A 55,832-nucleotide genomic window follows, 5' to 3' on the forward strand; every position below is an offset into this window, starting at 1 on the left:
CTGAGCGTGAGCACCAGGCTGATCGGCGACCGGCCCGGTGGCCGCACGCCGCCCGATTCGGTGATCGTCGAGGCCGCCACGCGCGCCAACGCGGCTTTCGGCCACAAGACGCTCTTGACCGGCGCCAGCACCGACGCCAACGTGCCGATGGCGCTGGGCATCCCGGCGATCATCATCGGCGGCGGCGGCAAGACCGGCGGCTTCCACGCGCTCAGCGAATGGATCGACGTGACCGACGGCTGGAAGGGCGCGCAGAACTCGCTCGTGACGGTGCTCGGGCTGGTCGGCGTCGCCGGCGTGAGCGAGCCGCTGCTGCCCAAGCGCCCGGCGCGCACGCGCTGAGCCGGTCCGAGGCGACCTCCTCGCGCCACCGGGGCGGCGTATGCTGTGCCCGCATATCCATTCGCACCAAGGAGGTCGCCATGAAGTTCCGTTCCACCCTGATCGCGCTCGCCCTGCTCGCGGCCGGCGCCTCGGCCAACGCCGAATCGAAGCTGCTCGACCAGCTCAAGAACCAGATGGGCGGCGGCGCGGCGAGCAGCGCCGGCAACAGCAGCGGCGGCGCCGGCGGTCTGGCCGAGAACCTCGGCTTCGCCATGCCCGCGATCGGCAACAACACCATGGGCAACGCCGCCGGCGTGCTGCAGTACTGCATCAAGAACAACTACCTGGGCGGCGGCGACGCGGCCTCGGTCAAGGACAAGCTGATGGCCAAGATCACCGGCCAGAAGCAGCAGCAGAGCGGCTTCGCGAGCGGCGCCAAGGGCCTGCTCAAGGGCGGCGACGGCCAGACGCTCAACTTCAAGCTGCTGAGCTCGAAGGTCAAGGAAAAGGGCTGCGACTACGTGCTGAAGAACGCCACCAGGCTGCTCTGAGGGCGAGCCGGGCGCCGCGCCCGGGGTAAACCGCGCTGCCCGCGGCGTGGCGGCGCACTAACATCGGGCGGTCGCGGCATTTCCCCTCCCTTCGTTCCCCTGCCGCGTCCGCCCACGCCCCGCGTGCGCGACAGACCGCCTTCCATGACGCCGCCACCCGCTCCTTCCGCTTCCTCTCCCTCCCTGCGCCAGCGCCTGGCGCGCTGGATTCCCTGCCTGGGCTGGCCGCGCCCCTCCGCCGCGCTGCTGCGCGGCGAGGCGCTGGCCGGCATCACGGTCGCGCTGATGGTCATCCCGCAAGGCGTGGCCTATGCCGCGCTCGCGGGCATGCCGCTGGTCACCGGCGTCTACGCGGCGCTGTTCCCGGCGCTGATCGCCGTGATGTTCAGTTCCTCGCAGCGGCTGTCGGTCGGGCCGACCGCGCTCACCAGCCTGCTCGTGGGCGCCTCGCTCGCGCCGCTGGCGGTGGCCGGCAGCCCCGAATGGGTGGCGATGGCGGTGTGGCTCACGCTGATGTCGGGCGCGATCCAGATCGTGCTGGGCGCGGGCGGCTTCGGCTGGATGCTGCGGCTGGTGAACTCGCCGGTGCTGATCGGCTTCACGCAGGGCGCGGCGGTGCTGATCGCGATCTCGCAGCTGCCGGCGCTGCTGGGCTTCACCGGCCGCACCATCCCGCAGGTGCTCAGCGGCGACGGCCCCCTGCCCGACCTCACGGCCATCGCCTTCGGCCTCGGCGGCATCGCCGTGCTGTGGCTGGGCAAGCGCTTCGTGCCGCGCTTTCCCACCACCATGGCGCTGGTGGGCGGCGCGGCCGCGCTGAGCTGGGGCATCAGCTATGCGCTGCGCGGCGGCGCGGTGGTCGGCAGCCTGCCCTCGGGCCTGCCCGATTTCTACTGGCCCGGCCTGCTGCCGGCCCACACCTTCGGCGCGCTGGTGCTGCCGGCGCTGATGATCACGCTGGTGAGCTTCCTCGAGACCGCCTCCAGCGCCAAGGTCGACAACGCGCGCGCCGGCACGCTGTGGAACGAGAACCAGGACCTGATCGGCCAGGGCCTGGCCAAGCTGGCCTCGGGCTTCACGGGCGCCTTTCCCACCAGCTCCTCGTTCTCGCGCTCGGCGATCACGCTCTATGCCGGCGCGCAGACCGGCTGGGCCACGTTGTTCAGCGTGGTGGTGGTGGCCGGCGCGCTGCTGTGGCTGATGCCGCTGCTCTACCACGTGCCGCAGGCAGTGCTGGCCTCGGTGGTGGTGACGGCCATCCTCGGGCTGGTCAAGCCCTCGAGCTTCAAGGCGCTGTGGCGCATCTCGCGGCTCGAGGCCGGCATCGCCATCGGCACCTTCGTGCTCACCATCGCGACCGCGCCCAGCATCTACTGGGGCGTGCTCGGCGGCCTGCTCGCGAGCCTCGCGAACTACATGTACCGCCACCTGCATCCGCGCATCATCGAGGTCGGCCTGCATCCCGACGGCAGCCTGCGCGACCGCCACCTGTGGAAGCTGCCGCCGCTCGCGCCGCACCTGCATGCGCTGCGCATGGACGCCGAGCTCGACTTCGCCTCGGCCTCCACGCTCGAGCGCGCGCTCACGGTGGCGCTGGCCGACCGGCCCGACCTCACCGACGTCTGCCTGTTCGCCCAGCCGATCAACCGCATCGACATCACGGGCGCCGAGGTGTTCGGCTCGATCCGCCGCATGCTCGAGTCGCGCGGCGTGCGGCTGCACCTGAGCGGCCTCAAGCTGCCCGCGATGCAGGTGCTGGAGCGCGCCGGCCTGCTGGCGCCCGGGCCGATGCTGTTCAGCTACCGCACCGACGGCGAGGCGCTGGCGGCGCTGGTGCCGCGCATCGAGGTGCCGCTGCCGGCCGAGGCCGAGGTCCAGGCCGCGCACTGAGCGAGCGCCCATGAAGACCACGATCGAGGAACTGCTGGCCTTCCGCACCGTGGTCGACACCGGCTCGATCACGGCCGCGGCCGAGCAGCTCTCGCAGACGGTCTCGGGCGTGAGCCGCGCGCTGAGCCGGCTCGAGCAGAAACTCGACACCACGCTGCTGCGCCGCACCACGCGGCGTCTCGAGCTGACCGAGGAAGGCGCGGCCTTCCTGCAGCGCACCCGCGGCATCCTCGACGCCATCGACGAGGCCGAGGAGCAGATGGCCTCGCGCCGCGGGCAGCCCGCGGGCCGGCTGCGCGTGAATGCCGCCTCGCCCTACATGCTGCATGCGGTGGTGCCGCTGGTGGCCGAGTTCCGCCGCCGCTTTCCGCAGATCGAGCTCGAGCTCGACACCGACGACCTGCCGATCGACCTGCTCGAGCGCCGCACCGACATCGCGATCCGCATCGGCCCGCTGCGCGACTCCACGCTGCATGCGCGCCCGCTGGGCACGCACCGGCTGCGCGTGCTCGCGAGCCCGGCCTACCTCGAGGCCCAGGGCCGGCCGCGCAAGGTGGAGGAGCTCGCGACGCACACGCTGCTGGGCTTCACCCAGCCCGAATCGCTCAACCGCTGGCCGCTGCGCGGCCCGCACGGCGACGAATGGCAGATCGCGCCCAGCCTCGCGGCCTCGAGCGGCGAGACCCTGCGCCAGCTCGCGCTGGCCGGCGTGGGCATGGTGTGCCTGTCGGACTTCATGACCGCGGCCGACCGCGCGAGCGGCGCGCTGGTGCAGGTGCTGGCGAAGGACACGGTCGACGTGCGCCAGCCGGTCAACGCGGTCTACTACCGCAACACGCAGCTGTCGGCGCGCATCACCTCGTTCCTGGATTTCCTGGCCGAGCGGCTCGCGGACTGAGCCGCGTCGCGCAGGCTACTGTGCCTTGGCGACGAAGGGCTCGACCGCCGCCGAGCGGATCTCGTAGCCGCTCACGCCCATGTCGGCCGAGGCATAGCGCGCCGCGCGCAGGGTACCGCGCACATGCACCGTGTCCATCGCGTGCAGGCCCTTCACCGTCTCGTGGGCGATCACGCGCACGATCTGGTTGGCCGGCGGCGGCGGCGTGTGGATGCAGGCGCCGAAGTACGGCACCAGCAGGAACTCGCGGATGCCGTCGGGCGAGGCGTCCAGCGGCACCACGAAGCCGGTCAGGCGGCCGTCGACACCGTCGAGCGCCACGTTCACCGGCGCGTTGTCCCAGACCGCGCGCATCTCGTCGAGCATCTGGATCGCGCGCGGGTCGTTGTCGCGCAGCGATTCGAGGCTGATGTTGCGGTAGCGCTGGGTCGGGTCCCAGCTCTTGGGGATCAGTTCCTCCCACTTGAGCTCGGGCGCCACGCCGGCCGCCGCGGTGGCCGGGGCCGCTCGCTCGGGTCCGCAGCCGGCCAGCAGCCCCGCGGCCAGGGCCAGCGCGAGGGCGGCGGCACGCGCCGGAGCGAAAGGCTTCGTCGGAAAACTCATCGACAGGATTGTGCAAGCGCCGCGTGACCGCAGGTTTAAGCGGGACTTAAGCGGCTTTCCCGCCCCTTTCAGTCCCCCCGGACCGGCCCGCGCAGGCTCTTGACCTGCGAGCGCTGGCTCTTGCCCTCGAGCCGGCGCTGCTTCGAACCGTAGGTGGGCTTGGTGGCGCGCCGCACGCGCGGCACCGTCGCCACGCTGTCGACCAGCGCCTGCAGGCGCGCGACGGCATCGGCGCGGTTCATCTCCTGGCTGCGGTGCTGCTGGGCCTTGAGCACCAGCACGCCCTCCTGCGTGATTCGGCTGTCGCGCAGCGCGAGCAGCCGCTCCTTCAGGTCCTCGGGCAGCGAGCTCGCGCGGATGTCGTAGCGCAGATGGACCGCGCTCGAGACCTTGTTGACGTTCTGCCCGCCCGCGCCCTGGGCTCGGATCGCGCTGAAATCGATCTCGGATTCGTCGACGAGGATGGGGGGATGGCGCTGCACGGGCTGCATTGTGCGCGGTGCGGCGAAGCGGGAAGCCGGGGAGATCGGTCTGGAAGGAGGCATGTCGCGTCGGGCAGACCACCCCGCCCGACGCGCTGCACACACCCGGAGTCCTCTCCTCGAATCGCTCGCTCCTCCTCTCCAGGCAGGCAGAAGATTAGCGGCGGCCCGGCGTCGGGTCCTCCTCCTTGTGGAGGATGCCGCCACACACCGGCTTTTGTTCCTCGCCCCGCGATCAGACGCGCTCGAACACCGCGGCGATGCCCTGGCCGCCGCCGATGCACATCGTGACCAGCGCATAGCGGCCCTGCACGCGGTGCAGCTCGGCGATCGCCTTCACCGCGATGATCGCACCCGTGGCTCCCACCGGATGGCCCAACGAGATGCCCGAGCCGTTGGGATTGACCTTGGCCGGGTCGAAGCCCAGCTCCTGGATCACCGCGCAGGCCTGGGCCGCGAAGGCCTCGTTCGACTCGATCACGTCGAAGTCGCTCACCTTGAGGCCGGTGCGCTCGAGCACCTTGCGCGTGGCCGGCACCGGGCCGATGCCCATGTAGGCCGGCTCCACGCCCGCGTGCGCATAGCCCACGAGGCGCGCCAGCGGCTTCAGGCCCTCGGCCTTCGCGCGCGCGCCCTCGGCCAGCACCAGCGCGGCGGCGCCGTCGTTGATGCCCGAGGCGTTGCCGGCCGTGACCAGGCCGTCCTTCCTGAAGGCCGGCTTCATCTTGGCGAGCGTCTCCACCGTGGTGTCGGCGCGCACGTGCTCGTCGGTGTCGAACAGCACCACGCCCTTGCGCGTCTTGACCTCGACCGGAACGATCTGCTCCTTGAAGCGGCCCGCGGCGATGGCGGCCGCGGCACGCTGCTGGCTGGACACGGCCAGCGCATCCTGCTGCTCGCGCGTGATGCCGTAGCGCGCGGCCACGTTCTCGGCCGTGATGCCCATGTGGATCTTCTCCCACGGGTCGTGGAGGATGCCGAGCATGTAGTCGAGCAGTTGCACGTCGCCCATGCGCGCGCCGTAGCGCGCGGCGGTGTCGAAGTACGGGCCGCGGCTCATCGACTCGGAGCCGCCGCCGATCGCGATGTCGCAGTCGCCGAGCGCGATCGCCTGCGCCGCCGAGACGATGGCCTGCAGGCCCGAGCCGCAGAGGCGGTTGACGTTGAAAGCCGGCGTCTCGATCGGGCAGCCGGCGTCGATGGCGGCGACGCGGCTCAAGTAGGCGTCCTTGGTGTCGGTGGGGATCACGTTGCCCATCACCACGTGGCCGATGGCCGCGGGCGCGACGCCGCTGCGCTCGATCGCGGCCTTGACCGCGGTGGTGGCCAGCTGGGTGTTGGGCACGTCCTTCAGCGAACCGCCGAAGGTACCGATGGCCGTGCGGGCGCTGCCGACGACGAAGATCTCGCGTGAGGTCATGAACTGCTCCTGGATGAAATGAACAAGAAAAAAAGGGGGAAAGGGATCAGCGGCCTTCGAAGCGCGCCGGCTTCTTGGCGAAGAAGGCGTCGACGCCGCTGCGGAAATCCTGGCTCGCGGCGCAGACCTGGAAGGCCGCCGATTCGGCCTCGAGCTGCGCCGGCAACTCGCGCTCGAAGCTGCCGCGCATCAGCCGCCGCAACTGGCCCAGCGCCACGGTCGGCCCATGGGCCAGGCGCTGCGCCAGCGCCATCGCCTCGCCGGCCAGCGCATCGGCCGGCAGCACGCGGTTGATGAGGCCGATGCGCTCGGCCTCGGCCGCGTCGAGCATGTCGCCGAGCATCGCGATCTCGAGCGCGCGCCGCAGCCCGACCCAGCGCGGCAGCGCCCACGAGGCGCCGACGTCGCAGCTCGCGCCGATGTTGACGTAGGCCAGGTTGAAGCGCGTGCCCTCGGCCGCGAGCACGAAGTCGGCCTGCAGCATCAGGCTCAGGCCCGCGCCGGCCGCCACGCCGTGCACCTGCGCGACCACCGGCGCGTCGACGGTGGCGAGCACTTCCAGCGCCTCGTGCAGCGGGCCGATCAGCGCGGCCGCGCCGCCCTGCGGATCGGCGCTCAGCAGCGCGAGGTCGCCGCCGGCCATGAAGCCCTTGCCGGCGCCGCTCATGAGCACCGCGCGCACCGAACGGTCGGCCGCGATGGCGCGCACCGCCGTGAGGAAGGCCTGCGCCATCGGCACGTCGATGGCGTTGAGCGCCGCGGGGCGGTTGAACCGCAGCGTGGCGACCGCGCCTTCGCGGCCGATCTCGAGCGGGGTGTCGGGGGTGGTGGTGTCGTTCATCGTTGTCGGCTCCATGGCATGGGAAGTTCAAGCGGCGGTCGCGCGCGGCTTGCGCCGCGCCGGTGCCGCGGGCACCTGCTGCAGCACGCCGTTGAGCAAGAGCGCGATCGCCTGGTCGGCGATCTGTTCGGGCGTGAGGTCGCCGTCGCGCCGGTACCAGCGGCCGATCCAGCTCAGCGCGCCGGCCAGCATGAAGGCGGCCATCTTCGGGTCGCAGGGCGCGATCGAGCCCTCGGCGATGCCCTCGTCGATCAGGCGGCGGAACTCGTGGTCGATGCCGGCCTTGAGGCGCCTCAGTTCCTTCTTGAGCGGCTCGGGCAGCGGGTCCTCGCCGATGCGGATCACGCACTTGCCGAACTCCTCGCAGACGATGGCCGAGTAGCTGCGCATGCAGGCCATGAGCTGGTCGAGCGCGCGGCCGCCGTTGCGGCGCACCTCGTCGATGCCCTCCTGCATCATGCCCAGCGCGGCGCGCACGCACTCGAGCAGGATGTCGTCCTTGCTCTTCACGTAGTAGTAGAGCGTGGGCTTGGTCACGTGCAGCCGCTCGGCGATGTCGTCGAGCGAGGTGGCATGGAAGCCGCGCTCGTTGAACAGCTGCGCCGCCGTCTGCAGCACGGCCTGGCGCTTGAGTTCGCGCTGCATCGCGCGCTGGGCCGAGGGCACCCAGGGCGATTCGTCGGCGGCCTCGATGGCAGAGGCCTTGGCGGCGGAGGCACGGCGCTTGGTGAGGGTCATGGGGCGATCCGGGTTTGCGCGCAGGGGTAAGTCCTGATGCCGCGGTGAAGTCGCGTCTGGAAGATCGCGGACGTTACCGAGGAGTAGAAATTCTACGGGCAAGTAGCCCGCGATGCGGATGCCGGAGGAACCCTGAGGCGGCGGCGCATCGCTCACCTGCTCTTTCTCTTCTCGTTCAGAAGCCCGGACACAGGACACGACTCGACGCCATGCACGCCGACACCGAGCGCCCGCGCGCCACCTCGCCCGCCGACGGAAGCGCCGCCGCGCCCGTGCTGCGCGTGGAGGCGCTCACGCTGGCCTTCGGCGGCGTGAAGGCGCTCAGCGGCGTGGGCTTCGACGTGCAGCCCGGCTCGATCACCGCGGTGATCGGCCCCAACGGCGCGGGCAAGACCTCGCTGTTCAACACGGTCTCGGGCTTCTACCGGCCGACGGCCGGCCGCGTGGTCTTCGAGGGCGCGGACATCACGCGGCTGCCGGCGCCCAGGCGCGCCGCGCTCGGGCTGGCGCGCAGCTTCCAGAACATCGCGCTGTTCCGCGGCATGACGGTGCTCGACAACATCAAGCTCGGCCGCCACGTGCACCTGAAGGCCAACGTGTTCGACGCGCTGTTCTACCTGGGCCGCGCGCGCCGCGAGGAGGCCGAGCTGCGCCGCGACATCGAGGAGCGGATCATCGACTTCCTCGAGATCGACCACATCCGCCATGCCAGCGTGGCCGCCCTGCCCTACGGTTTGCAGAAGCGCGTGGAGATGGCGCGCGCGCTCGCGATGCGCCCCAAGGTGCTGATGCTCGACGAGCCGGTGGCCGGCATGAACCGCGAGGAGACCGAGGACATGGCGCGCTTCATCCTCGACGTGCGGCGCGAATGGGGCATCACGGTGCTGATGGTGGAGCACGACATGGGGATGGTGATGGACCTGTCGGACCACGTGGTGGTGCTCAACTTCGGCCAGGTGATCGCGCAGGGCACGCCGGCGCAGGTGCAGGCCGATCCCGAGGTGGTGCGCGCCTACCTGGGCGCGGGCGACGTGGGCGAGCTGCGGCGCAGGCTGCGCGGCCAGGCGGCAGCCACCGCGACAACGACAACGGCGGTGGCGTGATGGATTGGGCCTACCTGTTCGAGATCGCGCTGACCGGCCTGGCCGGCGGCGGGCTCTATGCGCTGGCTGCGCTGGCCTTCGTGCTGGTCTACAAGGCCACGCGGGTGGTCAACATCGCGATCGGCGAGATGCTGATGATCGGCGCCTACCTGTTCTTCGCCTTCGCCGCGAGCTTCTCGCTGCCGATCTGGCTCGCGGTGCTGGGCTCGGTGCTGGGCACGGGTCTGCTGGGCGCGGTGATCGAGCGCACGATGATCCGCCCGCTGCTGGGCGAACCGCCGATCTCGGCCTTCATGGTGACGGTGGGCCTGGCCTCGGTGCTGGTGGGCCTGGTCGAGATCGTCTGGACCGCCGACCAGCGCCGGTTGCCCGAGTTCATGCCGAGCGCGCCGGTGATGGTGGGCGAAGCCTTCCTCGCCCCCAAGGTGGCCTACGGCGCGCTCGCGGCGCTGGTGCTGATCGTGCTGGTGCTGCTGCTGTTCCGCTTCTGGCGCGGCGGCGTGGCCCTGCGTGCCACGGCGTCGGACCAGGGCGCGGCCTACATGATGGGCATCAACGTGCCGCGCGTGTTCTCGCTGGCCTGGGTGGCCTCGGCCATGATCGCGGCGGTCGCGGGCATCGTGGTCGGCGCGATCGGCGGGATCTCCTCGTCGATGGGGATCTTCGGTCTCTCGGTGCTGGTGGTGGTGATCGTGGGCGGTCTGGACAGCGTGCTCGGCGCGCTGGTGGGCGGTCTCTTCATCGGACTGGTGGAGGCGCTGGCCGGGTCCTATCTCGGCGGCGAATACAAGCTGCTCGCGACCTTCGTGGTGCTGGTGATCGTGCTGATGATCCGGCCTTACGGGTTGTTCGGTACGCATGAGATCGAGAGGCTCTGAATGAGGGTCTCTTCTTTCACGCGATCGCTTTGTCCGGGGTGGGCTCACGCCGGTCGAACCGGCCGCACCACCGCTGCGCTTCTCGTGCACAGGATGCCGGGTGCTTCCCGCAGCGAAATCAAGGAGGAGCCCGAAGGGCGGGGGACATTCGCGGAGGGAAGTACCCGGCGTCCTGTGCACGCGCCCCGACGCATCCTCGCGCCTCATCAAAAGGTGACCCGATGCGCATAGGCACCCTCAAGCAAAGCTACATCGCCGACGCCGCGCTGTTCGACTCCCGCACCCAGAAGACCTGGTTGTGGATCGGCGCCGCCGTGCTCGTGCTGTTCCCCTTCATGGCCAGCGACTACTGGCTCTACCTCGCCTGCCTCGTCGCCATCAACGTCGCGAGCGCCACCGGCCTCAACATCCTCACCGGCTACACCGGCCTCGTGAGCATGGGCCAGGCCGCGTTCATGGGCCTCGGTGCCTATACCGTCGCCATCCTGCAGATCCGCTTCGGCACACCCTTCCTGCTCAACCTCTTCGCGGGCGGCGTCGTGGCCATGGTGGGCGGTCTCGTCGTGGGCATTCCCTCGCTGCGGGTCAAGGGCTTGTACCTCGCCATCGCCACCATCGCGGCCTCGTTCATCACCCATTTCCTGTTCGCCAACCTCAAGCTCACCGGCGGTACCACCGGCCTGTCGCTGCCGCCCGCGCAGCTCTTCGGCATCGCGCTCGACACCTCGTTCCGTTTGTACTGGCTGATCCTGCCGATCACCGTGCTGATGCTGCTGGGCGCCGCCAACCTGTTCCGCACCCGCGTGGGCCGCGCCTTCATCGCCATCCGCGATCGCGACATCTCGGCCGAAGTGTTGGGCATTCCGCTGCTGCGCTACAAGCTGCTCTCGTTCGGCCTCTCGTCGTTCTATGCCGGCGTGGCCGGCGGCCTCTGGGCCTACTTCTTCCGCGTCGTCACGCCCGAGAGCTTTCCGCTGCTGATGTCGATCTTCTTCCTCGCCGCCATCATCGTCGGCGGCATGGGCTCGATCCTCGGCGGCATCCTCGGCGCCGTCTTCATGACCATGGTGCCCGAGCTGCTCAAGCTGGTGTTCGACCTGCTGCCGGGCGGCCACGAGATGACCGTCTTCCTGTCGCCGGTGCGCACGGTCGTCTTCGGCCTGCTGATCGTCGGCTTCCTGGTGTTCGAGCCGCACGGGCTCGCCGAAGTGTGGCGGCGCATCCGCCGTTTCTTTCATCTGTGGCCTTTCAAGAACTGACAAGGAGACGAAGCATGGCATCCGACAAGAAGACCCCCGTCCTGCGCCGCCGCGAGCTCATCGTGGCCGCCGGCGCCGCGCTCGCAGCGCCGCTCAGCGTGTATGCCCAGTCGGGCGAGGACATCGTCATCGGCGGCTCGATCCCGATGACCGGCGTGTTCGCCTTCGCGGGCATCGGCATCAACGCCGGCATCGCCGACTACGTGAAGATCGTCAACGACGGCGGCGGCATCAAGGGCCGCAAGCTGCGCTACGTGCCCGAGGACACCGGCTACAAGGTCGACGTCTCGGTCGCGACCTACAAGAAGATCACCAGCCAGAACAAGGTCAACCTCTACTACGGCGACTCGACCGGCTTCTCGAAGACCATCAATCCCGAGCTCGACCGCAGCGGCCAGATCCTCATGGCCGGCGCCTCGTTCGCGACCGAGCTCAACGACCCGGCCAAGTACCCGAACCAGTTCCTGGTCGGCCCCGACTACACCGAGATGATCGGCATCCTGCTGCGCCACATCGCCAAGGAGAAGCCCGGCGCGAAGGTGGCCTTCGTCTATTCCGACTCCGAGTTCGGCCGCGATCCCATCGAGTCGAGCGAGGCCGCCGCCAGGAAGCTGGGCCTCACGGTGCCCGTCAAGATCATGACGCCCGCCGGCAGCGTCGACGTCTCGACCGAGGTCATCAAGCTGCGCCGCGCCGCGCCCGACTACACCATCTTCCACGGCTACGTGCTCGCGCCCATTCCCGAATTCGTGCAGCAGGGCAAGCAGATGGGCATGACCACCAAGTGGATGGGCACCTTCTGGACCATGGACAGCTCCACCGTCATGAAGATGGGCGAGGCCGGCGACGGTTTCATGGGCGTCATGCCCTACCGCTACTACTACGACACCTCGGCCAAGGCGCCGATGCTCGAGAAGATCCGCGCGCTGCGCCCCGAGTACCAGAGCACCGCCTACACCCAGGGCTTCCTCACCGCCATGCTGTTCACCGAGGCGGCGAAACGCACGCTCGATGCCGGCAAGCCGCTGGACGGCAAGAACCTCAAGGCCGCGCTCAACAGCATCAAGGACTTCGACACCGGCGGCCTGATCGGCGTGCCGATCACCATCAAGGGCAACTCCATCCCGGTGGGCCGCGTCTACCGCGCCGACATGAAGGCGCAGAAGATGGTGGCGGCATCCGACTGGATCTCGCTCGACAAGTGAGCGGACGGCGGCGATGAACACCGGCGGCGGCAGCCCCATCCTCGAGGTCAACAACATCGAGGTGGTCTACAACAAGGTCGTGCAGGTGCTGCGCGGCCTGTCGCTGGCCGTGCCGCGCGGGCAGATCGTGGCGCTCTTGGGCAGCAACGGCGCCGGCAAGTCGACCACGCTGAAGGCCATCTCGGGCCTGCTGCCGCTTGAGGACGGCGAGCTCGAGGCCGGGCGCATCGCCTTCGACGGCCAGCCCACCGAGCGGCTCGCGCCGCAGCAGCTGGTGCGGCGCGGCCTCGCGCACGTGATGGAGGGACGGCGCGTGTTCGAGGACCTGACGGTCGAGGAGAACCTCGTGGCCGCCACCTACGCACGCGCCGGCCGCGGCGCGCAGGCACGCGACTTCGACGCCGTCTATGCCTACTTTCCGCGGCTGCACGAGCGGCGCCGCGGCCTCGCGGGCTACCTCTCGGGCGGCGAGCAGCAGATGCTCGCGATCGGCCGCGCGCTGGTGGCCGAGCCCCAGCTGATCCTGCTCGACGAGCCCTCTCTCGGGCTCTCGCCCAAGCTGGTGGAGGAGATCTTCGGCATCATCGCGCGCATCAACGCCGAGCGCGGCGTGTCGATGCTGCTGGTGGAGCAGAACGCCAGCCTCGCGCTGGCCGTGGCCGACAGCGGCTACATCATGGAGAACGGAAAGATCGTGATCGACGGCAGCGCCGAGCGGCTCGCGGCCGACCCCGACGTGCGCGAGTTCTACCTGGGCGTCGGCGGTGCCGGCGAATCGAGGAGCTTTCGCGAGTTGAAGCACTACAAGCGGCGCAAGCGCTGGTTGTCATGACGCATCCCCTCCCCGAACGAAGCTTGCCGCAGATGCTGCGCGAGCAGGCACGCGCCCAGGGTGCGCGCATCGCGATCCGCCAGAAGGACTTCGGCATCTGGCATCCGCTGAGCTGGGCCGACTACCACCGGCGCGCGGTCCACGTCGGCCTGGGCTTCGCGGCGCTGGGCCTGGCGCGCGGCGGCCATGTGGGCGTGATCTCGGAGAACCGCGTCGAATGGGTGCTGGCGCAGATGGGCGCGGGCCTGGTCGGCGCCGTGACCGTGGGCGTCTATCCCACCAGCCCGACCAACGAGGTGGCCTACGTGGTCGGCCATGCCGACATCGAGATCGTGGTCTGCGAGGACCAGGAGCAGGCCGACAAGGTGCTCGAGGCCATCGACGCGCTGCCGCGGCTGCGCCGCATCGTCGTGATCGAGACCAAGGGCCTCGCGAGCTACGGTGCCGAGGCGCGCGAGCGCATCCTGAGCTTCGCCGAACTCGAGGCGGCCGGCGCCGCGCTGCAGGCGCGCGAGGGCGATGCGCGCGTCGACGCCGCGCTGGCCGCGCAGTCGCTCGACGACATCGGCCTCATGATCTACACCTCGGGCTCCACCGGCGCGCCCAAGGGCGCCATGATCTCGTGGCGCAACATCCGCGGCGTGGTGCCGGGCATCGTCGAGCGGCTGCAACTCGATGCGCGCACCACCCACCTGTCGTACCTGCCGCTGTGCCACGTGGCCGAGCAGATGCTGACCAGCTTCGTGCCGCTGTACCTGGGCTCGCAGGTCAACTTCGGCGAATCGATACGCACCGTGCAGGAGGACCTGCGCGAGGTCGCGCCCACCATGTTCCTCGGCGTGCCGCGCATCTGGGAGAAGCTGCATGCCTCCATCAGCATCAAGATGCAGGACACCGGCCGGCTGCGCCGCTCGCTCTACCGCCGCGCGCTGGCCACCTGCGCGCCGCTGGCGGAGAAGCCGCGCGCGCAGTGGACCCTGGCCGAACGGCTGCGCTTCGGCCTCGCCTACTGGAGCGTGCTGCGCGCGCTGCAGAACTTCATCGGCCTGCGCGGCGCGCGCGTGGCGCTGACCGGCGCCGCGCCGATCCCGCCCGACGTGGTGCGCTTCTTCCGCACGCTGGGCGTGCCGCTGGTCGAGGTCTACGGCCTCACCGAATCGACCGGCATGGTCAGCGGCCACCGGCTCGACCAGGTGAAGGTGGGCACGGTGGGGCCGGCCACCGAGGGCGTGGAGCACCGCGTGGGCGACCAGGGCGAGCTGCAGATCCGCGGCGAGATGGTGTTCCGTGGCTATTACAAGAACCCCGAGGCCACGGCCGCCTCGATCCGCGACGGCTGGCTGCACACCGGCGACGTGGTGGCCGAGGAAGGCGGCCAGTTGCGCATCGTCGACCGGCTCAAGGACATCATGATCACCGCGGGCGGCAAGAACCTCACGCCCTCGGAGATCGAGAACACGATGAAGGCCAGCCCCTACGTCAAGGAATGCATCGTGATCGCCGAGGGGCGCAAGTTCGTCTCGGCGCTGGTGCAGATCGACTACGAGACCGTGGGCAAATGGGCCGAGGCGCAGCGCCTGGCCTTCACCCACTTCCGTTCGCTGGTCGAGCTGCCGCGCGTGCGCGAGCTGATCGATGCCGAGCTGCAGCGCGGCAACGCGCGCCTCGCGCAGGTGGCGCAGGTGCGGCGCTTCCACCTGCTGACGAAGGAACTCGACCACGACGATGGCGAGGTCACCGCCACCATGAAGGTGCGACGCTCGAGCATCTACAAGACCTATGCGGGGGAGATCGAGGCGCTGTACGCCTGAGGATCGCCAGAAAGGAAAAAGCCGGCGCGAGGCCGGCCTTTCGTGATCTGAAAAAACTGCAGCCGTGTTGCGGCTGCTTACTCGCCGCGCGTGGCGGGCCGTGCCTGCACGTCCGTCACGTTGCCGCCGCGCTCGCGCAGCAGCGGGCTGCGCACCGACTCGCCCCGCGCACGCGCATTGGCCACGTCGGCGGCCGAGGGTTCGGCCGGCCAGGCGGCGCTGCGGAAGCGGTCGAAGCCCGAACGCGGGTTGAAACGCATCACCCAGGGCGTCACGGGCTTGCCCGTGAGCCGCGCCCAGGCGTAGCGAACGCCCCACACCGCGGCCAGCAGCATCACGGCAACCGCCAGGCTGGCCGCGAAGACCAGCCCCAGCATCACGAGGATCACGCGAAGAATGAAGTTCATCATTCCATCTTAGGCCGAGGCTTCGGCCGCAGGTTCCCCGGTTTTTCCGGGATTTCCTGCTTTTGCGAAGTCGAACTGGCCCGGCGAGCGGATCGGGTCGGTCGTGACCTCGATCGTGTCCTTCGGCCCGAAGCTGCCGTCGAGCAGCAGCTTCGAGAGCGGATTCTCGATGCGCTGCTGGATCGCGCGCTTCAGCGGACGGGCACCGAACACCGGGTCGAAGCCGACCTTGGCGATCTCTGCCAGCGCCGCGGGCGACACCTCGAGGCCCAGGTCCATCTTCGCGAGCCGCGACTGCAGCACCTTGAGCTGGATCGCCGCGATGGCCTCGATGTTCTTCGCGTCGAGCGCATGGAACACGACCGTCTCGTCGATGCGGTTGAGGAACTCGGGGCGGAAGTAGTTCTTCAGCTCGTCCCACACCGCTTCCTTGATCTCCTCGCCCGGCTTGCCCACCATGGCCTGGATGATCGGCGAGCCGATGTTGCTGGTCATCACGATCACCGTGTTCTTGAAATCCACGGTGCGGCCCTGGCCATCGGTCAGGCGGCCATCGTCGAGCACCTGCAGCAGCACGTTGAACACGTCCGGGTGCGCCTTCTCGACCTCATCGAGCAGCACCACGCTGTAGGGCTTGCGGCGCACGGCTTCCGTCAGGTAGCCGCCCTCCTCGTAGCCCACGTAGCCGGGCGGCGCACCGATCAGGCGGGCCACCGAGTGCTTCTCCATGAACTCGCTCATGTCGATGCGGATCAGGTGGTCCTCGCTGTCGAACAGGAAGCCCGCGAGCGCCTTGCAGAGCTCGGTCTTGCCCACGCCCGTGGGGCCGAGGAACAGGAACGAGCCCGTGGGCCGGTTCGGATCGGACAGGCCCGAGCGCGAGCGGCGGATCGCATTCGCGACCGCGCCGATGGCCTCGTCCTGGCCGACCACGCGCTCATGCAGCTTGTCTTCCATTACGAGCAGCTTGTCGCGCTCGCCCTGCATCAGCTTGGCGACCGGGATGCCGGTGGCGCGCGCCACGACCTCGGCGATCTCTTCCGCGCCGACCTGGGTGCGCAGCAGCGTGGGCGCGCTCGACTTGCCCTTGTTGGCTTCGCTGTCCTCAGCTTCCTTCAGGCGCTTCTCGAGCGCCGGCAACTGGCCGTACTGCAGCTCGGCGACCTTGTTGAAGTCGCCCTTGCGCTTCCATTCCTCGATCTGGAACTTGATCTTGTCGACCTCCTCGCGCACGTGCGCGCTGCCCTGGGCCTGGGCCTTCTCGGCCTGCCAGATCTCGTCGTAGTCGGCGATCTCCTTCTGCAGCTTGGCGATCTCGTCCTCGATCAGGCCGAAGCGCTTCTGCGAGGCCTCGTCCTTCTCGCGACGCACGGCCTCGCGCTCGATCTGCAGCTGGATCAGCCGGCGGTCGAGGCGGTCCATCACCTCGGGCTTGGAGTCCATCTCGATCTTGATCTTGGCCGCGGCCTCGTCGATCAGGTCGATCGCCTTGTCGGGCAGGAAGCGGTCGGTGACGTAGCGGTCGGAGAGCTCGGCCGCGGCCACGATGGCCGGGTCGGTGATCTGCACGCCGTGGTGCACCTCGTACTTCTCCTGCAGGCCGCGCAGGATCGCGATGGTGGCCTCGACGCTGGGCTCGCCCACGAGGATCTTCTGGAAGCGGCGCTCGAGCGCGGCGTCCTTCTCGATGTACTTGCGGTATTCGTCGAGCGTGGTGGCGCCCACGCAGTGCAGTTCGCCGCGCGCGAGCGCGGGCTTGAGCATGTTGCCCGCGTCCATCGCGCCCTCGGCCTTGCCGGCGCCGACCATGGTGTGGAGCTCGTCGATAAAGACGATGGTCTGGCCCTCGTCCTTCGCGAGTTCGTTGAGCACGGTCTTGAGCCGCTCCTCGAACTCGCCGCGGAACTTGGCGCCCGCGAGCAGCGCGGCCATGTCGAGCGACAGCACGCGCTTGCCCTTGAGCGAATCGGGCACCTCGCCCGCGACGATGCGCTGCGCGAGGCCCTCGACGATGGCGGTCTTGCCCACGCCGGGTTCACCGATCAGCACGGGGTTGTTCTTGGTGCGGCGCTGCAGCACCTGGATTGCGCGGCGGATCTCCTCGTCGCGGCCGATGACCGGGTCGAGCTTGCCCAGGCGCGCGCGCTCGGTGAGGTCGAGCGTGTATTTCTTCAGTGCTTCGCGCTGGCCTTCTGCATCGGCGCTGTTCACGCCCTGGCCGCCGCGCACCGCGTCGATCGCGGACTCGAGCGACTTGCGCGAGAGGCCGTTCTCCCTGGCGATCCGGCCGATGTCGCTCTTGCTGTCGGCCACGGCCAAAAGGAAGAGTTCGCCCGCGATGAACTGGTCGTTGCGCTTGAGGGCTTCCTTCTCGGTTGCCTGCAGCAGCTTGCCGAGCTCGGGGCCGACCTGCACGATGTCATGGCCCTGCACCTGGGGCAGCTTCTTGATGGCCGCCTCGGCGGCTTGTGCGAGGCCGGGCACGTTGACCCCGGCGCGCTCGAGCAGCGCGCGCGGGCCGTCATCCTGGCGCAGCATCGCGGCCAGCAGGTGGGCCGGCTCGATGTAGGCGTTGTCGCTGCCGAGGGCGAGCGACTGGGCGTCGCCCAGTGCTTCCTGGAACTTGGTGGTGAGTTTGTCTTGTCGCATGGTGGTATTCCTGCATCCAAAATAGGGCTGTTCGGGCACGATTCAAGGTTGCGGGCCGGGCCCGCGCGGCGGGCACGGCTATTGCACGATGCCCGCACCCTCCCGCCCGTAGGCATTTCTCTCTTCTCGAATGGAGTCGATCATGGTTTTTTCAATGCAGCGCGTCCAACCGGTGCGCCGCGCGCTCGGCGTGGGCCTCTTCGCGGCTGCCCTGGGCATGGCCGGGCTGGCACAGGCCCAGAGCGGCACGCCGATCCGCATCCTGGTCGGCTTCCCGGCCGGGGCCGGCACCGACGCGATCGCGCGCACGCTGGGCGAGAAGCTCAAGGACGAGCTCGGCGCGCCGGTGGTGGTCGAGAACCGCGCGGGCGCGGGCGGCCAGATCGCGGCGCAGGTGCTGAAGTCCTCGCCGGCCGATGGCCACACGCTGTTCCTCTCGCACGATCACACGATCTCGATCCTGCCGCAGGTGGTCAAGAACCCGGGCTTCAATCCCGCCACCGACTTCGTGCCCGTGGCCGGCTTCGCGACCTTCGCCAACGTGCTGGCGGTCTCGGGCGGCACGCCGGCCAAGAGCATCGACGAGTACGTCAAGTGGGTGCGCACGCAGAAGGGCGGCAAGGAGACCATCGGCATCCCGGCGCCGGCCTCGATCCCCGAGTTCCTCGTGAAGATGATCTCGGACAAGTACAAGATCGACGTACAGCCCGCGCCCTACCGCGGCAGCGCGCCGATGACGGCCGACATGCTGGGCAACCAGATCACGGCCGGCATCGCCTCGGTGCCCGACTTCATCGAGAACCACAAGGCCGGCAAGCTGCGCATCGTGGCCTCGATCGGCGCCAAGCGCCAGGCGCTGCTGCCCAACGTGCCGACCTTCACCGAGCTCGGCTTCGCGAACCTCGAGGACCTGCCCTACTACGGCATCTTCGCACCCGTGGGCACGCCGCAGCCGATCATCGACAAGTACGGCGCGGCGCTGCAGAAGGTGCTGGCCATGCCCGACGTGAAGCAGAAGCTCACCACGCTGGGCCTGACGGTCGGCTACGAGCCGCAGGGCCAGTTCGCGGGCCGCGTGCGCAGCTACACCCAGACCTGGGAGCGGATCATCCAGTCGAGCGGCTTCAAGCCGCTGTGAGCGCGCTCAGGCGTTCGACGCGCTGATGCCCCAGCGCGCGAGCGCCGCGTCGTCCGCGACGCGCGCATCGACCCAGCGGGCGCCCTCGGGCGTCTGCTCCTTCTTCCAGAACGGCGCCTGGGTCTTGAGGTAGTCCATCAGGAACTCGCAGGCCTGGAAGCTCTCGCCGCGGTGCGCCGAGGCCACCGCCACCATCATGATCTGATCGAGCGGCTGCAGCAGGCCCACACGGTGGACCACGCGCACGCCGAGGATGTCGAAGCGCTCGTGGGCTTCGTCGACCATGGCCTCGATCGATTTCTCGGTCATGCCGGGGTAGTGCTCTAGCTCCATCGATGCAACGTCCGCGCCATCGTTGCGATCACGCACGGTGCCGATGAAGCTGCAGACGGCGCCGATGCGCGCATCGCTCGCGCGCAGGGCTGCGACTTCGGCGCCGAGATCGAAATCGGCCGTCTGGATGGTGACGCGTTGCGGGAATGCCATGCGCAAATTGTGGCACCGCGGCGCTCGCGGCTAAACTCCAGCCCCATGTTCGCCCTGACCGCACGTTCGCCCGCGCCTTCGACCGAAGGCACGAACGGCGCGCGCCTGGGCGGCAAAGCCAAAAAACCAAAGCTCGTCTGACCGGAGCTTCGGTTCCGTCGTCGGATGAGCGACGGAACCGGCACAGGCACTGGCCCCGCATGGGTTGCGCGCGCATCGGACGATGGTTCCTTCCATCGGTCGATCGTCGAAAGGACGCCCGCGTGCCCGCCAACCATTCCTCCTCCGCAACCGCCGCTCCCGATTTCTCGGGCCTGTGGATTCCCCTCGTGACGCCGTTTCGCGACGGCGCGCTCGACCATGCGGCGCTGGCCGCGCTCACGCGCCGCCTGGCCGCCGATGGCGTGGCCGGCTTCGTGGTCTGCGGCTCCACCGGCGAGGCCGCGGCGCTCGACGAAGCCGAGCAGCTCGCCGCGCTCGACACGGTGGCCGAGGCCGCGGGCGGCCTGCCGCTGGTCATGGGCCTCTCGGGCTACCACCTGGGCAAGACCACGGCCTGGGTGCGCCGGCTCGCGCAGCGCCCGCTCGCGGGCCTGCTGGTGCCGGCGCCGCACTACATCCGGCCCTCGCAGGCCGGCCTGCTCGAATGGTTCGGCGCCATCGCCGAGGCCGGCGCCGCGCCGCTGCTGATCTACGACATCCCCTACCGCACCGGCGCCACGATCGCGCGAGACACCCTGCTGACGCTGGCCGCCAATCCGCGCATCCGCGGCATCAAGGACTGCGGCGGCGACGCGGGCAAGACCCGCGCCGTGATCGCCGACGGCCGGCTGCAGGTGCTCGCGGGCGAGGACGGCCAGATCTTCGGCACCGTGGCCGAGGGCGGCGTGGGCGCGATCGCGGCCAGCGGCCACGTGCAGACGGCGCGCTTCGTGCGGCTGATCGCGCTGCTGCGCGAGGGCCGGCTGGCCGAGGCGCGCGCGCTGTGGCGGCCGCTGCAGCCGCTGGTCGAGGGCCTGTTCGCGGAGGCCAATCCGGGCCCGCTGAAGGCCCTGCTGGCGCACCAGGGCGCGCTGCGCGACGAGCTGCGCTCGCCGATGACGCGTGCCTCGGACGCGCTGCGCGAGCGCCTGGTGGCGCTCGACGCGGCCCTCAGCCGCCCGTGACGGGCGGGAAGAACGCGACCTCGCAGCCTTCGTGCGGGGCCGCGGCCTCGTCGCTCATGGTGTGGTCGAGCGCCATGCGCAGCGCGCGGCCGCGCGCGAGCACCGTGGCGTAGGCGCCGCCGCGCGCGATCAGCTCGTCGCGCAGCGCGGCCAGCGTGGGCGCCGCGGTGTCGATGGTTTCGTCGCTCTTGCCGAGCGCTTCGCGCACCGAGGCGAAATAACGGAGATGGACCTTCATGCGCGTCAGGACAGCAGGGCTGCGAGGGGAATGAATTCGACCGGATCGCCGGCCCGGATGGTCTGGCCCGAGGGGTTGTCGACCAGCCCGTCGCCCCAGACCATCGAGGTCAGCACGCCCGAGCTCTGGTTGCCGAACAGGTCGAGCCCGCCCTGGGCATTGCGGCGCGCGCGCAGGAACTCGCGGCGCTTGTCGGCGCGCGGCCAGTCGAAGTCGGCGCGCATGCGCACCGGCTCGGGCGTGACGCGGCTGGCGCCCTGCAGGGTCAGCAGGAAGGGCCGCACCAGCATCAGGAAGGTCAGGAAGCTCGACACCGGGTTGCCGGGCAGCCCGGTGACGTGGCAGTGGCCCTGCGCGTCGCCCTGGCCCGAGCGCGGGATCGAACCGTAGGCGAAGGGCTTGCCGGGCTTCATCGAGAGCGACCAGAGATCGATCTCGCCGAGCGCCTGCAGCGCGGCGCGGATGTGGTCCTCCTCGCCGACCGACACGCCGCCGGTGGTGATGATCAGGTCGTTGTGCTCGGCCGCCTCGCGCAGCGCCTCGACGGTGGCCTCGCGCCGGTCGGGCACGATGCCGAGGTCGTGCACCTCGCAGCCCAGCCGGTGCAACAGCGCGCGCATGAAGAAGCGGTTGGAGTTGTAGATCGCGCCGGGCTTCATCGCCGCGGGCGCGACCTCGCCGGGCATCACGAGCTCGTCGCCGGTGGACAGCAGCGCCACGCGCGGCTTGCGCGCCACCGGCAGCCGGTCGAAGCCGATGCTGGCCGCCAGCCCCAGCGCGGCGGGCGTGAGGCGCTCGCCCTTGCGCAGCACCACGTCGCCGGACGCCACGTCCTCGCCGGCGCGGCGGATCCACTGGCCGGCCGCGGGCACGATCTCGACGCGCACGCTGCCCAGGCCGCCCTCCTCCGCGATGGCGGCGGTGTCTTCCTGCATCACGACCGCGTCGGCGCCCTCGGGAATCTGCGCGCCGGTGAAGATCCGTGCCGCGGTGCCGGGCAGGAGCGGCGTGCCGACCGTGCCGGCGGGAATGCGCTGCGCCACCTTCAGCAGCGCACCGGGCGCGGCGCAGTCGGCCACGCGCAGCGCGTAACCGTCCATCGCGCTGTTGTCGCGCGGCGGCACGGTGAGGCCGGCCACGAGATCCTCGGCCAGCACGCGGCCGTCGGCATCGAAGGTGCTGACCAGCTCGGACGGCAGCGCCGGCCGGGCCTTGGCGAGCAATTGGGCGATCGCGTCGTCGAGCGGCAGCAGCGGCGGCCGGCGCGAGGAGGCGGCGAAGGGAACAGCGGAAGAGTCAGCCATGGTGCTCGGGGTTGTAGTCGAAGCGCTCGCCGCTGTCGACCAGCCAGCGCGCGATGGCCTCGGCGTCGTCGAGGTCGAACACCGGCCGCTCGGTGGGCACCGGCAGCGCGCCCTTGGCGGCGATCGCGACGACGAAGGGATCCTCGGGATAGAGCGAGGGCCGCGGCGCCTCGTCCTGCGCGGTGGGGCGCCAGACCTCGATCTTGAGCAGGTCGCTGTGGCGGAAGCCCTCGACCAGCACCCAGTCGGCGCCGCTGTAGAGCTCGGCGATCAGCTGGTGCACGTCGAGCTCGACCGGCGTCTCGAACTCGCGCATCAGCGCCAGCCGCCGGTCGGAGGCGACCACCACCTCGAAGGCACCGGCCTCACGGTGGCGCCAGGTGTCCTTGCCCGGATGGTCGATGTCGAACTTGTGGTGCGCGTGCTTGACCACCGACACGCGCAGTCCGGCGCGCTTGAGCACGGGAATCAGCCGCTCGACCAGCGTGGTCTTGCCGGCGCCCGAGTAACCGGCGAAGCCGACCACTTTCATCCGATGTCTCCGATGCTATTCAGGGGATAGCTTTGAATACCGAGCGGGGCGGCCGCTCGGCCACCCCTTCGTGTCGATCGCTCAGTCGCAGTGTTCAGCGATGTAGGCCTTCACCGCTTCGGCATCGGCCGGCAGCTTGACCACGCGCTTGGGCAGCGCTTCGATGCCCTCGAACTTCGCGGGCCGCGCGGGCTCCTCGCCGAGCGCCTCGACCAGTGTGGCCGCGAACTTGATCGGCAGCGCGGTCTCGAGCACCACCATCGGCACGCCCGGCGCCAGGTGCGCGCGCGCGGCCTTGAGGCCGTCGGCGGTGTGCGGGTCGACCAGCGTGGCGAAGCGCTTCTCGGTGTCGCGGATGGTCGCGAGGCGGTCGGCGTGCGTGCTGCGGCCGCTGCGGAAGCCGAAGCGCGACGCGGCCTGCGCGAAGGCGGGATCGGCGCTCAGGTCGAAGAAGCCCTGGCGGTTCAGGTCGTCGACGAACAGCCCGCGCAGCTTGCCGCTGTCGCGGCCGACCAGGTCGAACACGAAGCGCTCGAAGTTGCTGGCCTTGCTGATGTCCATCGACGGGCTCGAGGTCTCGTGCGTGTCGGCGGCGCCGCGCACGCGGTAGACGCCGGTGCGGAAGAACTCGTCGAGCACGTCGTTCTCGTTGGTGGCGGCCACCAGCGTATGGATCGGCAGGCCCATCATGCGCGCCACGTGGCCGGCGCAGATGTTGCCGAAGTTGCCCGAGGGCACGGTGAAGCTCACCGGCTGCTCGTTGCTCGCCGTGGCCTGGAAGTAGCCCGCGAAGTAGTAGACCACCTGCGCCAGCAGCCGCGCCCAGTTGATCGAATTGACGGTGCCGATGCGGTACTTGCGCTTGAAGGCCAGGTCGTTCGAGACCGCCTTCACGATGTCCTGGCAGTCGTCGAACACGCCCGCGATGGCGATGTTGTGGATGTTCTCGTCCTGCAGGCTGAACATCTGCGCCTGCTGGAACGGGCTCATGCGGCCGTCGGGCGAGGTCATGAAGACGCGCACGCCCTTCTTGCCGCGCATCGCGTACTCGGCCGCGCTGCCGGTGTCGCCGCTGGTGGCGCCCAGGATGTTGAGCTCGGCGCCGCGGCGGGCCAGTTCGTACTCGAACAGGTTGCCCAGCAGCTGCATCGCCATGTCCTTGAAGGCCAGCGTGGGGCCGTTGGACAGGGCTTCGAGGTAGACGCCGTCCTCGAGCTCGCGCAGCGGCACGATCTCGTCGCTGCCGAAGACCTCGGCGGTGTAGGTCTTCGCGCAGAGCGCCTTCAGGTCGGCCGGCGGGATGTCGTCGATGTAGAGCGACAGGATCTCGAAGGCCAGCTCGGCATAGGACAGCGAACGCCACTTCGCGAGCGTGGCGGCATCGACCTGCGGATAGCGCTCGGGCAGGTAGAGGCCGCCGTCGGGCGCGAGGCCCTCCAGCAGGATTTCGCAGAAGCGCTTGCGGTCGGGATGGCCGCGGGTGCTCAGGTAGTTCACTTCAACTCTTCCTTGCGGATGCGCACGATGGGCTCGAGCACCGTCGGCAGCGCCTGCAGCTCGGCCATGACTTCGTCGACCGTGCCTTCGCGCGCGTCGTGCGTGAGGATGATCAGGTCGGTCTGGGTCGAGCCCTCGCCGCCGACCTCGTCGGCTTCGCGCTGCAGCACGGCGTCGATGCTGATGCCGGCGGTCGCGAGCAGGCCCGTGACCTTGGCCAGCACGCCGGCCTGGTCGGCCACGCGCAGGCGCAGGTAGTAGCTGGTGACCACCTCGGCCATCGGCAGCACCTGCAGGTCGCTCAGCGCATCGGGATGGAAGGCCAGGTGCGGCACGCGGTGCGCGGCATCGGCCGTGTGCAGGCGCGTGATGTCGACCAGGTCGGCGATCACCGCGCTCGCGGTGGGCTCGCTGCCCGCGCCCTTGCCGTAGTAGAGCGTGGTGCCGACGGCATCGCCGTGCACCACCACGGCGTTCATCGCGCCCTCGACGTTGGCCAGCAGGCGCTTGCTCGGCACCAGCGAGGGATGCACGCGCAGCTCGATGCCCTTGGCGGTGCGCTTGGTGACGCCCAGCAGCTTGATGCGGTAGCCGAGCTGCTCGGCGTACTTGATGTCCTGCGCGGCCAGCTTGGTGATGCCCTCGATGTGGGCCTTGTCGAACTGCACCGGGATGCCGAAGGCCAGCGCGCTCATCAGCGTGACCTTGTGGCCGGCGTCGACGCCCTCGATGTCGAAGGTGGGATCGGCTTCGGCATAGCCCAGGCGCTGCGCCTCCTTGAGCACGGTCGCGAAGTCCAGGCCCTTGTCGCGCATCTCCGAGAGGATGAAGTTGGTGGTGCCGTTGATGATGCCGGCCAGCCACTGGATGCTGTTGGCCGTGAGGCCTTCGCGCAGCGCCTTGATGATCGGGATGCCGCCGGCCACCGCGGCCTCGAAGGCCACCATCACGCCCTTGGCATGCGCGGCCGCGAAGATCTCGGTGCCGTGCACCGCGAGCAGTGCCTTGTTGGCCGTGACCACGTGCTTGCCGGCCGCGATGGCCTCGAGCACGAGTTGCTTCGCGATGCCGTAGCCGCCGATCAGCTCGATCACGATGTCGATGTCGGGGTTGGCGATGACCTCGCGCGCGTCGCCGACCACCTTGACGCCGTCGCCGGCCACTTCGCGGGCGCGCGCGGTGTCGAGGTCGGCCACCATGGTGATCTCGATGCCGCGGCCGGCGCGGCGCTTGATTTCCTCCTGGTTGCGCTGGAGCACCTTGAAGGTGCCGCTGCCGACCGTGCCTGCGCCGAGCAGGCCTACTTGGATGGGTTTCATGGGGAGAGTCGCGTTCATGGTTTGGATGGGGTGGTGGACGGCGCGGCGCTCACGACGCGGCTGACGTAGCGCGGCAGCGACCAGGCGCCGCCGGCGAAGCCGCGGCACATCTGGTCGCTCTCGGCGGCCGTGCGCACGAAGCCCTGGCCGTCGAAATGCCAGGTCTCGCTGGACCAGCAGTCGCCGATGCCGCGGCCCTTGAAGCTGGAGGTGATGCTGGCGTCCTTGTCGTCATACTCGCCGTTGGCCTCGAGCGCGACCGGCGCATAGGGCGGCTTGTCGTTGGCGAGCCATTGCAGGCTGGAGTAGTTGTAGGCGCCCATGCCGCAGCCCAGCGACAGCAGCACCCTGGTGCCGGTGAGGCGATGCACCTCGAGCGACTTCGGGTCGACCTTGTCGCTGTTGTTGCAGTACTCGATGGCCTTCTTGAGGTCGAGCGAGGGAAAGATCCGCGCGGCCAGCGCGTCGTCGCCCGGCTTCGGCTTCGCGGGCTGGACCGCGCGCACGACCGGCGCGGGCACGGCCGCCGGCACTGTCGATTCGGCCTTGCCGCCGGGGCGCACCAGCGCGCCGGGGGTGTCGATACGGCCCTGGGCCTCGTCCATCTTGAGCAGCACGGCGTTCAGGCCCGAGAGCGAGAGCTGCCATTCGCGGCCGCCGCCGGCCGTGAGCCTGGCGCCGTCGGCCTTGAGCAGCTCGGGCAGCACGGCGCGGATCTGGGCGGCATCGAGGCTCGGGGCATCGTTCTTCAGGCCCGGCACCACGGCCTTGCCGACCGTCAGGCGCAGCGGACCCTTGACGTCGTCGGCGCCGATCTGCAGGTCGATCTCGAGCGCGGTGCCCGGCCCGGCGGCACGCGTGATGCGCATCGAGACCGGTTCGTTGGCGCCGGTCTCGGACTGGTAACCGGCCGCGCGGCAGGTGCGCGTGTTGTCGCAGGCCAGTTCCCAGTCGTTGTGCGTGAAGGACACCGGCGCCTTGGCGGCGGGCCCGGCGGCCGAGGCGGACAACGCGGCGAGCGACAGGGCCGCGGCGGCGCAGGCGGCTTTCATGACTCCGTCTTGCGGCGCAGGCGGTACTGCTCCAGGAACTTCGCGATGCGGTTGATCGCCTCGCGCAGGTCGTCCTCGTGGGGCAGGAACACGATCCGGAAGTGGTCGGGCGTGGCCCAGTTGAAGCCGGTGCCCTGCACCAGCATCACGCGGGTCTCCTTCAGCAGCTCGAGGAAGAACTGGCGGTCGTCCGCGATCGGGTAGACCTTCGGGTCGAGCTTCGGGAACATGTAGAGCGCGGCGCTGGGCTTGACGCAGCTCACGCCGGGGATCGCGGTGATCAGCTCGTAGGCCAGGTCGCGCTGGCGGCGCAGCCGGCCGCCCTCGCCCACCAGTTCGTTGATGCTCTGGTAGCCGCCGAGCGCGGTCTGGATCGCCCACTGGCCGGGCACGTTGGCGCACAGCCGCATGTTCGAGAGCATGTTCAGGCCCTCGATGTAGTCGCGCGCGGCGCGCTTGTCGCCCGACACCACGAGCCAGCCGGCGCGGTAGCCGCAGGAACGGTAGCTCTTGGACAGCGAGTTGAAGGTCAGCGTGAGCACGTCGCTCGACAGGCTGGCGATCGCCGTGTGCTTGACGTCGTCGTAGAGCACCTTGTCGTAGACCTCGTCGGCGAAGATCACGAGGCCGTGCTCGCGCGCGATCTCGACGATGCTCTTGAGCAGCGCGTCGGAATACAGCGCGCCGGTGGGGTTGTTCGGGTTGATGACCACGATGCCCTTGGTGCGCGGCGTGATCTTGGCGCGGATGTCCGCCAGGTCGGGCATCCAGCCGTTGGCCTCGTCGCACAGGTAGTGCACCGGCGTGCCGCCCGACAGGCTGGTGGAGGCGGTCCACAGCGGATAGTCGGGGGCCGGCAGCAGCAGCTCGTCGCCGTCGTCGAGCAGCGCGTTGGTCGACATGGCGATCAGCTCGCTGGCGCCGTTGCCCAGGTAGATATCGTCGAGGGTGACGCCCGTGATGCCCTGCTTCTGCGTCTCGTGCATCACCGCCTTGCGCGCGGCGAAGACGCCCTTGCTGTCCGAATAGCCGGCCGAGGTGGGCAGGTTGCGGATCATGTCCTGCTGGATTTCCTCGGGCGCATCGAAGCCGAACACGGCGAGATTGCCGATGTTGAGCTTGATGATCTTCTGGCCGTCCTCCTCCATCTGCTTCGCCGCGTCCATGATCGGACCGCGAATGTCATAGAGCACGTTGGCCAGCTTGGCCGATTTCTTGAGCTGCTTCAAAGGGCCCTCCCGGGCGCGGTTCATGCAAGAAAGTTGCGAAGACTGCGGGAAACGCCGTGCGGCCCGCAAAGGCCCTGGCGAGCCTCGTGTCACTAGGGAAAACCTATAATTTGACCACAGTTCCCAGTGCCCCGATGAAGCTCCAGCCCGACAAATCCGACACCCAGACCCTCACCGCGCACGGCCCGGGCTGGGTCGCCATCAACAACGAAAAGGTCGAGGGCAGCGTGGTCGTCGGCTCGCGCGGCGAGCGCTTCGAATGGAACTGCAGCCGCTTCGACGAACTGGGCCCCGAGCACTTCGCCCAGCTGGCCGCGCTGGGCGCCGAACTGATCATCTTCGGCAGCGGGGGGCGCATCCGCTTCCCGCAGCCCGCCTGGATCAAGCCCCTGATGGCCCAGCGCACCGGCGTGGAGACCATGGACACCCCCGCGGCCTGCCGCACCTACAACATCCTGGCCGGCGAAGGCCGGCACGTGGTCGCCGCCCTGCTGGTCGAGCGGCCCGAGGGTGGCTGAGAGAGGGGTTTTCGGGGTAAAATCTCGGGTTGCGAACCGCCTGGCGCGCTCCTTTCGGGGCCTACCGGGCACCCAGAGTTAGCAACGACCAATCTTCCATCAACCGAGGACCCGAGATTTTGGCGAGCGGCACCGAAAGGCGCCTTGCGCTCGACACAGGCAGGCTCGGGTAGTGGAAACAAACGGAGAAAACAAGTTTCATGGCGATCGTTGTCAACAAACCCATTCCCGAATTCGACGCCAACGCCACCGGTGGCCTCAAGGTCTCGAATACTTCGCACCTCGGCCACGTCCTGGTCCTGTATTTTTACCCGAAAGATAACACTCCGGGGTGCACGACCGAAGCCATGCAATTCCGCGATCGCTACAAGGACTTCGAAAAGGCCGGTGCCACGGTGTTCGGCGTCTCGCGCGACAACATGAAGTCGCACGACGAATTCAAGGCCAAGCTCGAACTGCCGTTCGAACTGATCGCCGACACCGAAGAGAAGATGTGCCACATGTTCGGCGTGGTCAAGAACAAGATCATGTACGGCAAGAAGGTCAAGGGCATCGAGCGCAGCACCTTCCTGATCGGCGCCGACGGCATCCTGAAGGCCGAATGGCGCGGCCTCAAGGTGCCGGGCCACGTCGACGAAGTCCTCAAGGCCGTCAAGACCCTGAAGAAGCCGGCCTGAGGCTTCCGAGCCCGCCCGATCGAAGGTTTCAGCCGCGTGTCAGGCGTGCGCAATTGCGCTCTCGCGTGGGGAATGCCCAACGAACGGCGTAAAGTGGCGCCGACGCCCCAGAGGCGGTGTGCATAATGGCCGCATGCTGTTGAGCTCCACGACCGCATCCTCCGAACAAAGCCGCCTGGGTCTACAGGCGGCTTTTTCGTTTTCTGGTACCCACTTTTTTGCGAGCGACCTGACACATGCCACTGCCCCCCGCCCCCACGAAACGTGCCGCTTTGCTTTCTCCGGACGCGCTTGACGCGCCCGCCCGTTCTTCGCACAGGGGGTCCCGCCGGTCCGGCGACGCGCGCGCCGAGACCGAGGCGCCGAGCGGACCGCAAGCGCTGGAGCTGTTCGACCGGCATTCGGCCGAAGTCCCCGGTGGCGGCCTCGAGACCGCGCCGGCACCCGCCGCCCGCCCCCGTCGCAAACCCCGGTCGACGCCCGCCGCCGCCCCGGCGCCGCAGCAGCAGCAAGCCCTGACGCGTTCGGCGCCGGCCGAAGCCCCGCGTGCCGAAGCTCCCGCGCCGCAACCGGCACCGAAGCCCAAGCGCAGCCGCTCGAGCGGCCCCGCCAAGCTCTTCGTGCTCGACACCAACGTGCTGCTGCACGATCCGATGTGCCTGTTCCGCTTCGAGGAACACGACATCTACCTGCCGATGATCGTGCTCGAGGAGCTCGACGGCCACAAGAAGGGCACGACCGAGGTCGCGCGCAACGGCCGCCAGACCAGCCGCACGCTCGACGCGCTGGCCGCCGCGCAGGACGCCGACATCGCCAAGGGCCTGAAGCTCGACACCACCGGCCACCGCGAAGCCGGGGGCAAGCTGTTCTTCCAGACCGATCCGCTCGATTACGCGCTGCCGCTGAGCCTGCCGCAGGGCAAGGCCGACAACCAGATCCTCGGCGTGGTGCATGCGCTGCGCGACTTCTACGCCAAGGAGTCGCCCGATCGCGCGAAGCGCGAGGTGGTGCTGGTGTCGAAGGACATCAACATGCGCGTCAAGGCACGCGCGCTGGGCCTGGACGCCGAGGACTACCAGAACGACAAGACACTCGAAGACGGCGACCTGCTCTATTCGGGCTCGCTCGCCCTGCCGCCCGACTTCTGGACCCGCCAGAGCAAGACGGTGGAGAGCTGGCAGAGCGGCAGCAGCACCTTCTACCGCGTCAGCGGCCCGATCGTGCCGAACATGTACATCAACCAGTTCGTGTATTTCGAGGCGCCCGGCGAGCCGAGCATGTACGCGCGCGTCACCGAGATCCGCGAGAAGACCGCGGTGCTCAAGACGCTCAAGGACTACAGCTCGGGCAAGAACGCGGTGTGGGGCGTGAACACGCGCAACCGCGAGCAGAACTTCGCGATGAACCTGCTGATGGACCCCGAGATCGACTTCGTCACGCTGACCGGCACGGCCGGCACCGGCAAGACGCTGATGGCGCTGGCCTCGGGCCTGACGCAGGTGCTCGACGACCGCCGCTATACCGAGATCATCATGACCCGCGCCACCGTGAGCGTGGGCGAGGACATCGGCTTCCTGCCCGGCACCGAGGAAGAGAAGATGGGCCCCTGGATGGGCGCGCTCGACGACAACCTCGAGTTCCTGGCCAAGGGCGACGGCGGCGGTGCCGGCGAATGGGGGCGCGCCGCCACCAACGAGCTGATCCGCAGCCGCATCAAGGTCAAGAGCATGAACTTCATGCGCGGGCGCACCTTCCTCAACAAGTACGTGATCATCGACGAGGCGCAGAACCTCACGCCCAAGCAGATGAAGACGCTGATCACGCGCGCGGGTCCGGGCACCAAGATCATCTGCATGGGCAACCTCGCGCAGATCGACACGCCCTACCTCACCGAAGGCTCCTCGGGCCTGACCTTCGCGGTCGACAAGTTCAAGGGCTGGCCGCACGGTGGCCACATCACGCTGGCGCGCGGCGAACGCTCGCGACTGGCCGATTTCGCGAGCGACGTGCTTTAACGCGCCGTCGCGCCAACCTCGGGCCCGCGCCCGCTCCCCGGAGCAGCGCGGGCTTTTCTTCGTCCCGCGATGACAGGCTCCTGACAAGACGTTGTCAGGAGCCGGTCCGCACCATCGAGGCTCCTCAACACCCATGAAAGAGAGCCCCTCATGACCAACGCCATCAGCTGGTTCGAGATCCCCGTCACCGACCTGGACCGTGCGCAGGCCTTCTACGAAACCGTGCTCGACCGCAAGCTGCGCCGCGAAAATCTCGGCGGCGGCACGCTGGCCGTGTTCCCTTACGACAATCCCGCGACCGGCGGCGCCCTGCAAGCCGGCGCGAAGGGCGCGGCGAATGCGGGCACCGGCATCCGCATCTACCTGGATTGCATGCCCAGCATCGACGCCGTGCTGTCGCGCATCGAGGCGGCCGGCGGACAGATCGTGGCGCCCAAGTCGGCGCTGCCGCCCGGCATGGGCTTCATTGCCCACCTGCGCGACACCGAAGGCAACGAAGTCGGCCTGCACGCCCTCGCCTGAAGCACCATGCCGCAGCGCAACTGGATTGCGGTCGCGAGCGCCGAGCATGCCCGGCGCGGACGCGACCACCGACCGCTGGGCTTCATGCAGACCTGCCACGGCAAGCCGGGCCCGCTCCGGCGGGTCGGCGCGGGCGATCGCGTGGCCTACTATTCGCCGGCCACGGTGTTCGGCGGCACGGACAGGCTGCAGAGCTTCGTGTCGATCGGCATCGTGCAGCCTGGCGAGGCCTACGAGTTCGACATGGGCGGCGGCTTCGTCCCCTGGCGCCGCGACGTGCGCTATGCCGACGCGCTGGAGACACCGATCGCGCCGATGATCGAACGCCTCGCCTTCATCGAGAACCCGAAGCAATGGGGCTACAAGTTCCGCTTCGGCCTGTTCGACGTCGACGATGCCGACATGGCACTGATCGCACGCAGCATGAAGGCGGACCTGAAAACGCTGGCCCTCTGAACGACGAGAACCGAGATCACCTCTGCAGGAGAAGAACACCATGGAACCCGAGCGACTCCACCACGACGCCTTCCGGGTCGCGGGCCTCACGGTCCGCACCACCAACCGCGAAGAGAGCAACCCCGCGACCGCCCGCATCGGCGCGCTGTGGGGACGCTTCTTCGGCGAGCAGACCTACGAAGCCACGCCCCATCGCACGGGCGACACGCGCATCTTCGGTGTCTATTCCGCCTACGAATCCGATGCCCACGGCCCCTTCGACCTGAGCGTGGGCGTGGCCGTCTCGGGCGGCGCGGACAGCGTGGCCATCGAGGCCGGCGACTACCTGGTCTTCACCGGCCAGGGCGAGATGCCGCAGATGGTGATCGCCACCTGGCAGCGCATCTGGCAGTATTTCGAGGCGCACCCGGAGATCGCGCGCCGCTACCGCAGCGATTTCGAAGCCTACGAGGGGCCGGACAAGGTAGAGATCCACATCGGAGTGGCATGAGCATCCCGAAGAGCGAGCGCTGATGCGCCGCGCCGATCGCCTGTTCCAGATCGTCCAGCTGATCCGTGGCCGGCGCCTGACCACGGCCGCCTTCCTGGCCGAACGGCTCGAGGTCTCGGAGCGCACGGTCTACCGCGACATCGCCGACCTGCAGCACCAGGGCGTGCCGATCGAGGGCGAGGCCGGCGTGGGCTACCGGCTCGGCGCGGGCTTCGAACTGCCGCCCTTGATGTTCACCCAGGACGAGGCCTCGGCGCTGGTGGCCGCGGCCCGGCTCGCGCAGAGCTGGGTCGACCCGGCGATGGCGCGCGACATCGAGACCGGGCTGGGCAAGATCCTCTCGGTGCTGCCGCCCTCGGCGCGCGTGTCGGCCGAGGCGCTGGCGCTCTACGCGCCCGCGCTGGGCCTGAGCGACCTGCTGCGCGAGCGGCTGCAGACGCTGCGCGAAGCGGTGCAGTCGCGCCACAAGCTGCACCTGGTCTACCGCGACGTGGCGGGCGAGCCCAGCGAGCGCACGGTGCGACCGCTGGGCTGCTTCTACTGGGGCAAGGTCTGGACGCTGTCGACCTGGTGCGAGCTGCGCGAGGACTTCCGCGGCTTTCGCATCGACCGCATCGACGCGGTCGAGGTTCTGGCCGAGCGCTTCCGCGACGAGCCCGGCAGGACGATGGCCGACATGCTGCGCCAGGTGAAAGCCGAGGCCGCCGAGGCCAGGCGGCTGCAGAAGCGCTGGCCCGAGGGCGCGCCGACCGCATCCGACGCGGGCGTCGCGCTCGCGCGCTCCACCGAACCGCGTTGAAGACGCGAGTTCAGAAGTCGTCGCTGCCCATCGCCAGGTTCTCGAACTTGGTGAGGGGCTTGAGGAAGGCCAGCTTGACCGTGCCCGTGGGGCCGTTCCGGTGCTTGCTGATGATCACCTCGGCCACGCCCGGCTCCTTCGACTCCTTGTTGTAGTAGTCGTCGCGGTAGATGAACATGATGATGTCCGCGTCCTGCTCGATGGCGCCCGATTCGCGCAGGTCGCTCATCATGGGACGCTTGTCGGTGCGGCTCTCGACGCCGCGGCTGAGCTGCGACAGCGCGATCACCGGGCACTTGAGCTCCTTGGCCAGCATCTTCAGGCCGCGCGAGATTTCGCCCACGGCCGTGGCCCGGTTCTCGTCGCCCGACATGCTGGTCGACATCAGCTGCAGGTAGTCGACCACGATCAGGCCGAGGCGGCCGTACTGGCGCGCCAGCCGGCGCGCGTTGGCGCGCAGCTCGCTGGTCGACAGGCCCGGCGTCTCGTCGATGTGCAGCGACACGGTGCGCAGCTTCTCGATGGCTTCGGTCAGGCGCGGCCATTCCTCGTCGGTGAGCTTGCCGGTGCGCAGGTGGCCCTGGTCGATGCGGCCGATCGAGCCGACGATACGCACCGCGAGCTGGGAGGCACCCATTTCCATCGAGAACACCGCCACCGGCAGCCCCTCGTTGAGCGCCACGTGCTCGGCGATGTTGATCGCCAGCGAGGTCTTCCCCATCGAGGGGCGCGCGGCCAGCACGATCATGTCGCCGGGCTGCAGGCCCGAGGTCATCTTGTCGAACTCGTAGAAGCCGGTGCGAACGCCCGTGATGTCGTTCGGGTTGTCGGCCATCTCGGTCACGCGGTCGAGCAGCTCGACCACCAGGGAATCCATGCTCTGGAAACCCTGCTTCATCCGCGTGCCTTCCTCGCCGATGTTGAAGATCTTCTGCTCGGCCTCGTCGAGGATCTTGTCGACCGTCTTGCCCTGCGGATTGAAGGCGTTGGTCGCGATCTCGTCGCTGGCCGAGACCAGCTTGCGCAGGATCGAGCGCTCGCGAACGATCTCGGCGTAGCGCCGGATGTTGCTCGCGCTCGGCACGTACTGCGCGAGCGAGTTCAGGTAGACCAGCCCGCCGCTCTCGTCGGCCTTGCCGAGCGTCTGCAGCTGCTCGTAGACCGTGATCACGTCGGCCGGCTTGCTGCCGTTGATCAGGCCGCCGATGGCGGCAAAGATCAGCTTGTGCTCATGGCGGTAGAAGTCGCCGTCGACCAGCAGGTCGCCCATGCGGTCCCAGGCCGTGTTGTCGAGCAGCAGGCCGCCCAGCACGCTCGATTCGGCCTCGATCGAATGCGGCGGGATGCGCAGCTGCGCGACCTGGCGGTCGGAGGGATCGTTGTCGGCGTAGGAAAAGACGGCGGACATGGGCTTCCTTGCAACCCTCCATGCTAAGCCGCGCACCCCGCGGCGTCACGTGGACAAGGTTGTGAATAACAGGTGAACTTCCGGTGCAGCCGGCGGGACAACTTCCGCTGGCGGGCACAAAAAACAAAAGCCGCCCGAGGGCGGCTTCTGGCAGCGCATCAAGGACGCGCCGGAACGATCAGGCGGTTTCGCCGTAGACCGTCACGTTGATGTCGACCACCACGTCGGTGTGCAGCGAGACGCTGACGGTGGTGTCGCCCACGGTCTTGATCGGGCCGTTCGGCAGGCGAACCTGCGACTTCGCGACCTTGTAACCTTGCTTGCCCAGTTCTTCAGCGATGTCGCTGTTGGTGACCGAGCCGAACAGGCGGCCGTCGACGCCAGCCTTCTGCGTCAGCTTGACGGTCGTGCCGGAGAGCTTTTCGCCCTGGGCTTGCGACTCGGCCAGCTTGGCGGCGGCGGCCTTCTCGAGTTCGGCGCGCTTGGCTTCGAACTCGGCCTTGTTGGCGGCGGTGGCGCGGCGGGCGCGGCCCGACGGGATCAGGAAGTTGCGGGCGTAACCGTCCTTGACCTTGACGATTTCACCGAGGGTGCCGAGGTTGATGACCTTGTCCAGAAGAATGACTTGCATGCTGTGTCTCCTTCTTAGACGCGGTGCTGGTCGCTGTACGGGACCATGGCGAGGAAGCGGGCGCGCTTGATCGCGGTGTTGAGCTGACGCTGGTAGATCGCGCGGGTGCCGGTCAGGCGGGCCGGGATGATCTTGCCGTTTTCGCTGATGAAGTCACGCAGCGTGTCGATGTCCTTGTAGTCGATTTCCTCGACGCCAGCGACGGTGAAGCGGCAGAAACGCTTGCGCTTGAACAGCAGCGACTGGGTGTTGCGCTTCGGGCGCTTGTCTTTGTTGAATTTCTTGAACGTGGCCATGGAGGGACCTCTTGTCGAAAATTAATCTTGCTGAAAATCCTGGATGTGCAGGACCGGGAGCTTGCCGTTGGCCGGTGTGGAGAGGAAACCCTGGAATCGCCAGAGACTTCCCATCGACTGCTTCGCGAGCCGCTCGGCGATGGCGCCGAAGGCAACGGCCTTGAGGGCCGTCTTCACCTGCCTGGACTGTCCCGCCACCTGAAGGGTCGACTCGTGTTCGAGCTTCAGGTCGATGGCGGGCAAGCCGGCCGGGGTGAATCGCAAGGTACCGAGTTCGGCAACATGGGCGGACAGCAGAAGCTGGTTGACCCCGGTTGCCGCCGCAGCGGCAGCACTCACGCCGACATCAGTTGTTGTTGTTGGCGGCGGCGTATTCGGCCTGCTGAGCCTTGCGGGCTTCTTCGCGCTCGACCGTCTTCATCATCGACGAAGGACCGGTGTCGGCCTTCTTCTTCTGAACGGTCAGGTGGCGCAGCACGGCGTCGTTGAACTTGAAGGCGTGTTCCAGTTCGCTCATCACGGCCTGTTCGGCTTCGATGTTGACGCACAGGTAGTGCGCCTTGTTGAGCTTGTTGATCTGGTAGGCCAGTTGACGACGGCCCCAGTCCTCGACACGGTGGATCTTGCCGCCGCCGGTCGTGATCAGGCCCTTGTAGCGCTCCAGCATGGCCGGAACTTGCTCGCTTTGATCCGGATGGATCAGCAGAATGATTTCGTAGTGACGCATGGCACTCCTTGTGGGTTTCTCCCCCGGCAGACCGGAAGAAGGGGTTGAAGCCACCCGCAGCGTCGGCGCGGTGTGGCAAGGCAAAGCCGGCTATTGTAGCCATAACTTCGGGAAAACGCCAAATCGGGTGCCCACGCGGCACCGACGACGGGCGGGTTCAGTCGTAGAGCGCCCGGTCTAGCGGCTCGGCTTTCTCGGGCCCGACCGCCGCGCGGATCTTCGGCGCCAGCGCCACGAGGTCCTCGTAGCCCCCTGCCCCTTCGACCTGCAGGTTGAGCCGCACCCCCTTGAGCCCGAGGCTGGCCGTGAGCCGCGTGGCGATGGGATAGGCGTCGGTGTAGCGCTGCTGGCTGCTGCGGCCGGAAGACGCCTTGGGCGCCACCTCGGCGGAATCCGCCGCCGGCGCCTCCGCCGCGGCGCCGCCTGGCGGACTCAGCAGGCCCAGCGACACCATCTGGTCGATGTCCTCGCGCGCGATGCCCGCGCCAGCGGCGATCACGTCGTCGACCGAACGCTTGCCGTCGAACAGGATGAAAGCGGTGCGCTGCCGCGGCGACAGCGGGACCGAGCGGTCCTTGAGGACCTGCTGGCCGGCCTCCGTCTTGACAAGAATCATGCGTGTCTCCCGACGGAATGCCGGCCGACCGCCGCCGCGAGCGGGATCGCCGCACGCCACGGAAGCTTGGGTCGATCACCGCCGCCTCGTGATGAATGTCACGAGTCTGACACCGGAAACGCCAATCCAAGAGATTGACACCAGCCTGACACGGGAATCCCCGCATGGGGATTCCCGCAGGTCGCGCCGGCTCAGCGCTGGGCGAGCTGCTGCCAGGTGTCGATCACGCTGTCGGGATTGAGCGAGATCGACTCGATGCCCTGCTCCGCCAGCCACAGCGCGAAGTCGGGATGGTCCGACGGGCCCTGGCCGCAGATGCCGACGTACTTGCCCTTGTCCTTGCAGGCCTTGATGGCGCGGCTCAGCATGGCTTTCACGGCCGGGTCGCGCTCGTCGAAGTCGGCCGCCAGCAGCTCGAGGCCCGAATCGCGGTCCAGGCCCAAGGTGAGCTGGGTCAGGTCGTTCGAGCCGATCGAGAAGCCGTCGAAGTACTCGAGGAACTCGTCGGCCAGGATGGCGTTGCTCGGCACCTCGCACATCATGATCAGCTTGAGATCGTTGTCGCCGCGCTTGAGGCCGTACTTGGCCAGCAGGCCGGTCACGCGCTCGGCCTGGCCCAGCGTGCGCACGAAGGGCACCATGATCTGCACGTTGGTCAGGCCCATGTCGTTGCGCACGCGCTTGAGCGCCTCGCATTCCATGGCGAAGGCCTGGCCGAAGTCCTCGCTGAGGTAGCGCGCCGCGCCGCGGAAGCCCAGCATCGGGTTCTCTTCCTCGGGCTCGTAGCGGCTGCCGCCGATCAGCTTGCGGTACTCGTTCGACTTGAAGTCCGACAGGCGCACGATCACCTTCTTGGGCCAGAAGGCCGCGGCGATGGTGGCGATGCCCTCGGCCACCTTGTCGACGTAGAAGGCGCGCGGCGAGGCATGGCCGCGGGCCACCGACTCGACGGCCTTCTTGAGGTCGTTGTCGACGTTCGGGTAGTCGAGGATCGCCTTCGGGTGCACGCCGATGTTGTTGTTGATGATGAACTCGAGCCGCGCGAGGCCCACGCCGTGGTTGGGCAGTTGCGCGAAGTCGAAGGCCAGCTGCGGGTTGCCGACGTTCATCATCAGCTGGATGTCGATCTCGGGCATCACGCCGCGCTGGACCTCGGTGACCTCGGTCTCGAGCAGGCCGTCGTAGATGTAGCCGGTGTCGCCCTCGGCGCAGCTCACGGTGACCAGGGTGCCGTCCTTCAGCAGGTCGGTGGCGTCGCCGCAACCGACCACGGCCGGGATGCCCAGCTCGCGCGCGATGATGGCCGCGTGGCAGGTGCGCCCGCCGCGGTTGGTGACGATGGCCGCGGCGCGCTTCATCACCGGCTCCCAGTTCGGGTCGGTCATGTCGGTGACCAGCACGTCGCCGGCCTGCACCTTGTCCATCTCGCTGATGCTGTGAACCAGCCGCACCGGGCCGGTGCCGATCTTCTGGCCGATCGCGCGGCCTTCCGCCAGCACGGCGCCGCGGCCCAGCAGCTTGAAGCGCTGCTCGGCCTTGCCCTGCTGCTGGCTTTTCACGGTCTCGGGACGGGCCTGGAGGATGTAGATCTGGCCGTCGGTGCCGTCCTTGCCCCATTCGATGTCCATCGGGCGGCCGTAGTGCTGCTCGATCACCAGCGCGTACTTGGCGAGCTGCTCGACCTCGTCGTCGGTCAGCGAATAGCGGTTGCGCTGCTCGGCCTTCACGTCGGTGGTCTTGACCAGCTTGCCCGAGGCCTTCTTCTCCTCGGGCGTGGCGAACTCCATCTGGATCAGCTTGGAGCCCAGGTTGCGGCGGATCACCGCGCGCTTGCCGGCACTCAGGGTGGGCTTGTGGACGTAGAACTCGTCGGGGTTCACGGCACCCTGCACCACGGTCTCGCCCAGGCCGTAGCTCGAGGTGATGAACACCACGTCCTCGAAGCCCGACTCGGTGTCGATGGTGAACATCACGCCGGCCGCGCCGAGGTCGGAGCGCACCATGCGCTGCACGCCGGCCGACAGCGCCACCACGTCGTGGGCGAAGCCCTTGTGCACGCGGTAGCTGATGGCGCGGTCGTTGTAGAGGGAGGCGAACACCTCCTTCATCTTGTGCAGCACGTCCTCGATGCCGACGACGTTCAGGAAGGTTTCCTGCTGGCCGGCGAAGGAGGCGTCGGGCAGGTCTTCGGCGGTGGCCGAGGAACGCACGGCGAACGAGGCCTGCGGGTTGCCGGCGCTCAGGGCGGCGAAGGCATCGCGGATGGCCTTCTCGAGGTCGGCCGGGAAGGGCTGGGCCTCGACCATGGCGCGGATCTCGGCGCCGGCGGTGGCCAGCGCGCGCACGTCCTCGGTGTCGAGCGCGGCCAGGCGCTTGCTGATCTTGTCGGCCAGGCCGTCGTGGGCCAGGAACTGGCGGAAGCCATGGGCGGTGGTCGCGAAGCCCGTGGGCACGCGCACGCCCTGGGGCAGCTGCGAGATCATCTCGCCGAGGCTGGCGTTCTTGCCGCCAACCGCCTCGACGTCGGTCATTCTCAGGTTTTCAAACGGTACGACCAGGGCGGTCGCGTCGAAAAGTGCAGACATGGGAAAGCTCCAGAAGTTGAAACCTGCTGCATTCCATGCGGACGGCGCGGCACGATCGTTGTCGTTGCTCTGGGTGCGGACGCGGTGGGCATGGAAGGAAAGATACGGTGGGTGCCGAGGGGCGGAATCCCGATAATGGGGCGGATTGTAGGCGCGCCGGGGCCGCGCGCGTCGCAGGACAACACCGCCAGACCATGCACACACGAACTGTCTTCTTCGTTTCCGACGGCACGGGCATCACGGCCGAGACTTTCGGCAACGCCGTGCTCGCCCAGTTCGAGATGAAACCGCGCCACGTGCGGCTGCCCTTCACCGACACGGTCGACAAGGCCCACCAGGCGGTGCGGCAGATCAACCACACGGCCGAACTCGAGGGCGTGCGCCCGATCGTCTTCACCACGCTGGCCAACATGGACGTGCTGGAAGTGATCGAAACCGGCTGCAAGGGCATGCTGCTGGACATGTTCGGCACCTTCGTGCGCCCGCTCGAGATCGAGCTGGCGATGAAGTCCAACCACCGCATCGGCCGCTTCAGCGACGTCAGCAAGAGCAAGGAATACAACGACCGCATCGCCGCGATCGACTTCAGCCTGCAGCACGACGACGGCCAGAGCAACCGCGACCTGCAGGGCGCCGACGTCATCCTGGTGGGCGTGAGCCGCAGCGGCAAGACGCCCACCTCGCTCTACCTGGCGATGCAGCATGGCCTGAAGGCGGCCAACTACCCGCTGATTCCGGAAGACTTCGACCGCCGCCAGCTGCCGCCGGCGCTCATGCCGCACCGCAAGAAGATCTTCGGCCTGACCATCCAGCCCGAGCGGCTCAGCGAGATCCGCAACGAGCGCCGGCCGAATTCGCGCTACGCCAGCATCGAGAACTGCCGCCACGAGGTCAGCGAGGCCGAGGCCATGATGCGGCGCGCCGGCATCCGCTGGCTCTCGACCACCACCAAGTCGATCGAGGAGATCGCGACCACGATCCTGCAGGAGCTGCGGCCGGAGCGGCTGACCTACTGAGCGCCCCGGGCGGCGGCTCCTAACCGAACAGGTACTGCACCGTCCCGTCCGCGCCGACCACGCCCTGGCACGGCATGCGCCAGACCGCCTCGATCAGCGCGGGCGCCAGCACCTCGGCGGCCGGGCCCTGGCGCAGCCCGCCGGGCGCATCGGGCGCGCCCAGCACCACCACTTCGTCGGCATAGCGCCGCGCCAGGTTCAGGTCGTGCAGCACCACCACCACGCCGACGCCCTGCCCGGCCCAGCCGCGCAAGAGCCGCATCGCGGCATGCTGGTGGGCCAGATCGAGCGCGGCCGTCGGCTCGTCGAGCAGCAGCCAGCGCGCGGCCCCGTCGGCGCGCGGATGCCACAGCTGCGCCAGCACCCGCGCCATGTGCACGCGCGCCTTCTCGCCGCCCGACAGCGTGTTGAGGACACGCGGCGCGAGCGCCGACACGTCGGTCAGCGCCATGGCCGCGGCGACGATCGCGTCCTCGTCGGGCGCGGGCGCCAGCCGGTGCGGATAGCGGCCCAGCGCGACCACGTCGCGCGCGCTGAAGTCGAAGGCCACCGCGCTTTCCTGCGGCATCAGCGCGCGCCGCAGCGCGAGCGCCGGCATGCCGTGGGCGCGCAGCGGCCGGCCGTCGAGCAGCACCCGGCCCGCCGTGGGCTCGCGCTGTCCCGACAGCACCGACAGCAGGGTCGACTTGCCCGCGCCGTTGGGACCGAGGATCGCCGTCACCCGGCCGGGCGCCAGCTGCACCGAGGCCCGCGAGAGCAGCGCCTTGGCGCCGATGCGCACCTCGGCATCCTCGCAACGCAGCCCCTGGTTCAGGTCCGGCGCCTTCATATGCGCCCCCGGAAGTGCCGCAGCATCAGCAGGAACATCGGCACGCCGATGAAGGCCGTGAGCACGCCCAGCGGCAGCTCGGCCGGCGCCATCGCGGTGCGCGCCACCGTGTCGGCCACCAGCACCAGCGCAGCGCCCAGCAGCGCCGAAGCGGGCAGCACCACACGGTGGTCGGGCCCGGCCACCATGCGCACCCAGTGCGGCGCGATCAGGCCGATGAAGCCGATGATCCCGGTGGTGGCCGTCACCGCGCCCACCGCCACCGCCGTGACGACGACGGCGCGCCGCTTGATGCGCTCCACGTCCACGCCCAGCAGCGCCGCCTGCGATTCGCCCAGCGCGATCGCGTTGAGCGGCGCGGCCAGCGAGGCGGCCGCCACGCAGGCCAGCAGCACCGCCACGCCGACCAGGATCACCGCGCTCCAGCGCGCGCCGCCCAGGCTGCCGAGCAGCCAGAACTGCAGGCTGCGCAGTTGCTCGTCGGTGGCCATCACGCTGAGGAAGCCGAGCCCGGCGCCCGCCAGCGCATTGACCGCGATGCCCGCGAGCAGCATCAGCGCCATGCGCGTGCCGCCCTCGCTGCGCGACAGCGCGTAGATCAGCAAGGTGACCGAGAGGCCGCCGCCGAAGGCCATGACCACCAGCGTCCAGCTGCCGAGCGTGCGCGGCAGCAGCGGCATGAACCAGGCACCCAGCACGATGGTCACGCCGGCCGCCAGCGCGGCGCCGCTGCTGATGCCCACCAGGCCGGGATCGGCCAGCGGGTTGCGGAACAGCCCCTGCATCAGCGTGCCCGCCATGCCCAGGCCCGCGCCGGCCGCCACGCCGAGCACCAGGCGCGGCAGGCGGATGTTGAAGAACACCAGGTATTCGGGCGACTTGTCGGCCCCGGCGCGCTGCCCCAGCGAGGCCAGCACCTTCCACAGTTGCGGCAGGCTGATCGCGTAGGCGCCCGACACCGCGCCGAGCGCCAGCGCGACGGCGAGCAGCAGCGCGCAGCCGGCCAGCACGGCCCGCGGCGGGAAGCGCTGGCTCATGCCACCGCGGCCAAGAACCTCGGATGCAGCTCGGCGATCGCCGCCGGCATGCGCGGGCCGAAGCCCAGCAGCAGCAAGGCGTCGAGCGTGACCAGCGAGCGCTTCCTGAACGCGGGCGTGAGCGCCAGTTCGGGCCGCTGCCAGAAGCGCTCGACGCCGCCATGGGCCTCGATGCTCTGGTCGCTGGTCATGACGATGTCGGGCGCGGCCGTGGCCATGGCCTCGGCCGTCATCGGCCGGTAGCCTTCGAAGCCGCCGAGCGCATTCACGCCGCCCGCATAGCCGATCACCGCGTGCGCCGCGGTCTTCTCGCCCGACACCTGCGGGCTCGCGCTGTGCGAGAGCACGAACAGCACGCGCGGCTTGCGGCCCTGCGCGGCGGCCACGCGCTGCTGCACCTGGGCCCATTCGGCATCGAGCCTGGCCTGCAGCGCGCGCGCCTGCGCCTCGCGGGCCGCGGCGCGTCCCACCACCTGAATCTTGCGCTGCACCTCGCCCCAGCTGTGGTCGGCCTGCACGATCTCGACCTTGACGCCGGCCGAGCGCACCTGGTCGAGCACCACCGGCGGCCCCGACTCGTTGGTGGCTATCACTGCGTCGGGCTTGAGCGACAGCAGCCCCTCGGCCGAGAGCTGCCGCATGTAGCCGACCTTCGGCGTGCCGCGCGCCGCGGCCGGATAGAGGCTGGTGGTGTCGGTGCCGACGAGCTGGCCCTCAGCGCCGAGCAGGTACACCACCTCGGTGATCGCGCCGCTCACTGTGATGAGCCGCGGCAGTTTCTTCGCCTCGGGCGACTGGGCGAACAGGGGCAGCGCGGCGGTGCCGAGCGAGGCCGCGGCGGCGAGGCGCAGTGCGTCGCGGCGGCGGACGAGGGAGGAGGAGATGCGTTCTTCGGTCATGGAGAAAAAACGTGGGGCAAGGAGAAAAACGTCCGCGCGATCAGGCGGCCGGTGCCGCCGCGGGCAGCCGCGCGAGCCCGCGCACCAGCGTGCGCCAGTCCTCGCGCTCGGGCACGCCGGGCTTGCGCGCGCCGAAGAACATCGCCATCAGCTCGCCCTCGCCGTCGAAGGCCTCGACCGAGGTCACGTGGCCGTCGCTGGTGGGCTTCTCGACGATCCACACGCTCGCGATGCGGTCTTCGCGCAGGTGCAGGTTGAAGCCGGGGTCGAGCACGTTGAGCCAGCGCATCGGCGCGGCGTCGCCACGCGCCGGCATCTCCATCGGCTCGACGCGCACCACCGGCCCGGTGTGGATCTGGATGCAGCCGGGGCTGCCCACGAAGACCATGATCGGCGTGCCGCTGAAGGCCGCTTCCTGCAGCAGGTCGCCCACCGCATGCAGCGCGGCGCGCTGCGTGAACTCGCCCTCGGTGAGGCGGAAGCTCTGCTGGCGCTCGGCATCGAACTTCTTGAGCAGGCCGAAGAATTCGTGCGTGTCCTGCATGCCGCGCCAGGCCTCGGCCAGCGCGCCGGCGTCGATGGCGGCGTCGGCGCGCGGCGCGGGCTTGGGCTCGGCCGGCTTGAACGCCACCTGAAGCTCCGGCGCCGCATGCGCATCGATCACCGCCTGCAGCGCGCTGCGGTCGGTGGCCTCGCGCACGAAGATCTTGTGCACCGCCAGGCCGTGCGCGTCGAAGAACTGCAGGCTCAGCGAGGACGGCACGCCGGGGTTGGCGGCCGCCTCGTCCACCGCGAAGCCCACATGCCAGCGGCTGAAGAACAGCCGCAGGTCGATCGCCTCGCCGAGCGCGAGCCCCATGGCCTCGCCGCCGGAGAGCTTCTCGTAGATGCCGGTCTTCTCGTGCACCGTGGTCTCGTTGCGCGTGAGCGCCAGCAGCGGCCCGCAGGCCTCGAGCGACTGCAGCAGCGCCAGCCACGGCCCGCGCAGCGGCGTGGCGCGCAGGGCCTTGTCGTGCGCGCCCGCATGGGCCGCGATCGCGGCGCCCTCGGCCAGCCCCATGGCGGCCGCGGCGTCCTTGTGGCGCATGCCCTTGGCGCGCAGCTCGGCGAAACGGTGGCGGATGTCGTCGGCATTCATCGTCGGTGGTCCTTCCTGGGTTGAATTCGGTGGCTCAGAAGTCGGCCACGAGCGAGACGTTGAAGCTGCGTCCCGGCTGCGTGTAGGCGTCGCGGATCAGCGCGGTGGAGGTCAGGCCGCGCACGTCGCTCCACATCCAGTAGCGCTTGTTCGTGAGGTTCGTGATCGAGGCGTTGAGGCGCAGGTCGCGGTTGATGCGCCACTGCGCGCTCAGGTCCAGCGTGGTCGCCGAGGGCGTGAGGAACTGCACGCCGCCGGTGGTGATCTCGGCCCCATCCACGTCGGAGCGTTTCTTGGCCGCATGGTGCACCGCGTCGAGCCGCACCGACCAGGCCGGCGCCTTGTAGGCCAGGCCGAGGTTGATCTTGCGCGGATCGATGGAGTTCAGCGGCCGGTTGTTGCTGCGGTCGCGCCCGCGCGTCTGGCCCCAGGCGAAGGGCACCGAGAAGCCATTGCCGTTGTCGGTGAAGTCGAGCTCGCCCTTGACCTCGAAGCCGCTGATGCGCGCGCGGCCGATGTTGACCGACTGGAAGGTGGCCGGGTTCACGCGCGAGCCGAACACGCCGCCGACCTGGCGGTCGTTCTCGATCAGGTCCTTGTAGTTGCCGCTGAAGGCGGCGACGTCGAAGTTCAGCAGGCCGGTGCGCCCGCGCACGCCGAGCTCCACGTTCTGGCTCTTCTCGGGCTTGAGGTTGGGGTTCGGGATCGTGCGGTAGCCCGAGATCGTGTTCTCGAAGAAGTTGTTGACCTGGAACGCGTTTGGCGCCTTGAAGCCCGAGGCGTAGTTGCCGTAGACGCTCCATTGCGGCGTGGCGCGGAACAGCACCCCGAGCTTGGGCGAGACCGCCGAGCCCGAGAGCGAGACGGCCTGCGCGTTGAAGCCGGCCTGCTTGGCGTCGAGCGAGAAGCGGTCGAAGCGGATGCCGGGCGTGATGCTCCAGCGGTCATGGATGAACTCGTCCTGCACATAGAAGGCCGAGGAGGTCTCGCGCGTGTCGGGGAAGCGCTTGAGCGGATAGCTCTCGCCCGCGGGCGGCACCAGGCCGGTCTGCAGGTTCTCGACGTTGGTGCGCGCGTAGTCGAAGCCGTAGGTGATCTTCTGCGCCCAGTCCCCGGTGCGCACCAGCTTGTCGGCCTGCAGGCCGAACTGCCAGGTGCTCTCGTCGTAGGTGACGTCGCGCGAACGGTCGGCGGCGCTGAAGCGGTCCTCGAAGATGTACTCGCGCGACTTCGATTTCTGGTAGCTCACCGTGGCCTGCAGGCTGTCGGCCACGACCGAATTCAGGCGCAGACCCCCGTCGTAGGTGAAGCGGTCGCGCTGCAGGTCGGTGCGGGCATTGAGGCCGACCACCGAGGTCGAGGCATAGGGCGGCTTCGCGAGGCCCGACAGCAGGTCGTAGCGGCTGGTCTTCTCGATGTGCTCGAAGGTGAAGCCGTGGCGCTGGTCGGCATTGGGCGTGAGGATGACCTTGGCCAGCAGCGCCCCGCTGCGGTCGCGCTGCGGGTTGGGCGTGGTGCGGTCGGCATTGGGCGCGTTGTAGCTGCCGCGGTTCTCGAGCTCGTGCGAGCGGCCGAGGTTGGCCGAGAGCAGCCACTGCAGCGTGTCGCTGGGCTTGCCCGCGAGCGTGACGCCGGCGCGGCGGCCGTTGTCGTCACCGCTGTAGCCCAGGCTGGCGCTGCCGCCGAAGCTCTTGCCGTCGCGCAGGAACGAGGACGGATCGCGCGTGATGAAGTTGACCAGGCCCGCGAGGCCGTCGGAGCCGTAGAGCGCCGAGGCCGGGCCCTTGAGGATCTCGATGCGCTCGATCAGGCCGATGTCGAAGTAGTCGCGGCCGAAGGCGTTGGCGCTGAAGACATAGCTGCGCGGCGTGCGGATGCCGTCGGTCAGCAGCAGCACGCGGTTGCCGTCGAGGCCGCGGATGTTGAAGCCGGCGTTGTTGTCGCGGCCGGTGTTGCCCTGCGCGAGCCCGAAGCGCGCCGGCGAGCGCTTGACCGAGACGTTCGGCAGGTCGCGCACCGCGTCGCGGATGTCGTTGATCTGCTTCGATTCGATCGTCTCGCGGTTGAGCACCTCGACGCTGACCGGCAGCGCGTCCTTCTCCTGTTCGGAGCGCGAGCCGCTGACCACGATCTCGCCGAGCGCGGCGACCTGCTGCGGGGGCGGCTGCTGGGCCCAGGCCGGCGCCGCGGCGCCGAAGCCGCTGGCGATCAGCCAGGGCAGCAGCGCGCGGCGCGCACGCACGGGTCGGGAAGGGGAAGAAGAGGAGAACGGGCGCTCGAAGCGCGAGGAACGGGTAGAGGTGGCGGCCACGAAAAAGGTCCGGCAAGCGTTGGAATGGACAACGGCTTGCTGGACCTCGGCGCAGCGGAAACTGCGCGGCTGACCTGGCTGGCGGCGGGAGGCTCGGTTCTCTTTTCTTGGTGTTCTCGCCGCGATGCGCGGCGTGCGAGCCTCTGAAAACTATTTTATGAGAATAATTCTCATCTGACCGCCGATGGACCCACTCAAGCTGGGGCTGAAGTGCGGATCAGGTGATCGAATGCACCGAGCGCCGCCTTCGCGCCGTCGCCGGCCGCGATGATGATCTGCTTGAACGGCACCGTGGTCGCGTCGCCCGCGGCGAACACGCCGGGCACCGAGGTCTGGCCCTTCGCGTCCACCACGATCTCGCCGTGCTTCGACAGTTCGATCGTGCCCTTGAGCCAGTCGGTGTTGGGCACCAGGCCGATCTGGATGAACACGCCCTCGAGTTCGACGCGCTTGGCTTCGCCGGTCGCGCGGTCCTTGTAGACCAAGCCGTTGACCTTCTGGTCGCCGGTGATCTCGGTGGTCTGCGCGTTGGTGAACACGTCGACGTTCTTCAAGCTGTGCAGCTTGCGCTGCAGCACCGCGTCGGCGCGCAGTTGGGTGTCGAACTCGATCAGCGTGACATGGCCCACGATGCCGGCCAGGTCGATCGCCGCCTCGACGCCCGAGTTGCCGCCGCCGATCACGGCCACGCGCTTGCCCTTGAACAGCGGGCCGTCGCAGTGCGGGCAGTAGGCCACACCCTTGTTCTTGAACTCGTGCTCGCCGGGAACGTTGATGTTGCGCCAGCGCGCGCCGGTCGAGATGATCACGGACTTGCTCTTGAGCGACGCGCCGCTCTCGAGCTGCACCTCGATCAGGCCCTCGCCCGGAATCAGCGCCTTGGCGCGCTGCAGGTTCATGATGTCGACCTCGTAGTCGCGCACGTGCTCCTCGAGCGCATGGGCGAACTTCGGTCCCTCGGTCTCCTTGATCGAGATGAAGTTCTCGATGCCCATGGTGTCGAGCACCTGGCCGCCGAAACGCTCGGAGGCCACGCCGGTGCGGATACCCTTGCGCGCGGCATACACGGCCGCCGCGGCGCCCGCGGGACCGCCGCCGACGATCAGCACGTCGAACGGGTCCTTGGCGGCGATCTTCTTGGCTTCGCGCTCGACGCCGCTGTTGTCGATCTTCGCGAGGATCTCTTCGAGGCTCATGCGGCCCTGGCCGAACTCGGTGCCGTTGAGGAACACGGTGGGCACGGCCATCACCTGGCGTTCCTTCACTTCTTCCTGGAAGGTGCCGCCCTCGATCATCGTGGTGCGGATGCGCGGGTTCTGCACCGCCATCAGGTTCAGCGCCTGGACCACGTCGGGGCAGTTGTGGCAGGTCAGCGAAACGTAGATCTCGAACTCGAAATCGCCGTCGAGCGCCTTGATCTGGTCGAGCACGGCCTGCTCCACCTTCGGCGGGTAGCCGCCGATCTGCAGCAGCGCGAGGATCAGCGAGGTGAATTCATGGCCCATCGGCAGGCCGGCGAAGCGCGGGCCATGGTTTTCGCTCGGGCGGTTGACCGAGAACGAGGGCTTGCGGTGGTTGTCGTCGCGGCTTTCGCTCAGGCGGACCAGCGGCGAGGCTTCGGCCACGTCCTTCAGCAACGACAGCACTTCGTCCGAGGCCTTGCTGTCGTCGAGCGAGGCGACGATCTCGATCGGCTGCGTGGCGCGGTCGAGGTAACTCTTCAATTGGGCTTTGGTGCTGGCGTCGAGCATGAGGAACTCTCTTTCGATAACTGGAAACTATCAACTGGGGACAAGAAAGCCCGGGGGCCTCGTGAGCGCCCGGGCTTTCGCGCGGAGCGCCTTAGATCTTGCCGACGAGGTCGAACGACGGGGCGATGGTCTTGTCGCCTTCATTCCACTTGGCCGGGCAGACTTCGTTCGGGTGGGCGGCGGTGTAGACCGCTGCCTTGAGCTTGCGCAGGGTTTCCTTGACGTCGCGGGCGATCTCGTTGGAGTGCACTTCGGCGGTCTTGATGATGCCTTCGGGGTTGATCACGAAGGTGCCGCGCAGTGCCAGGCCTTCTTCGGGGATGTGCACGCCGAAGTTGTTGGTCAGCGTGTGGGTCGGGTCGCCCACCAGCGGGAACTTGGCCTTGCCCACGGCCGGCGAGGTGTCGTGCCAGACCTTGTGCGAGAAGTGCGTGTCGGTGGTCACGATGTAGACCTCGGCACCCAGCTTCTGGAACTCGGGGTAGTTGTCGGCCGCGTCTTCGACTTCGGTCGGGCAGTTGAAGGTGAAAGCCGCCGGCATGAAGATCAGCACGGACCACTTGCCCTTGAGCGTTTCGTCGGACACATCGATGAACTTGCCGTTGAGGTAGGCCTGGGTCTTGAAGGGCAGGACTTGGGTGTTGATCAGGGACATGAAGATTCCTTGGATGCTGCGGGTGGAAAAATAAGTGCGAGCCATGAGTATAGCTACCAATATTGCATTTTTAATAGTCAAGAGCTATTAAAAGTATTGGGAGCCGCTATGTTTGCGATGGGCTCGCCGCGTCTCAATGCGAACGTGTATCGCCATCACACGCATGCAGACCGCGAATGCATGGCTTTGCTTGCGCCGGCCTCCCCCGCCCTCCGACAATCGCGGCCTTTACTGCTTTCATAAGAAGGAAAAACACCATGAAGGGCGATCCCAAGGTCATCGAGCATCTGCAGGCACAGCTCAAGAACGAGCTGACTGCGATCAACCAGTACTTCCTTCACTACCGCATGCTCAAGCACTGGGGCCTCGACAAGCTGGCCAAGAAGGAATACGAAGAATCGATCGGCGAGATGAAGCATGCCGACAAGCTGATGGACCGCATCTTCATGCTCGACGGCCTCCCGAACCTGCAGGACCTGGGCAAGCTGAACATCGGCGAGGACGTGCCCGAACTGCTGCGCTGCGACCTCGGCGCCGAGACCGGCGCGCAAGCCACCATCAAGGACGGCATCGCGCATTGCGAATCGGTGCGCGACTACGTCTCGCGCGACCTGCTGCAGGAAATCCTCGACGACACCGAGGAGCACATCGACTTCCTCGAGACCCAGATCGACCTGATCGACCGCGTGGGCCTGCAGAACTACCTGCAGTCGCAAATGGGCGAGATCGAGTAAGTCTCTCCTTCGCATTTCACGGCACGCGACAACTGCGGGACCTCGGTCCCGCTTTTTTTTGGGCGTGCGTTTGGCCTTTACCAAACTTCACACGCTATCCAATTAATAGCATAAGACAAAGGATTTACCTTAGATTCGACAGGATCGCCCCCTTCGGCAAGGGTCGAACCCGATTGCCAAACGAAATCAATTCTCATTTGCGCGCCTAAAATGCCGGCCGCCAATGAATGCCGCCTCCCCCGACAATCGCCGCCGCGCCTACTGGCTCAAGACCCTGCACGAATGGCACTGGGTCAGCTCCGCCATCTGCCTGATCGGCATGGTGCTGTTCAGCGTCACCGGCTTCACGCTCAACCACGCGGGGCAGATCGAGGGCAAGCCGCAGGTCACGCGGCTGCACGCGACCGTCGACGAGGCGCTGCGCACCCGCCTCGAATCGGCCATGGGCGAGGTCAAGGCGAACACGGCGGCCAAGGGCAAGGCCGCGCTGCCCGCCGAACTCCAGGCCTGGGTGCGCCAGCGCTGGGACATCGACACCGCCGGCCGCGAGGCCGAATGGTCGGACGACGAGATCTACCTGTCGCTGCCCCGCCCCGGCGGCGACGCCTGGCTGCGCCTGAGCCTGGCCGACGGCGAGGCCGAATACGAGCGCACCGACCGCGGCTGGCTCTCCTATTTCAACGACCTGCACAAGGGCCGCAACACCGGCACCGCCTGGAGCTGGTTCATCGACATCTTCGCGGGTGCCGCGCTGGTCTTCTCGATCACCGGCCTGTTCATTCTCAAAATGCATGCGGGCAACCGCCCTTTCACCTGGCCGATGGTGGGCATGGGGCTGGTGGTGCCGGTGCTGCTCGCGCTGCTTTTCATCCACTGACTTTGGTTTCGTCCGTTTCGAAGAAAGAGGCCCCTCTCGTGCACATCCGCTACTCGCTCGCACCGCTCGCCATGTCGGCGCTTTTCGCCGCGCCGGCCTTTTCGGCCAGTCTCGGCGTCAACATCGAGGTGCCGCGCCTCAACGTGTCGGAATACCACCGCCCCTACATCGCGACCTGGATCGAGCGCGCCGACAACACCGTGGCCGGCACGCTGGCGGTCTGGTACGACGTGCGCACCAAGACCAACAACCCCGAGGGCGAAGGCACCAAGTGGCTCAAGGACATGCGCCAGTGGTGGCGCCGCGGCGGCCGCGACCTGTCGGTGCCGATCGACGGCGTGACCGGCGCGACCAAGCCCGCGGGCAAGCACCAGTTGAACTTCACCGACGGCAGCGCGCCGATGCCGCAACTGGCGCCGGGCAGCTACAAGCTGGTGGTGGAAGCCGCGCGCGAAGTCGGCGGCCGCGAGGTCGTGAGCATTCCGTTCCAGTGGCCGCCGGCCAGTGCCTCGCAGCCGACCGCTTCGGGCAAGGAAGAACTGGGCGAGATCAAGCTCGAGCTCAAGCCCTGACCGCCACATCGCCCCGCACCTTCGCCGCCCACCTTCAAGGAATCTCCATGAACATCCTCCGCCTGCGCGCCGCCGCCATCGCCGCCGCCTTCTTCGCCATCGCCCCGCTGTCCCAGGCGCACAACGCCTGGCTGCTGCCCTCGGGCACCGTGTTCTCGAAGGCCGACACGGTCAGCGTCGATGCCGCGGTGTCGAACGACCTGTTCGTCGCCAACCATGCGCCGCTGCGCCTCGAGGGCCTGCAGATCACCGCGCCCGACGGCAGCACCGTCAAGCCCGAGAGCGAAGCCAAGCTCAAGCAGCGCAACGTGTTCGACGTGCCGGTCGCGCAGCCCGGCACCTACCGCATCGCCGTGATCAACGGCGGCGCCTTCGCGAGCTGGAAGGACAAGGCCACCGGCCAGAACAAGCGCGCGCGCGGCACGCCCGAGACCATCGCCAAGGAGATCCCGGCCGATGCGCAGGACGTGACCATCACCCAGTCCTCGGGCCGCATCGAGACCTTCGTCACCGTCGGCAAGCCCTCGGCGCTGAAGCCGATCGGCCAGGGGCTGGAGCTGATCTCCGCCGGCAGCCCGACCGACCTCGCCAAGGGCGAGAAGGCCAGCTTCACGCTGCACCTGGACGGCCAGCCCGCCAAGGACCTCGAAGTGACGGTGACCGCGGGCAACACGCAGTACCGCGACAAGCTCGAGGAGTTCAAGGTCAAGACCGACGACAAGGGCCAGTTCAGCGTGACCTGGCCGAGCGCCGGCATGTACTGGCTCGACGTGTCCACGCGCGACGGCAAGACCACCGTGCCGAACGCCAAGGAGCGCCGCCTGAGCTACGCGGCCACGCTCGAAGTCATGCCCTGACCGCCTTGGGCCTTTCCTTCGCCTCCCGCGGTTCCTGGCACGGCGGCTACGCCAACGCGGCCGTGCCGCGCCTCGCCGATCCGGCCCGCCTGCACCAGCTGGCCGGCCGGACCATGGGCACGACCTGGTCGCTGCGCTTCGACAACCCCGGCATGCGTCCGCTGGCCGAGGTGCGCGAGGCGGTCGAATCGGCGCTGGCGCGCGTGATCGCGCAGATGAGCCACTGGGAGGCCGACGCCGGGATCTCGCGCTTCAACCGCGCGCCGGCGGGCACGCGGCACACGCTTCCGGCCGAGTTCGCGCGCGTGATGGCCTGCGCGCTGCAATGGGCCGAGGACAGCGGCGGCGCGATCGATCCGACGGTCGGCGCACTGGTGGCCAGTTGGGGTTTCGGCCCCGATGCAAACGATGGCCCCATCGACACGGACGCTCTTGAAGCGGCACGCGAGCGCACGGGCTGGCGAAAGCTCGCCTTCGAAATGGCCGATGACGCAACGGCCACGCTGACCCAACCCGGCGGCTTCGCGCTCGATCTGTCGGGCATCGCCAAGGGCTTCGCGGTCGATCACGGCGTCGAGGCCCTGCAGGCGCTCGGCCTCGAGGATTTCCTGTTCGAGATCGGCGGCGAGCTGCGCGGCGTGGGCCGGCGCCCCGGCGGACAGCCGTGGCGCGTGCAGGTCGACGGCGAACTGCCCGCCCCGGTGCACGTGGCGCTCGACGGCCTCGCGATCGCCACTTCCGGCGATCGATGGCACCAGCGCGAGCACGCAGGCCGCCGCTGGTCGCACACCATCGATCCGCGCAGCGGCGAGCCCGTGACCACCGGGCTCGCGAGCGTCACGGTGCTGCACGCGCAGTGCATGCAGGCCGACGCGCTGGCCACGGTGCTGACGGTGCTCGGAGCCGAGGAAGGCTTCGTCTTCGCCGAGGCGCGCGGCATCGCGGCGCTGTTCGTCGCGCATGCGACGCAGGGCGACGAAGCGCCGAGCCTGCGCGCGACGCCGGCCTGGACCGAACGGGCCACCTCGGCATGAACGAGACACTGCTGCGCGCGCTGGCCGCGGGCTCCACCGTGGCCGCCTACGGCGCGATGTGCCTGGCGATCTACACGCGCGAACGCCGCGCTGTCGCGGCCACCGCGCGCGCCGCGCAGGCACTGGCGGGCGACGGCACGGTGCCTCCGACGCTGGTGCTGTTCGCCAGCCAGACCGGCCAGGCCGAAGCCATCGCCTGGCAGACCGCGCGCCGCCTGCGCGCGGCCGGCACGCCGGTGCGCGTGATGGAACTCAATGCGCTCGACGCCGCCACCCTGCGCGACGCGCGGCAGGCGCTGTTCGTGGCCAGCACCTATGGCGAAGGCGATGCGCCCGATGGCGCCAGCCTGTTCGCCGAAAAGGCGATGGCCGAGCAAACCGATCTCTCCGCGCTGCGCTACGCGGTGCTGGCCCTGGGCGACCGCCAGTACGCGAACTTCTGCGGCTTCGGGCGCCAGCTCGACGACTGGCTGCAAGGCCAGGGCGCGACGCCGTCCTTCGCGCGCGTCGAGGTCGACAACGGCGATCCCGAGGCGCTGGCCGCGTGGCATGCGCGATGGGGAGATGCCGAGGTCGCGCACGACGAGGAAGAAAGCCGCGCCTTCGCTCCGTGGCGTCTCGCGCATCGCAACCTGCTCAATCCCGGCAGCGCGGGCGCGCCGGTCTTCCTGCTCGGCCTGGTGCCGCAGGCCGGTGCGATGCCGGCGTGGGACTCGGGCGACCTGGTGCAGATGGCGGTCGCGAGCGATCCATCGCGGCCGCGCGACTACTCGATCGCCTCGCTGCCCGCCGATGGCGAACTGCAGTTGCTGGTACGACAGGAACAACACCCCGACGGCACGTTGGGCATGGCCTCGGGCCATCTGACCTCGACGCTGGCCATCGGCGACACGGTGGCGCTGCGCCTGCGCGCGCACCGCGGCTTCCGCCTCGAGGGCAATGCTTCGCGCCCGCTGATCCTGATCGGCAACGGCACCGGGCTGGCCGGCCTGCGCGCCCACCTGCGCGCGCGCATCGCGGCGGGCCGGCACGAGAACTGGCTGGTGTTCGGCGAGCGCCACGCGGCGCACGACTTCCTCTGTCGCGACGAGATCGAGGGCTGGCAGCGCGAAGGCGCGCTGAGCGAACTCGACATGGTGTTCTCGCGCGACCAGGCCGAGCGGCTCTACGTGCAGCACCGGCTGCTGCAGCGCGCCGATGCGCTGCGCGAATGGCTCGCGCGCGGCGCGGCCGTGTACGTGTGCGGCAGCCTGCAAGGAATGGCCGCGGGCGTGGATGCAGCGCTGCGACAGGTGGCCGGCGAGGCGCTGTGGACCGAGCTGGTCGGCTCGGGGCGCTACAGACGCGACGTCTACTGAAGCCCTCGGCGGCCGATGCCGCCTAGCATTGTTGCAACCCTGTCAACAATTTCCGCAGAATTAGCAGTTGCATCAGTGCAACAAAGTATCTACTTTACAAAGCCACAGGGGCATATTCCAGCAAAAGTACTCAGTGTTCGTATTGATAAACATTATCATTTGACACGGTTTTTACTTCTGCCCTCCCGCAGTTCGCTCACCCAGCCAGCCCGCCAGTGCTTCCGCAAGCACGCGCGCAGGGCATCGCCAGTCGAGTTCTCAGGGCGTTTTTTCCTTTTTCGAGAACCTTCATGGCCACCTCCTATATCAAGAGCCGGAAGCACGCTGTCGCGCGCGCCGTTCCCCAGGTCTCGGGCGCCGCAGCCGCCACGCTGATCGCCCTCTCCGCCCCCGCCATCGCCCAGCAGCAGCCCTCGCGCGTGCTGCCCGAGATTCGCGTCGAGGGTTCGGTCGCCGCCGACTTCAAGGCCGACACCTCGGCCAACACCAAGTTCACGGCACCGCTGGTGAACACGCCGCAGACCGTGCAGGTGATCAGGGAGCAGGTGCTGCGCGACCAGGGCGCGACCACGCTGACCGAGGCGCTGCGCAACACCCCCGGCGTGGGCACCTTCTTCCTCGGGGAGAACGGCAACACCAACACGGGCGACGCGGTGTTTATGCGCGGCTTCGACAGCTCGAGCGCGATCTTCGTCGACGGCATCCGCGACCTCGGCTCGGTTTCGCGCGACACCTTCAACATCGACCAGGTCGAAGTCGTGAAGGGCCCCTCGGGCACCGACGTGGGCCGCACCTCGCCCACCGGCTACATCAACCTCGTGACCAAGAAGCCGAAGCTCGACGACAGCTTCACGGGTTCGCTGGGCTTCGGCAGCGCCGACTTCAAGCGCGGCAGCATCGACTGGAACAAGTCGCTCAGCGGCGAGAACGGCATCGGCGCGGCCTTCCGCCTGAACGCCGTGGCCGAGGACGCCGGCGTGGCCGGCCGCGACTACGTGAAGAACAAGCGCTGGTCGATCGCGCCCTCGCTGGCCTTCGGTCTCAACAGCCCGACGCGCGTCTACCTCGACTACGTGCACGTCAAGCAGAACAACGTGCCCGACGGCGGCGTGCCGACGATCGGACTGCCGGGCTACTCGACGCCCGATGCGACGGCCATCCGCAGCGGCCTC

General features: G+C 68.7%; 55 protein-coding genes and 1 pseudogene (1 of these 56 running past the window's edge). 27 read left to right on the forward strand and 29 right to left on the reverse strand.

Features of this window, described 5'->3' with window-relative positions; all coding sequences use genetic code 11:
• The 4 genes and pseudogenes from KV106_RS26400 to KV106_RS26415 all read left to right on the forward strand — a co-directional run.
• A pseudogene (locus tag KV106_RS26400) lies at nt 1–342 on the forward strand (M20/M25/M40 family metallo-hydrolase); the annotation flags it as partial.
• A gap of 80 nt (nt 343–422) precedes the next feature.
• A complete protein-coding gene (locus KV106_RS26405; RefSeq protein WP_261213543.1) occupies nt 423–875 on the forward strand; it encodes a DUF2501 domain-containing protein in 453 nt (150 codons plus the stop codon).
• A 144-nt stretch (nt 876–1,019) separates the two neighbouring features.
• On the forward strand, nt 1,020–2,765 hold the full coding sequence (locus tag KV106_RS26410; RefSeq protein WP_057595837.1) for a SulP family inorganic anion transporter: 1,746 nt from the start codon (nt 1,020–1,022) through the stop codon (nt 2,763–2,765).
• 10 nt (nt 2,766–2,775) lie between these two features.
• Entirely contained in the window at nt 2,776–3,663 is an 888-nt protein-coding gene (locus KV106_RS26415) for a LysR family transcriptional regulator (RefSeq protein WP_057595838.1), read from the forward strand.
• A gap of 15 nt (nt 3,664–3,678) precedes the next feature.
• On the opposite strand, the gene KV106_RS26420 is transcribed toward KV106_RS26415, so the two are convergent.
• From KV106_RS26420 to KV106_RS26440, 5 genes are all read right to left on the reverse strand, one after another.
• Complete coding sequence (locus KV106_RS26420) at nt 3,679–4,266, reverse strand: DUF3299 domain-containing protein (protein ID WP_057595839.1); 588 nt, start codon at nt 4,264–4,266, stop codon at nt 3,679–3,681.
• Between the two features lie 68 nt (nt 4,267–4,334).
• Nucleotides 4,335–4,748 (reverse strand): alternative ribosome rescue aminoacyl-tRNA hydrolase ArfB, encoded by a 414-nt coding sequence (gene arfB / locus KV106_RS26425; RefSeq protein ID WP_261213545.1) that lies wholly within the window; start codon nt 4,746–4,748, stop codon nt 4,335–4,337.
• Between the two features lie 235 nt (nt 4,749–4,983).
• Nucleotides 4,984–6,168, reverse strand: coding sequence for an acetyl-CoA C-acyltransferase family protein (locus KV106_RS26430; RefSeq protein ID WP_261213548.1), 1,185 nt, complete (start codon nt 6,166–6,168; stop codon nt 4,984–4,986).
• Between the two features lie 46 nt (nt 6,169–6,214).
• Nucleotides 6,215–7,009 (reverse strand): enoyl-CoA hydratase/isomerase family protein, encoded by a 795-nt coding sequence (locus KV106_RS26435; protein WP_261213549.1) that lies wholly within the window; start codon nt 7,007–7,009, stop codon nt 6,215–6,217.
• 27 nt (nt 7,010–7,036) lie between these two features.
• Entirely contained in the window at nt 7,037–7,747 is a 711-nt protein-coding gene (locus KV106_RS26440; protein WP_203205331.1) for a TetR/AcrR family transcriptional regulator, read from the reverse strand.
• Between the two features lie 209 nt (nt 7,748–7,956).
• Between KV106_RS26440 and KV106_RS26445 the strand changes: the two genes are divergently transcribed.
• The 6 genes from KV106_RS26445 (at nt 7,957) to KV106_RS26470 (ending at nt 14,835) form a co-directional block, all read left to right on the forward strand.
• On the forward strand, nt 7,957–8,850 hold the full coding sequence (locus KV106_RS26445) for an ABC transporter ATP-binding protein (protein ID WP_261213550.1): 894 nt from the start codon (nt 7,957–7,959) through the stop codon (nt 8,848–8,850).
• The gene (locus tag KV106_RS26450) at nt 8,850–9,728 is read left to right on the forward strand and encodes a branched-chain amino acid ABC transporter permease (RefSeq protein ID WP_261213551.1); all 879 of its coding nucleotides are present in this window, start codon (nt 8,850–8,852) and stop codon (nt 9,726–9,728) included. The genes KV106_RS26445 and KV106_RS26450 overlap by 1 nt, the downstream gene beginning before the upstream one ends.
• A gap of 221 nt (nt 9,729–9,949) precedes the next feature.
• Nucleotides 9,950–10,987: a branched-chain amino acid ABC transporter permease gene (locus KV106_RS26455; RefSeq protein WP_261213553.1), complete on the forward strand. Its 1,038-nt coding sequence runs from the start codon at nt 9,950–9,952 to the stop codon at nt 10,985–10,987.
• Between the two features lie 14 nt (nt 10,988–11,001).
• Nucleotides 11,002–12,192 carry an ABC transporter substrate-binding protein gene (locus KV106_RS26460; protein WP_261213555.1) on the forward strand — a complete coding sequence of 397 codons (1,191 nt, stop codon included), beginning with the start codon at nt 11,002–11,004 and terminating at the stop codon, nt 12,190–12,192.
• A gap of 13 nt (nt 12,193–12,205) precedes the next feature.
• Nucleotides 12,206–13,024 (forward strand): ABC transporter ATP-binding protein, encoded by an 819-nt coding sequence (locus tag KV106_RS26465; RefSeq protein ID WP_057595848.1) that lies wholly within the window; start codon nt 12,206–12,208, stop codon nt 13,022–13,024.
• A complete protein-coding gene (locus KV106_RS26470; RefSeq protein WP_261213557.1) occupies nt 13,021–14,835 on the forward strand; it encodes an AMP-dependent synthetase/ligase in 1,815 nt (604 codons plus the stop codon). Before KV106_RS26465 ends, KV106_RS26470 begins: the two co-directional genes overlap by 4 nt.
• A gap of 77 nt (nt 14,836–14,912) precedes the next feature.
• Here the strand turns inward: KV106_RS26470 and KV106_RS26475 are convergent, their stop codons facing one another.
• Both KV106_RS26475 and clpB read right to left on the reverse strand, forming a co-directional pair.
• Nucleotides 14,913–15,245: a hypothetical protein gene (locus KV106_RS26475; RefSeq protein ID WP_409976563.1), complete on the reverse strand. Its 333-nt coding sequence runs from the start codon at nt 15,243–15,245 to the stop codon at nt 14,913–14,915.
• Nucleotides 15,246–15,251: 6 nt separating this feature from the next.
• Nucleotides 15,252–17,891, reverse strand: coding sequence for an ATP-dependent chaperone ClpB (clpB, locus tag KV106_RS26480; protein WP_261213560.1), 2,640 nt, complete (start codon nt 17,889–17,891; stop codon nt 15,252–15,254).
• A gap of 142 nt (nt 17,892–18,033) precedes the next feature.
• Here clpB and KV106_RS26485 point away from each other — a divergent pair, with 142 nt between their 5' ends.
• A complete protein-coding gene (locus KV106_RS26485; RefSeq protein ID WP_057595863.1) occupies nt 18,034–19,029 on the forward strand; it encodes a Bug family tripartite tricarboxylate transporter substrate binding protein in 996 nt (331 codons plus the stop codon).
• 6 nt (nt 19,030–19,035) lie between these two features.
• Here KV106_RS26485 and KV106_RS26490 read toward each other — a convergent pair whose 3' ends face one another.
• Nucleotides 19,036–19,515, reverse strand: coding sequence for a molybdenum cofactor biosynthesis protein MoaE (locus tag KV106_RS26490; protein ID WP_261213562.1), 480 nt, complete (start codon nt 19,513–19,515; stop codon nt 19,036–19,038).
• 263 nt (nt 19,516–19,778) lie between these two features.
• Between KV106_RS26490 and KV106_RS26495 the strand changes: the two genes are divergently transcribed.
• Nucleotides 19,779–20,681: a 4-hydroxy-tetrahydrodipicolinate synthase family protein gene (locus KV106_RS26495; protein WP_261213564.1), complete on the forward strand. Its 903-nt coding sequence runs from the start codon at nt 19,779–19,781 to the stop codon at nt 20,679–20,681.
• On the opposite strand, the gene KV106_RS26500 is transcribed toward KV106_RS26495, so the two are convergent.
• From KV106_RS26500 to KV106_RS26530, 7 genes are all read right to left on the reverse strand, one after another.
• The gene (locus KV106_RS26500; RefSeq protein ID WP_057595854.1) at nt 20,668–20,919 is read right to left on the reverse strand and encodes a MoaD/ThiS family protein; all 252 of its coding nucleotides are present in this window, start codon (nt 20,917–20,919) and stop codon (nt 20,668–20,670) included. The two genes, KV106_RS26495 and KV106_RS26500, sit on opposite strands and share 14 nt — an antisense overlap.
• A gap of 5 nt (nt 20,920–20,924) precedes the next feature.
• On the reverse strand, nt 20,925–22,223 hold the full coding sequence (locus KV106_RS26505) for a molybdopterin molybdotransferase MoeA (RefSeq protein WP_261213566.1): 1,299 nt from the start codon (nt 22,221–22,223) through the stop codon (nt 20,925–20,927).
• Entirely contained in the window at nt 22,216–22,755 is a 540-nt protein-coding gene (gene mobB, locus KV106_RS26510; RefSeq protein ID WP_057595856.1) for a molybdopterin-guanine dinucleotide biosynthesis protein B, read from the reverse strand. Before mobB ends, KV106_RS26505 begins: the two co-directional genes overlap by 8 nt.
• A gap of 81 nt (nt 22,756–22,836) precedes the next feature.
• Nucleotides 22,837–24,252 carry a threonine synthase gene (gene thrC, locus KV106_RS26515; protein WP_261213567.1) on the reverse strand — a complete coding sequence of 472 codons (1,416 nt, stop codon included), beginning with the start codon at nt 24,250–24,252 and terminating at the stop codon, nt 22,837–22,839.
• Nucleotides 24,249–25,571, reverse strand: coding sequence for a homoserine dehydrogenase (locus KV106_RS26520; RefSeq protein WP_057595858.1), 1,323 nt, complete (start codon nt 25,569–25,571; stop codon nt 24,249–24,251). Before KV106_RS26520 ends, thrC begins: the two co-directional genes overlap by 4 nt.
• A gap of 14 nt (nt 25,572–25,585) precedes the next feature.
• Nucleotides 25,586–26,623 carry a DUF1176 domain-containing protein gene (locus KV106_RS26525; protein WP_261213568.1) on the reverse strand — a complete coding sequence of 346 codons (1,038 nt, stop codon included), beginning with the start codon at nt 26,621–26,623 and terminating at the stop codon, nt 25,586–25,588.
• Entirely contained in the window at nt 26,620–27,852 is a 1,233-nt protein-coding gene (locus tag KV106_RS26530; protein WP_057595860.1) for a pyridoxal phosphate-dependent aminotransferase, read from the reverse strand. The genes KV106_RS26525 and KV106_RS26530 overlap by 4 nt, the downstream gene beginning before the upstream one ends.
• Nucleotides 27,853–27,986: 134 nt before the next feature.
• On the opposite strand from KV106_RS26530, the gene KV106_RS26535 reads away from it, so the two are divergent.
• The 7 genes from KV106_RS26535 (at nt 27,987) to KV106_RS26565 (ending at nt 33,329) form a co-directional block, all read left to right on the forward strand.
• On the forward strand, nt 27,987–28,370 hold the full coding sequence (locus KV106_RS26535) for an Mth938-like domain-containing protein (RefSeq protein WP_057595861.1): 384 nt from the start codon (nt 27,987–27,989) through the stop codon (nt 28,368–28,370).
• 200 nt (nt 28,371–28,570) lie between these two features.
• Nucleotides 28,571–29,047: a peroxiredoxin gene (locus tag KV106_RS26540; protein ID WP_057595862.1), complete on the forward strand. Its 477-nt coding sequence runs from the start codon at nt 28,571–28,573 to the stop codon at nt 29,045–29,047.
• Between the two features lie 236 nt (nt 29,048–29,283).
• Complete coding sequence (locus tag KV106_RS26545) at nt 29,284–31,062, forward strand: PhoH family protein (RefSeq protein ID WP_261213570.1); 1,779 nt, start codon at nt 29,284–29,286, stop codon at nt 31,060–31,062.
• Nucleotides 31,063–31,212: 150 nt separating this feature from the next.
• Nucleotides 31,213–31,584, forward strand: coding sequence for a VOC family protein (locus KV106_RS26550; protein WP_057595977.1), 372 nt, complete (start codon nt 31,213–31,215; stop codon nt 31,582–31,584).
• Nucleotides 31,585–31,590: 6 nt separating this feature from the next.
• The gene (locus KV106_RS26555; protein ID WP_261213573.1) at nt 31,591–32,040 is read left to right on the forward strand and encodes an EVE domain-containing protein; all 450 of its coding nucleotides are present in this window, start codon (nt 31,591–31,593) and stop codon (nt 32,038–32,040) included.
• Between the two features lie 40 nt (nt 32,041–32,080).
• Nucleotides 32,081–32,530 (forward strand): GyrI-like domain-containing protein, encoded by a 450-nt coding sequence (locus KV106_RS26560; protein WP_172705654.1) that lies wholly within the window; start codon nt 32,081–32,083, stop codon nt 32,528–32,530.
• Between the two features lie 22 nt (nt 32,531–32,552).
• Nucleotides 32,553–33,329: a helix-turn-helix transcriptional regulator gene (locus tag KV106_RS26565; protein ID WP_261213575.1), complete on the forward strand. Its 777-nt coding sequence runs from the start codon at nt 32,553–32,555 to the stop codon at nt 33,327–33,329.
• Between the two features lie 10 nt (nt 33,330–33,339).
• Here KV106_RS26565 and dnaB read toward each other — a convergent pair whose 3' ends face one another.
• From dnaB to ppsA, 7 genes are all read right to left on the reverse strand, one after another.
• The gene (gene dnaB / locus KV106_RS26570) at nt 33,340–34,737 is read right to left on the reverse strand and encodes a replicative DNA helicase (protein ID WP_057595981.1); all 1,398 of its coding nucleotides are present in this window, start codon (nt 34,735–34,737) and stop codon (nt 33,340–33,342) included.
• Nucleotides 34,738–34,915: 178 nt separating this feature from the next.
• Nucleotides 34,916–35,368, reverse strand: a complete 453-nt coding sequence (gene rplI, locus KV106_RS26575; RefSeq protein WP_057595982.1) for a 50S ribosomal protein L9 — start codon at nt 35,366–35,368, stop codon at nt 34,916–34,918.
• A gap of 14 nt (nt 35,369–35,382) precedes the next feature.
• Nucleotides 35,383–35,664 (reverse strand): 30S ribosomal protein S18, encoded by a 282-nt coding sequence (rpsR, locus tag KV106_RS26580; RefSeq protein ID WP_007830781.1) that lies wholly within the window; start codon nt 35,662–35,664, stop codon nt 35,383–35,385.
• Between the two features lie 21 nt (nt 35,665–35,685).
• The gene (priB, locus tag KV106_RS26585; RefSeq protein ID WP_261213586.1) at nt 35,686–36,003 is read right to left on the reverse strand and encodes a primosomal replication protein N; all 318 of its coding nucleotides are present in this window, start codon (nt 36,001–36,003) and stop codon (nt 35,686–35,688) included.
• Nucleotides 36,004–36,010: 7 nt separating this feature from the next.
• On the reverse strand, nt 36,011–36,391 hold the full coding sequence (gene rpsF / locus KV106_RS26590; protein ID WP_057595983.1) for a 30S ribosomal protein S6: 381 nt from the start codon (nt 36,389–36,391) through the stop codon (nt 36,011–36,013).
• A 157-nt stretch (nt 36,392–36,548) separates the two neighbouring features.
• On the reverse strand, nt 36,549–37,007 hold the full coding sequence (locus KV106_RS26595; RefSeq protein WP_057595984.1) for a hypothetical protein: 459 nt from the start codon (nt 37,005–37,007) through the stop codon (nt 36,549–36,551).
• Nucleotides 37,008–37,198: 191 nt separating this feature from the next.
• A complete protein-coding gene (ppsA, locus tag KV106_RS26600) occupies nt 37,199–39,592 on the reverse strand; it encodes a phosphoenolpyruvate synthase (protein ID WP_057595985.1) in 2,394 nt (797 codons plus the stop codon).
• A gap of 194 nt (nt 39,593–39,786) precedes the next feature.
• Between ppsA and ppsR the strand changes: the two genes are divergently transcribed.
• Nucleotides 39,787–40,608 carry a posphoenolpyruvate synthetase regulatory kinase/phosphorylase PpsR gene (gene ppsR, locus KV106_RS26605; RefSeq protein ID WP_057595986.1) on the forward strand — a complete coding sequence of 274 codons (822 nt, stop codon included), beginning with the start codon at nt 39,787–39,789 and terminating at the stop codon, nt 40,606–40,608.
• 19 nt (nt 40,609–40,627) lie between these two features.
• Here ppsR and KV106_RS26610 read toward each other — a convergent pair whose 3' ends face one another.
• The 7 genes from KV106_RS26610 to ahpC form a co-directional block, all read right to left on the reverse strand.
• A complete protein-coding gene (locus KV106_RS26610; RefSeq protein ID WP_261213587.1) occupies nt 40,628–41,437 on the reverse strand; it encodes a heme ABC transporter ATP-binding protein in 810 nt (269 codons plus the stop codon).
• Complete coding sequence (locus KV106_RS26615) at nt 41,434–42,474, reverse strand: FecCD family ABC transporter permease (protein ID WP_261213588.1); 1,041 nt, start codon at nt 42,472–42,474, stop codon at nt 41,434–41,436. The genes KV106_RS26610 and KV106_RS26615 overlap by 4 nt, the downstream gene beginning before the upstream one ends.
• Entirely contained in the window at nt 42,471–43,373 is a 903-nt protein-coding gene (locus tag KV106_RS26620; RefSeq protein WP_261213589.1) for a heme/hemin ABC transporter substrate-binding protein, read from the reverse strand. Before KV106_RS26620 ends, KV106_RS26615 begins: the two co-directional genes overlap by 4 nt.
• Nucleotides 43,374–43,413: 40 nt before the next feature.
• Nucleotides 43,414–44,511 (reverse strand): hemin-degrading factor, encoded by a 1,098-nt coding sequence (locus tag KV106_RS26625; protein WP_261213590.1) that lies wholly within the window; start codon nt 44,509–44,511, stop codon nt 43,414–43,416.
• Nucleotides 44,512–44,545: 34 nt separating this feature from the next.
• A complete protein-coding gene (locus KV106_RS26630; RefSeq protein ID WP_261213591.1) occupies nt 44,546–46,822 on the reverse strand; it encodes a TonB-dependent hemoglobin/transferrin/lactoferrin family receptor in 2,277 nt (758 codons plus the stop codon).
• Between the two features lie 194 nt (nt 46,823–47,016).
• A complete protein-coding gene (gene ahpF / locus KV106_RS26635) occupies nt 47,017–48,573 on the reverse strand; it encodes an alkyl hydroperoxide reductase subunit F (RefSeq protein ID WP_261213592.1) in 1,557 nt (518 codons plus the stop codon).
• A 91-nt stretch (nt 48,574–48,664) separates the two neighbouring features.
• A complete protein-coding gene (gene ahpC, locus KV106_RS26640) occupies nt 48,665–49,228 on the reverse strand; it encodes an alkyl hydroperoxide reductase subunit C (RefSeq protein WP_057595992.1) in 564 nt (187 codons plus the stop codon).
• A 257-nt stretch (nt 49,229–49,485) separates the two neighbouring features.
• Between ahpC and bfr the strand changes: the two genes are divergently transcribed.
• The 7 genes from bfr to KV106_RS26675 all read left to right on the forward strand — a co-directional run.
• Nucleotides 49,486–49,962, forward strand: coding sequence for a bacterioferritin (gene bfr, locus KV106_RS26645; RefSeq protein ID WP_057595993.1), 477 nt, complete (start codon nt 49,486–49,488; stop codon nt 49,960–49,962).
• A 223-nt stretch (nt 49,963–50,185) separates the two neighbouring features.
• Entirely contained in the window at nt 50,186–50,839 is a 654-nt protein-coding gene (locus tag KV106_RS26650; RefSeq protein ID WP_057595994.1) for a PepSY-associated TM helix domain-containing protein, read from the forward strand.
• Between the two features lie 71 nt (nt 50,840–50,910).
• Nucleotides 50,911–51,411, forward strand: a complete 501-nt coding sequence (locus KV106_RS26655; RefSeq protein WP_261213729.1) for a DUF2271 domain-containing protein — start codon at nt 50,911–50,913, stop codon at nt 51,409–51,411.
• Nucleotides 51,412–51,458: 47 nt separating this feature from the next.
• Nucleotides 51,459–52,268, forward strand: coding sequence for a DUF4198 domain-containing protein (locus tag KV106_RS26660; RefSeq protein WP_261213597.1), 810 nt, complete (start codon nt 51,459–51,461; stop codon nt 52,266–52,268).
• Between the two features lie 5 nt (nt 52,269–52,273).
• Complete coding sequence (locus KV106_RS26665) at nt 52,274–53,302, forward strand: FAD:protein FMN transferase (RefSeq protein WP_261213601.1); 1,029 nt, start codon at nt 52,274–52,276, stop codon at nt 53,300–53,302.
• On the forward strand, nt 53,299–54,660 hold the full coding sequence (locus KV106_RS26670; RefSeq protein WP_261213603.1) for a sulfite reductase subunit alpha: 1,362 nt from the start codon (nt 53,299–53,301) through the stop codon (nt 54,658–54,660). Before KV106_RS26665 ends, KV106_RS26670 begins: the two co-directional genes overlap by 4 nt.
• Nucleotides 54,661–54,950: 290 nt before the next feature.
• Nucleotides 54,951–55,832, forward strand: the start of a protein-coding gene (locus KV106_RS26675; protein WP_261213604.1) for a catecholate siderophore receptor Fiu. Its footprint extends 1,524 nt past the window's final position; only the first 882 of its 2,406 coding nucleotides appear in the window; it begins with the start codon at nt 54,951–54,953; its stop codon lies off the right edge, out of view.

Origin of the sequence: Variovorax endophyticus (assembly GCF_025376855.1) — a bacterium.
In the GTDB taxonomy this organism is placed as follows: domain Bacteria; phylum Pseudomonadota; class Gammaproteobacteria; order Burkholderiales; family Burkholderiaceae_C; genus Variovorax.

Bases quoted from the DNA above. Each gene is read 5' to 3' on its own strand.
- KV106_RS26405 (WP_261213543.1), top strand. From the start codon at position 423: ATGAAGTTCCGTTCCACCCTGATCGCGCTCGCCCTGCTCGCGGCCGGC.
- KV106_RS26410 (WP_057595837.1), top strand. From the start codon at position 1,020: ATGACGCCGCCACCCGCTCCTTCCGCTTCCTCTCCCTCCCTGCGCCAG.
- KV106_RS26415 (WP_057595838.1), top strand. From the start codon at position 2,776: ATGAAGACCACGATCGAGGAACTGCTGGCCTTCCGCACCGTGGTCGAC.
- KV106_RS26420 (WP_057595839.1), bottom strand. From the start codon at position 4,266: ATGAGTTTTCCGACGAAGCCTTTCGCTCCGGCGCGTGCCGCCGCCCTC.
- KV106_RS26430 (WP_261213548.1), bottom strand. From the start codon at position 6,168: ATGACCTCACGCGAGATCTTCGTCGTCGGCAGCGCCCGCACGGCCATC.
- KV106_RS26435 (WP_261213549.1), bottom strand. From the start codon at position 7,009: ATGAACGACACCACCACCCCCGACACCCCGCTCGAGATCGGCCGCGAA.
- KV106_RS26440 (WP_203205331.1), bottom strand. From the start codon at position 7,747: ATGACCCTCACCAAGCGCCGTGCCTCCGCCGCCAAGGCCTCTGCCATC.
- KV106_RS26445 (WP_261213550.1), top strand. From the start codon at position 7,957: ATGCACGCCGACACCGAGCGCCCGCGCGCCACCTCGCCCGCCGACGGA.
- KV106_RS26450 (WP_261213551.1), top strand. From the start codon at position 8,850: ATGGATTGGGCCTACCTGTTCGAGATCGCGCTGACCGGCCTGGCCGGC.
- KV106_RS26455 (WP_261213553.1), top strand. From the start codon at position 9,950: ATGCGCATAGGCACCCTCAAGCAAAGCTACATCGCCGACGCCGCGCTG.
- KV106_RS26460 (WP_261213555.1), top strand. From the start codon at position 11,002: ATGGCATCCGACAAGAAGACCCCCGTCCTGCGCCGCCGCGAGCTCATC.
- KV106_RS26465 (WP_057595848.1), top strand. From the start codon at position 12,206: ATGAACACCGGCGGCGGCAGCCCCATCCTCGAGGTCAACAACATCGAG.
- KV106_RS26470 (WP_261213557.1), top strand. From the start codon at position 13,021: ATGACGCATCCCCTCCCCGAACGAAGCTTGCCGCAGATGCTGCGCGAG.
- KV106_RS26475 (WP_409976563.1), bottom strand. From the start codon at position 15,245: ATGATGAACTTCATTCTTCGCGTGATCCTCGTGATGCTGGGGCTGGTC.
- clpB (WP_261213560.1), bottom strand. From the start codon at position 17,891: ATGCGACAAGACAAACTCACCACCAAGTTCCAGGAAGCACTGGGCGAC.
- KV106_RS26485 (WP_057595863.1), top strand. From the start codon at position 18,034: ATGGTTTTTTCAATGCAGCGCGTCCAACCGGTGCGCCGCGCGCTCGGC.
- KV106_RS26490 (WP_261213562.1), bottom strand. From the start codon at position 19,515: ATGGCATTCCCGCAACGCGTCACCATCCAGACGGCCGATTTCGATCTC.
- KV106_RS26500 (WP_057595854.1), bottom strand. From the start codon at position 20,919: ATGAAGGTCCATCTCCGTTATTTCGCCTCGGTGCGCGAAGCGCTCGGC.
- KV106_RS26505 (WP_261213566.1), bottom strand. From the start codon at position 22,223: ATGGCTGACTCTTCCGCTGTTCCCTTCGCCGCCTCCTCGCGCCGGCCG.
- mobB (WP_057595856.1), bottom strand. From the start codon at position 22,755: ATGAAAGTGGTCGGCTTCGCCGGTTACTCGGGCGCCGGCAAGACCACG.
- KV106_RS26520 (WP_057595858.1), bottom strand. From the start codon at position 25,571: ATGAAACCCATCCAAGTAGGCCTGCTCGGCGCAGGCACGGTCGGCAGC.
- KV106_RS26525 (WP_261213568.1), bottom strand. From the start codon at position 26,623: ATGAAAGCCGCCTGCGCCGCCGCGGCCCTGTCGCTCGCCGCGTTGTCC.
- KV106_RS26535 (WP_057595861.1), top strand. From the start codon at position 27,987: ATGAAGCTCCAGCCCGACAAATCCGACACCCAGACCCTCACCGCGCAC.
- KV106_RS26540 (WP_057595862.1), top strand. From the start codon at position 28,571: ATGGCGATCGTTGTCAACAAACCCATTCCCGAATTCGACGCCAACGCC.
- KV106_RS26545 (WP_261213570.1), top strand. From the start codon at position 29,284: ATGCCACTGCCCCCCGCCCCCACGAAACGTGCCGCTTTGCTTTCTCCG.
- KV106_RS26550 (WP_057595977.1), top strand. From the start codon at position 31,213: ATGACCAACGCCATCAGCTGGTTCGAGATCCCCGTCACCGACCTGGAC.
- KV106_RS26555 (WP_261213573.1), top strand. From the start codon at position 31,591: ATGCCGCAGCGCAACTGGATTGCGGTCGCGAGCGCCGAGCATGCCCGG.
- KV106_RS26560 (WP_172705654.1), top strand. From the start codon at position 32,081: ATGGAACCCGAGCGACTCCACCACGACGCCTTCCGGGTCGCGGGCCTC.
- KV106_RS26565 (WP_261213575.1), top strand. From the start codon at position 32,553: ATGCGCCGCGCCGATCGCCTGTTCCAGATCGTCCAGCTGATCCGTGGC.
- dnaB (WP_057595981.1), bottom strand. From the start codon at position 34,737: ATGTCCGCCGTCTTTTCCTACGCCGACAACGATCCCTCCGACCGCCAG.
- rplI (WP_057595982.1), bottom strand. From the start codon at position 35,368: ATGCAAGTCATTCTTCTGGACAAGGTCATCAACCTCGGCACCCTCGGT.
- rpsR (WP_007830781.1), bottom strand. From the start codon at position 35,664: ATGGCCACGTTCAAGAAATTCAACAAAGACAAGCGCCCGAAGCGCAAC.
- rpsF (WP_057595983.1), bottom strand. From the start codon at position 36,391: ATGCGTCACTACGAAATCATTCTGCTGATCCATCCGGATCAAAGCGAG.
- KV106_RS26595 (WP_057595984.1), bottom strand. From the start codon at position 37,007: ATGATTCTTGTCAAGACGGAGGCCGGCCAGCAGGTCCTCAAGGACCGC.
- ppsA (WP_057595985.1), bottom strand. From the start codon at position 39,592: ATGTCTGCACTTTTCGACGCGACCGCCCTGGTCGTACCGTTTGAAAAC.
- ppsR (WP_057595986.1), top strand. From the start codon at position 39,787: ATGCACACACGAACTGTCTTCTTCGTTTCCGACGGCACGGGCATCACG.
- KV106_RS26610 (WP_261213587.1), bottom strand. From the start codon at position 41,437: ATGAAGGCGCCGGACCTGAACCAGGGGCTGCGTTGCGAGGATGCCGAG.
- KV106_RS26615 (WP_261213588.1), bottom strand. From the start codon at position 42,474: ATGAGCCAGCGCTTCCCGCCGCGGGCCGTGCTGGCCGGCTGCGCGCTG.
- KV106_RS26620 (WP_261213589.1), bottom strand. From the start codon at position 43,373: ATGACCGAAGAACGCATCTCCTCCTCCCTCGTCCGCCGCCGCGACGCA.
- KV106_RS26625 (WP_261213590.1), bottom strand. From the start codon at position 44,511: ATGAATGCCGACGACATCCGCCACCGTTTCGCCGAGCTGCGCGCCAAG.
- ahpF (WP_261213592.1), bottom strand. From the start codon at position 48,573: ATGCTCGACGCCAGCACCAAAGCCCAATTGAAGAGTTACCTCGACCGC.
- ahpC (WP_057595992.1), bottom strand. From the start codon at position 49,228: ATGTCCCTGATCAACACCCAAGTCCTGCCCTTCAAGACCCAGGCCTAC.
- bfr (WP_057595993.1), top strand. From the start codon at position 49,486: ATGAAGGGCGATCCCAAGGTCATCGAGCATCTGCAGGCACAGCTCAAG.
- KV106_RS26650 (WP_057595994.1), top strand. From the start codon at position 50,186: ATGAATGCCGCCTCCCCCGACAATCGCCGCCGCGCCTACTGGCTCAAG.
- KV106_RS26655 (WP_261213729.1), top strand. From the start codon at position 50,911: ATGTCGGCGCTTTTCGCCGCGCCGGCCTTTTCGGCCAGTCTCGGCGTC.
- KV106_RS26660 (WP_261213597.1), top strand. From the start codon at position 51,459: ATGAACATCCTCCGCCTGCGCGCCGCCGCCATCGCCGCCGCCTTCTTC.
- KV106_RS26670 (WP_261213603.1), top strand. From the start codon at position 53,299: ATGAACGAGACACTGCTGCGCGCGCTGGCCGCGGGCTCCACCGTGGCC.